Consider the following 57,671-nt stretch of genomic DNA (forward strand, 5'->3'; position numbering starts at 1 on the left):
AGACATTGTATCAGGATTATATAATTCCTTTTCCTCCAGTTGGTCAAAAGTAGCATCCATTACATCAACTTTATATTTTTTCTTGAAGTAGCTTAAAATCCCTTCTTTATCACTTTCATCCACTTCCTCGAACTTACTCATATCAATAGCTATATATTTCATATCACTATTTAATGCTTCATCCTGTTCCATTATCGAGTCCAATGCAACACTATATATTTCCCCCAAATGTTCCTTGGGTTCTATTCCAGTATTGCAAGCAGATAGCAATAACGGTAAAACAAAAAAAATACTAAAATATTTTAACTTCAAACTTCTCCCTCCTTTACTATATAGACGAGGTTACTTTTCATTCTGTTTCAAACACACACTTATTACTCCACTAAACTGCCTCGTTAGTTCAATAAAAAAGAGCTGCATATGCAACTCCATGTTCTTCAAGTAAACGCACCCGTTAGTTGAAGAAGCTTTTGTTTAATTTCTCTTGTTCTCTAGCCTTTCAGTTAAATCATTAAAGTCTTGGACTACTTCTTGCATTGATGATTTTTTAGCTAACGAAATCCCCTTTCGAATAGATTTAGAAGCTTCTTCAAATTTATTTGCTTTAATTTGGGCATCTGCAAGGCAATACCAGTAAAACCAGGCATCCATTTCTGAAATTTTATCTTTATAAAACTTTTCGATTATCGGATAGTATTTAGAATATAATTCTTCATTATAGACCAACTTTTCACCATTCCATTTTAGTACATCCACTAAATAACTATCGCCAATATACATTTGCCAAACTGCTATACCAACTTTTTGTTTTCCAATCACAAAATCCATTTTATGATAAGGAACATCATCAATCTTTTTGAATGAGTTATCAATCCATTGATAAACTTCAAGTTCGCTTCCTGCTGCTGCACCAATTGTAACACCGAATAAGTATTCCTTTGTACCATCACCTGTAATATCTTCCAAACCCGAAAAATCCAAATCTACTCCTTGAATTTTTGTTTCCAAAACTTTTCGCCAATTAGCATTGTCCTTTTTTAGCACTATTGATCCAAACTGGGAAGGGGCTGGTTGATCTTTTGCTTTAATTTCAAAAGTAAAGATTATTTCTTTCTGTCCATCGTGGTCAAAGTCATAGAGTTGAATTGGCAGTGTGGAGGAAGGATTTTCAGGACTTATAAGTGACGCATTCGATGGCATAAATCTGCTAACAATTTTCATTAAGTCTTCTTTCTGGTTCTCGTTAGCGTGAACAAATATTGGACTAAAGCTAAATGCAAAGAGTAGCAATAATGTAGGTAGCATTATTTTCTTCATCAATATGTCTCCTTTTTATACCGAGATCAAAGATTGTAGTTCCTTTAAATTATTTAGTGTAAAATGGGCGTATTTAGAAAAGTTCCATAATACAATCAAGAATTTAATACACCAAATAAAACCAATATAAGAGGAATACTTTTATCCAATTTCATCACCTTAAATATTAGGTTTAGTTTGTCCTGTTCAGCTACATTAATTCCTTATTCAACTATCCTGCCCCGTTAGTTGAATAAGAAAAAGATGGGGTCTCTGTGGAATCCCATCTTGAAGTAAAGCACCCTTAGTTCATTAAGACGAAATTAAAAATGTCCGTTTCTATGGTCCATTTTAAACGTCTTATCCATTCCTCCTGTACTTCTTGTGGTGCTTTTTTGACCTTATGTAATACTTTCCATACTTTATATACACAGTAAGACCTTAATACTTCAGGAGATAAGTGTATTGGATTATTAATTTTATATTCTTTAATAAATAAGAGATTTAATGAGTCCGCATATTCAGGGTAATGAAGTTTTGTAAACCAGCAGACCCATCCTATATCGGTTAAAGGATTTGCCCATTCAGACCATTCCCAATCTAAGACTGTAAGAGTATTAGTATCTGTGTATAAAACATTGTGAATCCCATAGTCACCGTGCGTTAAAACCCATTCCTCCTTAGTATCGTTTAAGTTTTGTAATATCTCCATAGAATTTGCAATAAGAAATTCAGGTACAAAATCTAAACTTAAGTTTAATTCATTAAAAGTACATTCTTTAATTCCACTTGAAGTATAGTTATATTTTATTGAATGAATTCTTTTAGCAAGAGATGCTCCTAAGTTTTTATATAATTCCATTGTTCTTTCTAATTCATTGTTATCTAAAATGGATTGTCCATTTATTCCTTTTCTGTACTCCATTACAATTATTTGAAGGGCATCTGTTTCTATTAACTCATAAATTTTTGGTGTTACTCCTGTTTCTTGAATTAAATTTAAACAATTTATTTCATTTTCAATGTCTTCGTTAAATTTATTTGCAACTTTAACAACTAACGGAGGAAGTGTACCATTTAACAAAAAAGTGTCATTTGTGTACCCTCCAGTTAATCGAACAAGTGAAAAATCACCGTATTTTTCTTTCAAATGTTTTTTTAATACTTTTTCAGTCAAAGTTATCCATCCAATCATTCTTTTGTATCTATTAATTTTACTATAAAGCAATAACAGATCCCCTTTAAACCATTCAATATATATTATTTCTTATTCAACTAACCTGCCCCGTTAGTATTAAGTACATTTCATCACAATCTTTATAGTTACATTAACATAAATATCCAAAAAAGAATCATCTAACCTCTAAGAAATTTTACAGAGGAAGGATGATTTTAATCAAACTTTATTACAAATTATCGTTCTTTATTATAAATAATCAATCTTTATTACAAGCTACAATAGATAAGAATCAATCTATACTGTAAAATACTAGTAATAATAAGAGTGGGGTGTATTTTATGAGTGATTATACATACTGTTTACCCGTTAGTGAGGAGAAATTCTTTCAAGTCGTGATAAGTGAACTGAAAAGAAAACATTCAGATATGTCATGGGAGGTTTTGAGAACAGCTACTTTATCTATTGAAGATTTAGGTACATCTTATTATGTTGATGGGGCAAGAGGAAGTCGTTGGGATGCTAAAGGTATAAATATAAAATTTGCATTACCTTCCGCAGCGATTGAAGAATTAGATAAACCCCAAATTAAGTCAACCTTATTTGATGTTTGCCAAAGTTTAATTCCATCAGAAGTCGGCTATGATTTAAAAGGTATTATATTTATACCAGATTTAACACTTGAATTTAGCTTAGACAGTGATATTGATACACTTACAACAATTGACGTATTTGGTTCTGCCTCTCTTCAAATCCTTTCAGATGAAATAAAGAAAAACCTAAAAGAAGATAAACCAGAACTTGCACTAGATAGATTACATACATTCAGTACGCGTTTTTTCAGACAACTATGTACTAAATATAAATTACCTTATGATAAAGAAGATGGATTACACACCTTATTCGGTAAGTATCGTAAGCACTTAGAAGCAAGTAATATTGTTGATTCTAATATGACATTACAAATTTTAAAAGTATATGCGAACATTTTAAGTGAATATAATCAAGTTCGAAACAATAGAAGTTTTGCACACGATAATCAAATTCTAAACAGTAATGAAAGCAAGCTAATATGCAGTCATATTATTGCTATTCTCAAATTTATTGATGAAGTTGATGAAATGGTTGAATTAATACATTGGTTGTAAAACGAGTAATAAAGAGATATTGGAAAATGCACGTAAATATCCCTTTATTATTAGTCATGTTTATATATTTTTTGCTATTCGTAACAAGTAGTGGAAACTAATTTTTTAAAATTATATTTCACTACGTATTTGAAACATATCGTGGAGAAAGGAATATTATGATTAATGTATATGTGGATGATTTAAGAGATTGTCCGATTGGTTTTGTCGTGGCAAGAACGTTTCAAGAAGCCATTCACTTACTTGAAACTCACGAAGTAGATATACTTTCTCTTGACCATGATTTAGGAGAAGATCTACAAGGTAATCTATTGCCAACAGGTTATGACTTAGTAAAATATATTTGTGAAAAAGGGTTACGGGCAAACAAAATATATCTTCATACGGACAACCCTGTTGGTAGAGAGAATATGTATCACACACTGCATGGAGCGAAACGAAGAGGTTTCATTGATTCAGATATTGAAATTTACCACTATTCTATTACCGAAAATAAATATACCGAATAAAGTAATACTAAACAATTCAAATAGTTTAGTAAGAAAAAGAAAAATAATGGGCAGTCCACTACTTATTACGAATGCCCATATTTTTTGAATTATTTAAAGCTTTCAAATTGACTACTAACCCAGCGTTGTTGATTCTCTGCAACATATTGTTCAACTTCAATTAAACGGTTAACTAATTCAGCCTTAGAAAGTTGCATATATTTCTTTCTAGCGTTATTTGCGTCCCGATTAGGGGAAATCCTTCTTAAAGTGGATTCGTCAAGTTTAGAAGGCTTCTCTGGCTTTTTACGGGCATTCTTTATTCTATAAGTTCTACTATGTTTTTTGTAATACTCATAGAGTTCTTCATTTCGTTTGATAGTATTTATATGAATACCTTTCTGGTTTTCATCAAACGCTTTTGAATGATGACTAATATTATGATAAGTTACAAGAATACCTTTTGAAACGAGAAAATCAATCGTTCGAATACCAATAGATATAGAACGCTCTTTACGTTGTTGATGTACTTTATCAAGCCATTGATGCTTATCTGAATGGATTCCTTGTAGTGATTGGTTCATAATTGCGTTCCTCTCTGTATTGCTTAATTAAATCAATTTCTTTCAATTCAATCTTAGCTTGTTTTGCCATCTCTTTTGCTTTCCGAACTTCGACCTCTAAACCCATTTGTTTAAATCGTTTTTCCATATCTTTAGATAATTGAATGACCTCTAATAATTCATCCTCTTGGTCTGGTTCAGGTATTTTTGCTTTGCAGCCTAAACATTGCATTTTAGTAGGACAAACATAATCAGTAACACAAGTACCACCCAATACTTTATTAAATACACCAACTTTTTCTGCATAGGCATCAAATTCTTTTTGTAACTCTTGTGGACTTCTTAAATACACATCATCAATATCTACATAACTTGAAATGACATCGTGTAACTCACTTACTGATTCTGCGATTTGGGTAGGTGTAGGAGCTGAATAATAACCTGTTACGTTAAAATCCTTTTGATGCAACATTTTTGCGACAATATCAATCGGCATTTTTTGACGTTGAACAGCTTCTGTCGCAAATGCATGACGTAATAGGTGTGTTTTTATAGTTACAGCTTGTCCGTCCTGCATCTCAAATAATAATCCATGAAGTAAAAATCGAATGGAACTGTATAAAGCAAAGTAGTTTAATGCTTTACCTTCGTATTGAAAATAATACGGCATAGGTGTAGAGAATACATGCTTTCTTTCATCTCTGTATAGGACACTTGGAATTTTATCACTTCCATAATGTTCCTTTAACATCCTTGATACCATTTGAATATGCTCCATCGTTTGTTTACTTATATAAAATTCTTCTAACGAATCTCTTCCTTTAGGAATAGCTTTATAGGAATAATGTAGTTTATCATTAATTTTCTTTACCTGAATACATTCTTTTGTATTACTAATTTGGAGTAATTCGTTCTTTCTTGCTCCTGTTGTTGTTAAAATGTCGATGGCTAATAGACCAAACGTACAAGCTGTATGAAATGGTTGGACGTCTATTAGTAAGCCTTCTGCTTTATCCTTGTGTAAAGATATAAATGTTGAAGGTGTTATTATGCCTTTATGTTTTGAAAAAAACGGAAGAGGTTTTTGCTCATTTTCAGACTTGTATCCCCATAAAGATAAGAAATTTAAAATCTTCTCATGTTCTTCAACTGGTCTGTTTTTTGTCCATAACCCTAAAACATTCTGCTCAATTAATTCATTAAACCAAAAACCTTCTGGTACTGACTCACCCTCTATAGATTCAGCACGAACAAATTCAAGGAAATAAGCGTTATTTTCATCAGAATAGGTTGATTTTTTTTGACTTGCTTGCTTTATAACAGCTTCTGAAAACTCATTTTGATGGTTCAGTACAAAGGAAGGTTTATCCCATAAGCGAAAATGAAATACTTCTCCAATACGTTTTGGTTCGGCATAAGAAAATTCAATCGGTAATAATAATGATTCCGATTCTACAAGCCTTACTTGTCGCTGAAATGCATCCCTTAGTCTTTTTATTTGATTCCATCGTAGATTTGCTTCTGCACGTATTGTTGAAAGATGTGGCACAATAGCATCCGTTTCATCTTTGCGAGTATTTTGGGCTTCTTGACTGGCTAATTTAGTAAAGGCAAAATCTCTACTATCCATTGACAAAGGGGGCAATAAAAATTTTTGGAAATACTCTCGTTCACCTGAAATTAAGGTATTATTAACCCATTTTTTTGTGTTGTATTCTGATGTTTTATAGTTTGTTAGTAATTCCTTTTTCATACTGTTAGAAGAATTGATACAAATATTACCTTGAAAATATTTAAATAAATGAACATCTGGCTCGAAATCTGAAAATGAAGTGATCTTACATTCTCTAAAAACATCTTTGAATCTTGGATGGAGGGTGTTTAATTTTTTTAATATCGTTTTATGGTCAATATTATTAGCTATATCGGTTAACGCTATGAGCAAGAGTTGGTTTTTCCACTCAAAACTCAAACAGCTATTATTCAAATATTTAAGCACTCGTTCATCTAATTTATCAATTAAAAATTCCCCTCTACTATTCGGTAGACACAATAATCGAGCGTCCATTTGTTCTAGCATTTTTTTATACCATTCTGTTTTTGGATTTGACTGTATTATTTCATTCAAGTTTATTCTAACCCCTCTAATAATTCTTTTAAATCTTCATCAAAGTCTTCAATAGCTGATGATTTAACTACGGTCAATCTTTGCTTTGTTTTTCTTGATGATTGCCGTTGCTTAACATAGGTATTTTCGTTTTGTTGCATTTGCTCTAACATTTTTTCATGTGCCTCTCGATGTTTTGTTTCATCAAAATGATGCTCATACACAGCCATCGTATCTGGGTTTTTCCATTTCATATATTTAATTAACTCATTTTTTCGTTGATGTATTTCTGTTTCTTTTTTTGCAACGTTGTAAATCTCTCTTAATCGAGAAGTAACGAACCAGTGTCTTGCTTTATGTGGATTTAAACTTAATTCATTTATCTTCATTGCTCGGTTCCAATGGTAATACCAAGCATAATAAGTAAAAGGTGTACCGTTTGCTGATAAAAAGATTGGAGCATCATCTGGTAACTGTTCAAAAGTTAAATGATTTTCGTCTAAGGATTTTCTTTCAGTATCTATATAGTGAAACAATCTTTTCACCGTATCTTTGCTAACACGAATAAACTTAATTTTTTTGCCATGACTCCCTTTATTGAATGTAACAAATTCTTGATGACTTTTACGTTTGCGGTAATCTCCAATTGTTAATTCAATAATTTCTGATGCCCTTGCACCCGTCTCAAATAACATACGAGCTATGACCATTTCACGAAGCGACCAACTTACTTTTTTACCAGCTTGATATACTTGATATGGTAAATCTATATCGTCAATAATTTGTGGTTGCCATTCTTCATTGATAATTTTAAAATAAGAGTCTGTTAATCTACGGTGAGGAATAGCTTCTTCTGTGCCTGCAATTGAAGGCATTCTTGGCTTATCTTCTCGAAAACCTTTTATCTCCTCTTTGTAGCTGTGTAAGATAGCCTGACCATCTATTAATGGATTACTATAGTGATACTGTTTTAACCGTATCATTGACTTGTAAAATGATTTTAATGCCGATAAAAACCGATTTATTGTGTTTGGACTTTTGTTAGTTAGATTTACAAAACGGAAGGTATTTTTATCACGAATCTTACACTTCATTTCATGCATCAAATAATCTTCAACCACAACACGTATTTTTTCTTCCGAATCATTCCATTGAACCTTGTTTCCTCGATAGTTACTTTCTAATTCTAGCCATTTAAAAAATGGAAGTAAGCAATTCAAATATGATATTGCAGAGCTTTTATCAATTCTCCCTAAACAATCATGGTAATAATCAGTCAAAGGAATAAAAGGCTCGTTATCTTTAAATACAAGTAATTGATACTTACTTTCAATGTGCTTTGGGCAATACTCAAACCAATACAACTATTAACCCCCCTAATAAGAACTAATGTTCTTATTTTAGTATTTCCTATAAGGCTTGTACAGTGTTTAACCTTTTAAGTAATCCTTACAAAAAATCTAGAAAAAAATAAAAAGCACATCACTAAAATTTGCATTTAGTAATGTGCATTTTCATTTAATGTGTAACATTTTAAAAGAAACACTATTGAATAAGACATAATGTACAATTACTTGTACTTAATCTTACAGAGTAGGAGCAGTTTTTTATCTATTAATCAGTTATTGTTACGGTTTTTATAGCTATAATTTTACCATCTTTATCATATGCTATAACATCAATTTCACTATTAACTTTGAAGTCTTGCATTGTTTGAACTGTTTTAGTCAGCATATAGACATTATCACTACGCTTCTGCAAATCAAATTGTACATCGCCACTAATAGAATTGAAGCGTACATTAACCTTCTCAACATTTGGACAATTACCAATTCGAGCATTCATCGTGATATAACCTTTACGTAACGAGACAGTCGCCTCTTCAAATAAATCTTCAGGATTTATACAACTTGAAGAAGGTGTTTTACATAAAATCGAATCAATTACTTTTTGTAAAACTTGATGTAATTGTAAGTTATCAATTGCATGGAAATAAGTACCCCCAGTTTGCGTAGACAATTGCATTAACGTAGCATCATTGATTTGCGATTTCTTGCCCATACTTACTGTGTAAACTTTCACACCTTGGCTCAATGCTTCATTGACTACTGTTGTCATCTTCGATTTACTCGTTTTGCCATCTGATACAACAATGATAGCTTTTGAAGTCCTCGTGTCTTTTGAGAATTTAGTTAGTGCTAAATCTATACCTGCAAAAATATCTGTAGCACCTTTATCTCTTGATGTTTTATAAAGATCTTTCTTCAATACATCGTCAGTAGTACCTTCTCCAAGTAAAGTAGCTTTTGTGTTTGTTTCAATGACAATATTATTTTTAGCCTTAATTTGATTGATGACTTCCATCATTTTCTTACCGCGATAATTTGTTGGATCAACGGCCTTCATAGAAGATGAGTAATCAACTACATATGCAACCTCTGTTGCTAAAGAACAAGAATTTTTACTAAAGTGAGGATTTGTGAAAATATCCTTCGTAATTATTTTATCTTTTAAATCTTTTAATATTGTTGCATAACGTGGATCAATTGCATTGACTAGTGTCGCTTCAACTTTAGATTTCCCATAAATAACTGAGTCGAAGTAAGCTACAGCTGTTCCCGGTCCTCCTGTTTTATCTAAATAATCCGAAGTATTCGTAACAAATGAAGCTGTTTTCTCAACACCGTCGAATTTAATTTTCACGGTTCCTTGATAGTCAGTAATAGGTTCTCCACCTGGTCTCACTAATGTAACCATTACTTTTGTGTAACGATCTTTACCAGATGGTCTTGCTGCCGCATCAGCACTTTCCTTTAATGCCTCAACGCGCTTTTTATATGCCTCTACCTGACCGAGTAATTTACCACCTTGATATTTTAATAATACTGTACGATCATAGTTACTCAAACTTGTTAAGATAGCATAAATTTTCATTACACTATCATAATGCTCTAGCGTTAATTTCTTTTCCTCAGGCATATGGTTCATCAGTTGAATGATGGCACCGACTGGGTTTATATTCTCAACCTGTGAGGCAATGTCATCATCAATTCCTTGAACACGATATATAGGATTACCATCATCAGCAATCATATACATAATTTCAGTTTTAGCAGGATTCGTCACAGAGTCCTGCAAACGGCGATTTAATAGTTCTTCAAATAAGTAAACTGAAATATCGTAGTTTTCAAATTGTAATTTAGCATGTTCATAGCCTAATGCTGGATATTTTGGATCATTGCCACCGTATCTTAAATACATATTTTGCACATTGCCTAAAATATCCTTTACATTTGTTTGCTGTCCGATACTAAAAACTTTTCTATCTGAGTGATCAGATTCTAAAGGAACAGGACTATAAACATCAATTATGTTTTCCGTAAAAAACTCTGGAATATCTTCTTTTGTTTGATATGGAGGTATCACACTTCCATTATCATCGGTATTTTCAGGATCATATACTTGGTAATCTATACGTAATTCTGGTTGCGGTGAGTAACGTACTTGTGCATTTAGTTTTTCACCTACAAGACATTTCATACTTGGGTCCGTATTGTTAATCAATTCAAAAGAAATTGTATCACGTACTGATTTTGTTAATTTTGGAGCTACAACAATAGCTGATACTGTCGAACCATCGGATTGGACATTTTTAACCTCGTCACCGGCAGTATCGACGATTGCTCCATGCAACGAAGTAACGCGGAACGTATAAGATTTATCATCAGCAATCGGGTCACCGTTACAAGCCTTTAAAGAAACCGTAACAAGCGTTGAATCAACATCATTAGCAATTAAATCCGGTTTCTCAACTTCGATACTTTGCAATGCATTATTGACATATTCTGGACCAGTAAAGTCACTGGAGTTATCTTTAGGCTCTTCAAATTCTGCGCTACTTGAACCCATGAAACCTGGCGGTAAAGTGATTTTATCGTTATCACGGCCAGCCGCACTTCGCTTTAGCCCCTGAACAGCAAAAGAACCATTTTGAACAGCGCGATATAAAAATGCAGCAATATCCCCACGAGTTAATTTAGTAGAAGGATTAAAATTGGCAAATGTCTTTTTGTCCGTACTACCTGTTGTAATATCATTTGTATACAAATATTGTACTGCTTGTGGTTCATCTAAATCTAAGCCCTTGAATGCAGCATAGATACGTGCAAATTGACCACGTGTAACTGCTTTTGAACGATTCGCTGTCACATGTGTTCCATTAAAAGGTAAAAATAATTCACTATAGAAATTATAGGCTACGCTATCGATATAGGATAACGCATAATTACGATCAAGCTTTGCAAACATTAAGACAAGCTCTCGATCCGTTATCTGTTCATTTGGTCGGAAGTTATTAGCACTATTCAATGCAATTAAATCATTATCAACTGCCCATGAAATAGCTTTGTAATTACTATTATTTGTTGGTACATCCTTTATTGTCGTAGCTGCCTGAGTAACAGCTGGAGTTGCTGTCATCAGGACTAGTACGAAACAAAGTAGGGATAGCAATGCCTTTTTAGCATATGTCATTCATTTCAGTCCTTTCTTTAGTTAAAGAACAATATGTCATCTCGATAGTTTTGTTTTAAGTCATTCTCTAAATATTTCAAGAAACGTTCTAGTACTGCCGACGCCTCTGCTCGAGTTAGTGGTTTATTTGGATTAAATCTGCCTGTCGGGTCACCCATCATTAAACCTAGTTCGTTTACAATATAAATTCCGTCTCTTGCGAAGTTTGGAATCTGTTTATCATCTGCAAATTTTGTTACATAGCCTGGATCTGGCGCTCTATTTTCAAGTCCTAAAGCACGTACAAAAATTGTAGCAGCCTCCGCTCGTGTAATGGCATTATCAGGTTTGAAGTAATCAGCTGAAACCCCTTTGATAATACCTTTATTTAATGCGGATTCAATATAGCCATAATCTTTTACAGAACGTTTTAAATCTTTGAACACACTTGTTGAAGGTGTTTTTTTAGATTTCTTTTCTTCAAACACGCGCAAATCGACAGCTTTACCAATAGCCGTTGTAAAGTCAATACGTTTCATTGGTGTATTAGGTGAGAAGAAGTTACTTGTATCAGAGTAAATGCCTAAAGAATATAATTTTTCAATCGCTTCCTTTGCATAGTGACCTGATAAATCACGGAACTTAGGAATAATTAAACGTTCAATGGTCGGCATGTATTTTGCATCTAAGTCAACAGTACCTTTTTGTCCAGAGGCTAAATCATACGTATATTCAGAAATAACGTCCTTTTCACTCACAACCGCATATCCACCGTCAAAGCTCCCTAAAGTCCCTAGATTTCCCTCGAAATTTAAGACGCGTGATTTACTTGTAGATAAACGATTTTTCACATGGCTTGTCTTACCATCACTATACGAATAAACGGATTCCGTAATTTGTGTTTCTGTTGCACCCCAAAAGTTTTCATAGCCTGCATGTCGGCTATCCGTGTCAATTGTTACTGTTTTTTGTGCTGCACTATTTCCCGTTCCAGTCTTATAGGAGTATGTTTTTCTAGAAATCACATTTCCAGAATAATAATCAGATGCTGCACGATTATCCGTAACTGTCCCTTGAGAGAATTGGTAATCCACTAATGTATATGTTGTGGATCCAATAGTAATTTTTTCAGTGTATTTCTTTACTTCACCATTTGAAGTTTTTTGACCAAGCGTCGCGTAATCTATAACATCTGATTCATAAGCAATATTACGTGTCAATGTAGCCCCATTACTTGCTGTTAACTTCATGCTATAGGTTTCAGTTAGTTTTCCCTTTGACTCTTTTTCTGCAATTTTAATGTCCTTGCTAGTACCTTTAAAGATAATCGGTGTTCCTGTAAGGAAAACTGCTTCCTCATATGTATATTCATTCTTTACAGCACCTGTAGTTTCTAGTGAAGCGGCAGATGCATTCACTGGGATAGTAGCTCCAATCACAAAAACTGCAAGAACCACTAACATTATTTTAAATAAATGTTTTTGCATTCGTTTTTCCCTCTCTTTTACTCTGCATTTATGCATCTATGCATAATGAAGCTGTCGAATATGCTTATTAAGGTGAAAATCTGCTCGTCTTCCGAAAGTACTCACAATTTAGCGCTTTAGCATATACGAAATATCCAATTCCTTATAAGCTGGCATCATTTTTTTGCAATACTATTCGCACAAGACTCGCAGATTTTTAGTTTATAAAACTCAAATAACGTTAATCTACTAATATAAAATGGGCTTTCACAAATCGGTCTGATAATACAACTAAACGATCAGATGGTTGTAAGTCAGATGGCTGAATAACTTTACCTGCTTTTATAAGTGTTGCTTGGTCGACATTCATATCAATCATTTCCCCAGCTTCATACCAACGACCATCTTGCCATTGACTAACACTCTTAACATTAATAACAGCTGGATAAGTCGATTTCACAGATTGCAGCTTACCTGTCAGCATTAAAGGCGCAACTGGTTTAGCATTATTCAGTATATGAAGAGCCTGTACATGGCCATCTTTTACATAGAAATAGCCATAATCCCCTTCAAATAAGTGAAGCTCAATATCTGGCATTATACTATAAGTTCTGTTTACATCATCAACCTTTGCCTTTGTTGAATTACTAACAGAAAGTACAGTATGATCTGTATTCTTGAATACATTCGATTCGATCTTCATTGCATCGTCAATTTCAATTAAATAGCCATCAGCTTGTGATAAACGTCCATAATATAATTCATGTCCCGATAAGTTTGGTGACATAAAACTATCACTTGTCACTTGTACTACCTGTGCATAATGATCACGAGTAGAACCATCAGCAATAACAAAGGCTGTACCATAGGCCATTAATCCAGTAGGTTCAATTAAACGACCATTCCGAATTAAAATCGTGCCATTATGGAAGTACATTGTACCTGCAGATTTTAGTTTTAAAAGTTGATAGTCTGTATCAACAGATAGCATTGGTTCATAATAAGTTCGCTCATTGTTTTTCAAGACAACAATCTTCTCAATCACTTCTTTACCAAATTGCTTAACTGTCGCATAGTATGCTTCGCTTCCAATATAGTTTTTCAACTGACCTTTATCAACCTTGGTATTTCCAACATAAATCGGTACTTTTGAGGTGAAATCCATTGTTGAAAGAGCCGTTGTTGCTTGTGAACCAAATTGCCAGTTTACAAAGGCATTTTGATTTTTCACTGTTAATTTATTTGCATTGGGATTGACAGACTGTATTTCACCTTTGTATAAGTTTTCAACTAATGTACCAGTTTCACTTATTTCTATTTTCGTCACAATAGATGTGTTTCGATTTTTAAAATTAAGCTTAACCCGATCCCCAACGTACAGCGCACTAATATCAACTGCTGAAGAGCTTTTTTGATAGCTCGTCTCCTTATTTATATAGTAGGTTGTTTCCACTCCAACATCTGGCTTCAACATAATGTATAAACCATTTGGATCAATACTAGTGACTACACCAGCTGTTGTTTTAGCACTTCCCACGGTCGATGGACTATTAGAATCAACTGCGGCACCTGGGGCATTAGAAGTACCTCGAAGCTCAACAACACTGCGAAGGGAAATTTCTGCTTCTACTTCCATCCCCATTTTAAAGCCTTCAATGGTTGTAGACGTTTTATTAATAAATAAACGAGTATTGTTATCAATATTGTAGGTAATTGTTCGACCACTTGCATTTTGCAGGGTAATTTTACTAAGCTTTTTTTCTATTACTCCGTTTGGATTTGCATATTCTGTAAATGTTACATCAACAAAGGTTGCTGTCACCATTTGAGCAGCTTTAGCTGTTTGACCTGATGAAAATCCGAGAACCGCAAGTAATAGAATGAGTAGTATGTATGGGATCTTCTTCAACAAATCCCGCCTCCTTAAAATATGTCATTAATAAATAGTATATCGTATTATTGGTAGTTTTTCCTATCCAAAAATTACATTTTAGCGCATTGCACTTTCTGTTTAAAGCTACCCTATTAAACATAAGAGGTAGCTTTCAATTTCAAGCTACCTTGCCTTCATCATACTTGAATGTCAATTGTATGTCCTGCTGTTGGATGTGGAGCATCTAACATTTCAACTAACTGTTCTGTATTTTGTTGTTGCATCTCCATTGCTTGCTTTGTTACAGCTAGAGATACATTTTGCATTAAAGTTGCTTGATTCATTGCAATTGATAAAGCTGCGATATCCATTTTGTCCACCTCCTATCTAATTTATCGGTCAAATGTGACATTCATCAAGCGATTTCTCCATTTTTCTCTATAACTTTCGTATATGGAACAAATCATTAGTGCCTTGTTTGTTGCTGTCTCTTTATTAGCTCCAAGCTTTCGAACATATCGACATTATTGATGGCTTTCACTAAAGGATAAAAATAAAAAAACATCTACTGTCCTAAATATTAGACGCAATAGATGTTTTTAAATTACATTTTATTTTCGATAGTACGCCAAGCTTCTTCAAAGCCAATTCCTTTTTCTGAAGAAAAGACAATAAGAGGATCATTTTTCTCCATATTCAGCGTTTCTTTTACTACCTTTTTATGCTTATCCCATTTACCTTTCGGAATTTTATCTGCTTTTGTAGCAATAACAATACACGGAATATTGTAATGCTTTAAAAAATCATACATCATACAATCATCAGCTGTAGGAGGATGTCGTAAATCAACAATTTGTACGACCGCCTTTAATTCTTGACGCCCTGTGATATAGCGCTCAATCATTTTTCCCCATGCTTCTCGCTCAGTCTTCGAAACTTTAGCATAGCCATAGCCCGGAACATCTACAAAAAATAACTGTTCTTCGATTTTATAAAAATTCAGGGTTTGTGTTTTCCCAGGCTTAGAAGAAATACGTGCTAATGCTTTGCGCCCAATCATTCGATTAATGAAGGAAGATTTCCCTACATTAGAACGACCGGCTAATGCAAATTCTGGCAGTCCATCTTCTGGATATTGGTCTGGTCTTACCGCACTTATGACCATTTCTACGTTATGGACTTTCATTTTCTTAAAAACCTCCGTCAAGTGCATAGGCTAATACTTCATCAGCCGATGACACTAGTTTAAATGTAAGTTGCTCGCGTACACTTTCAGGAATATCCTCAATATCTCGCTCATTATCCATTGGGCAAATAATTGTCGTTAAGCCTGCACGATGAGCACTAAGAGTTTTTTCCTTTAGACCACCAATTGGTAGTACACGACCACGTAATGTGATTTCACCTGTCATGCCAACTTCACGGCGTATCGGACGATGTAAAATAGCAGAAACAATTGCTGTTGCCATTGTAATACCAGCAGATGGGCCATCTTTTGGCACAGCCCCTTCTGGAACGTGAATATGAATATCATGTGTTTCAAAATATTCCGCATCCACCTCTAGCTCTTCCATTTTTGTACGGACGTAAGATAAAGCTGTTTGAGCAGATTCTTTCATGACATCACCGAGCTTCCCAGTTAGCTGCAATTTTCCTTTACCAGGTGTTAATGATACCTCGATTTGTAGTGTATCACCGCCAACTGTCGTATAGGCAAGTCCAGTAGCCACTCCAACTTGGTTTTCTTTCTCTGCTTGCCCATAACGGAAGCGATGTTTGCCAAGTAACTCTTCTAGTGATTTCGAGTTAACTGTTACCCGTTTTTTCTCACCAGAAACAATGATTTTTGCAATTTTACGGCAAAGTGTTGCTATTTGACGCTCAAGTCCACGTACACCTGCTTCACGTGTATAATAACGGATAATATCTAATACCGCTTCATCCTTAATAATAATCTGAGTCTTTTTCAGGCCATGCTCTTTTAATTGCTTTGGTATTAAATGGTTTTTTGTAATCTGTGCCTTTTCGATTTCTGTATAGCCAGCAATTGAAATAACTTCCATACGATCAAGTAATGGTCCAGGAATTGTACTTAAATCATTGGCTGTTGCAATAAATAATACATTCGATAAATCATATGGCTCCTCGATGTAATGATCACTAAATGTATTGTTTTGCGCTGGATCTAGAACTTCTAGCATTGCTGCTGCAGGATCCCCCCTGAAGTCATTAGACATTTTATCAATTTCATCGAGTAAGAAAACCGGATTAATTGTCCCTGCCTTTTTCATACCTTGAATAATACGACCTGGCATTGCCCCGACATACGTACGACGATGACCACGAATTTCTGATTCGTCACGTACCCCACCTAACGAAATACGAATAAATTTTCGATCCAAGCTTTCTGCAATAGATCGAGCTAAGGACGTTTTACCTACACCTGGGGGGCCAGCCAAACATAATATTGGTCCACGTAACGATTTTTTTAACTGACGTACAGCTAAATATTCTAATATACGTTCTTTTACTTTTTCTAATCCGTCATGGTCACGATTTAAAATATCCTCTGCATGTGCGATATTCATGCGATCCTCAGTAGCATTTGTCCATGGTAATGATACAATCCAATCAATATAGTTTCGGATTACACCACTCTCTGCACTAGCTGCTGGTAACTTCTCATAGCGATCCAACTCTTTAAGCACTGCTTCTTTTGTTGAATCTGGCATCCCTGTTTCATCAATACGCTTACGTAATTCAGCCACTTCGCCAGTTTTTCCTTCACGATCTCCTAGCTCCGTTTGAATAGCTTTCATTTGTTCACGTAAATAGTATTCTTTTTGCGTACGCTCCATTGATTGCTTCACTTTTGTATTGATCTTCTTTTCAAGATCAAGCACTTCTTGCTCATCATGTAAACGAATAATTAAATGATCCAAACGTTTCTTTACACTGAGCATCTCCAATACTTCTTGTTTGTCAGCAATCTTAAATGGCAAATGCGATGCAATGATGTCAGCTAAACGACCTGGATCTTCAATATCTGCCACAGTACTAATGGTTTCAGATGTAATCTTATTAGAGGCTTTCGCGTATCTTTCGAAATACGTTAACAACGTACGCATTAAAGCCTGTGTTTCAACATCCCTAGCTATTGTCTCCTCTTTCACATCGATGTCAACAACCGTATATTTTTCTAATGCTCGATAGTTAGACCATGATGCACGTGCTACACCTTCCACTAAAATACGAAGTGTTCCATTTGGTAACTTTAGCATTTGCTTGACATATGCAATCGTACCAATCGTATATAAATCTTGCTCTTCTGGCTGTTCATCATGCATTTCTTTTTGTGTTACCAATAAAATCAATTGGTCCTCTAACATTGCTTGTTCCAGCGCCGCTACAGAACGATTTCTACCCACATCAATATGTAACACCATCGACGGGTATACTAAGAGTCCACGTAAAGGCAATAATGGTACATTTGTTGTTTTTTGTATTGTCACCATGCGGGTATTCACCTCCGTCAAAATTTTCTTGTTTACATCCCGCGCTACTAGTATGTGTCTAAAAAGCCGATTCACACTAGCTAATCAAACGAGCCAAAAATTTCATCTAGTTACAGATGGCTTTATGTATGAATGAATAAAAAGCTGACTGTCGATATGTGCGAACTGCACAATCGAAGTCAGCTAAATTACTCTTTCTCTCATAACAATAGACAGCTATGTCTGTTTGTTATGCTGAAGTTTTTGTGTCGCTACCTTCATCGAGTTCAGTGCCATCTTCAAGAAGCAATTTCGGTTTTTCTTTATCCGTAATTGTTTTTGCCGTAATGATACATTTTTTCACGTCTTCACGTGAAGGTAGTTCGTACATTACATCAAGCATTGTTGACTCAATAATTGAACGAAGACCACGTGCACCCGTTTTACGTTCAATTGCTTCTTTTGCAATTTCAGCAAGGGCTCCTTCATCAAACTCAAGCTCAACACCATCTAGTTCAAGCATTTTTTGATATTGCTTAGCCAGCGCATTTTTAGGCTCCGTTAAAATTTGTACAAGCGCAGCTTCGTTTAATTGTTCTAGGCTTGCAAGTACTGGTAATCGACCGATGAATTCCGGTATAAGACCAAATTTCAACAAATCTTCTGGAATTAGTTTTGCCATAATCGATCCTTCATCCACATCTATCTTGTTTGGATCTGAACCAAAGCCAATTACTTTTTCACCTTGGCGACGTTTAATAATGGATTCAATTCCATCAAATGCTCCACCTACAATGAATAAAATATTTGTTGTATCTATTTGTAAAAACTCTTGATGAGGATGCTTACGCCCGCCTTGTGGTGGAACACTTGCAACTGTACCTTCTAAAATTTTAAGGAGTGCTTGCTGTACACCTTCACCAGATACATCACGTGTAATAGATGGATTTTCAGATTTACGTGCAACTTTATCGATTTCATCAATATAGATTATACCTTTTTCAGCACGCTCAATATCGTAATCTGCTGATTGAATTAATTTTAATAAGATATTTTCAACGTCCTCACCAACATAACCTGCTTCTGTAAGAGAAGTAGCGTCTGCAATTGCAAAAGGAACGTTTAATATACGTGCCAAAGTTTGGGCTAATAAAGTTTTCCCGCTTCCAGTTGGGCCGATTAACACAATGTTCGATTTTGCTAATTCAACATCATCAATTTTGCTATTTGTATTGATGCGTTTGTAGTGATTGTAAACCGCAACTGCTAAAGCTTTTTTAGCACGCTCTTGTCCAATTACATACTCATCTAAAATCGTTAAGATTTCTTTCGGCTTTGGAATATCTTGGAATTCAATTTCCTCTTCAACGCCTAGCTCCTCTACAACGATTTCTGAACAAAGCTCGATACATTCATCACAAATATAAACACCTGGTCCTGCAACTAATTTACGTACTTGTTCCTGTGGTTTTCCACAGAAAGAGCATTTTAAATTGCCTTTTTCATCATTAAATTTGAACAATATGTTTCACCCCTATTCAAGCAACAATCTTACAAGATTATTGAATCTTTATCAAATAAATTGTCTGCGTCATTTAAACCCCAGCGATTATGCTTCGTAATTTTAAAAAAACTTAAGATATCTCTAGTATAGATAAACTTACATTTATTGCAAAGATACCAATTATCTAATTGCTTTGATTTTTCGCCATATGAAGACTCACTTTTCCCTCTTCAATTTGTTCATGGCTTTAAAAGTTATAGAGCCTTTTTGAAATCTACTACATTTTCCCAGAGGCTTAACCTCATTCAGAAGAGAACATGTTTAAAGACGCTGAATGAAGTTAAAATTTAGCATCGTGTGAAAAGTCAAACAACACTATGTATATGAGATTTATAAGCGGTTCCTATACCCCATTTAAAAATAGTCTTTTTTTGGCAGATATTTTTTATGGTGAATTGATTGTAACTCTTTCAACATAATTACTGTGGAAATGAATATTAAAGAGGGTTAGGCATTAACCTAAACTAAAATATATGTGATAAAACAAGGCACGGTTTAATGCCGTACCTTGTTTTTCAGCTAACTATCAAGTTACAAAAAAATCTTATTCAGTAATTTTAGCGTTTTCTACTAAAAATTCAACTGTTTTTTGAATTTTAATGTCGTTTTCAAGAACAGCAGTACCGCCTAATGCGCCTGTAATTTGCTCTTTAGTCATGTTAAATTGAGCAGCCATTTTTTCTAATTCAGCTTCGATATCAGCTTCGGTTGCTTCAATTTTCTCTGCTTCAGCAATAGCTTCAAGTGTTAAAGATACGCGTACACGGCTCTCCGCTTCTTCTTTCATTTGTCCACGTAAATCTTCTTCTGATTGACCTGAGAATTGATAGTAAAGGTCTAAGTTCATGCCTTGCATTTGTAGACGTTGACCAAATTCTTGTAACATACGATCAGTTTCAGAGTTAATCATACCAGCTGGTACTTCGAATTCTGCATTGTCAGCAGCTTTTTCTACTAATTCATCACGAAGAGTTGCATCTGATTCTGCTTGTTTTTGAGTAGCAGTTTGCTCTTTGATTTTAGCGCGTAAAGCTTCAACGCCTTCAACTTCTGGATCTAATTCTTTAGCGAATTCATCGTTTAATTCTGGAAGTACTTTTGTTTTAACTTCTTTAACAGTTACTTTGAAAGTAGCTTCTTTACCAGCTAATTCAGCAGCATGATATTCTTCTGGGAAAGTAACAACCACATCTTTTGATTCGCCAGCTTTCACACCCACAAGTTGCTCTTCAAAGCCAGGGATGAATGAACCTGAACCAATTTCTAGTGGATAGTCTTCACCTTTACCACCTTCAAATGCTTCTTCACCTACGAAACCTTCAAAATCGATAGTAGCAGTATCGCCTTCTACGATTGCTTCGTCTTCTTTAATTTCTAGCTCAGCTTTACGAGCTAATTGGTCTTGAATTTGTGCTTCTACTTCTTCGTCAGTTACATCCACTGGAAGTTTCGCAACTTCTAACCCTTTGTACTCACCAAGTTTTGGCTCTGGTTTAACAGTTACTTGAGCTGTGAATGAGAAATCTTGACCATGTACGAAGTTTTCTGTACCAGAGATTTCTGGATAGTCAACTGGCATAATACCCGCTTCATCGATAGCTTTTGCATAAGAATCAGGAACGATGATTTCTAATGCATCTTGGTATAAAGATTCAATACCAAAGCGTTGTTCAAACATTTTACGAGGCATTTTACCTTTACGGAAACCTGGTACGTTAATTTGTTTAACAACTTTTTTGAATGCTTGATCCATTGCTGCGTCTACTTCTGCAGCAGATACTTCGATTGTAAGAGTACCGATATTACCTTCTTGTTTTTCCCATTTTGCTGACATGTATAAATACCTCCAAATAAATAATCAAGTTAAATGTTAGACAATTCTTTCGTAACTACGATTTTGACAACCATTTTAGTATAACATAGATGCGTATAGTTTCAACTTATTTCATACTTCATGTAGTTCTGTTAGTTTTTCTAACATTTGTAAAAAGTCGATGATTTCATAGTCCATTTCCTGCACTTTTCCAAGCATAGATTGTACAAAATCAATGTAACTATAGGCAATATCATCGGCTTCAAATGGATGCCATTCAAACGGATACGTTACAATGGCATGTTTCGCCATTAAATATTGTACCATCTCCAACGTTGATGGGTCTTGCTCTAATTTATCTTCAATTACTTTTTTCACTGCTCTATATTGAGGCAACTGATTTGGTAACACTAATTTAGTAGGATTAATCATCATTGTTTGATCAAATTTGGAGACAGTAATGTCAACTGACACCTCTTGTTCCACTAATAATATAAGTGCTAAACTCTGAACAAATGGATGAATTGTTGAACATTCAATAATAGCTTTCAAAGGTGACTTTAATTGACGCACATTTGTATCCATTAAGCGATGCAATCGAATAGACTGTTCATCCGGTGTTAATTCACTAAATTTCGTTAGCTCATATTCTTGCTCCTCTAAAATTTGCTGAGCATCTTCTTGTTTTCGAATATTTCTAGCAACTTCTCGATTCAGGTTTCTCAAACGTTCAAATTTCTCAAGCTGCTCTACCGGAAGTACATTTTCTTCAAGTAATGTCGAAATTAACGACTCCACTTGATGGTATTCCTTTAACTGCATACATACAGTAATATACAGTTCCATAATTTCGACATACAATGTTGTACCCATAGCCAGTAGTTGTTCACAAATATTTCTAGCTTTGTCGTACGCCTTTGTTTCATATAAAGCGTATGCATATGCACTTAATGCTAATTCATCTCCTGCTTCATATAAAAATGCTTTTTCAAAGCTTGCTATAGCCTCTTCATATTGGTAATTTTCCGCATACATATGTCCTTCACGTATCAATGTCTGAACAGCACCTGGAAAAACAACAATATTGTCATGTTTTATAACATGCCGTTTTCGCTTTGTCATTTTTCTCACCTCTTTACCACTAATTCTCTTATTGGATTATCTACAAAAAAATTGGTTCCTAACCATAAATCGGGTTTCTACTGGATATGTTAACCAAAATCAACAATTAGACTTCTGCTGAAAGAAGTTAAAACCTACTTTTTTAATAAAAAACTATTGCTTTCATATTCATATTTTGTAATAAATTGTATTATAATTAATAATATCTATCATTTATTACTAAATTGCAGGCACCTATCCTCGTCTGCAATCAAGAAAACAAGTTCTTCACAAGGAGTGGAATACATGCAATTAATGGATACAGTTAGTGAATTTGATAGTCACATCTCTCCAACTTTTGAGTCACTATCAATTAAAGTTGTTTCATTTTCTACTGCGGATGGTCCACATCAGGAGGATTATCCGATAGAATTCGAATTACTTACACGTACAAAAATTGATTTTTATACTCAAGAAGCCATCACGCATATTATTAGTATCCAAGGTAACATTCCTGGATCCATATCAATAGGACACCAATATGAGTCACTTTTTATTATTCCCCAAAGTGTGCATATTGAATGCGACTATAAGCTTCTAAGTATCGACAAAAAAGATATGGAACGAATCTTACAGCATCCCCAACCTAATCTCCATTACAGCGAGTGGTTAATTGATGCCATTAAAAATGCAAATCTTCTTGTAGAATTAGAAACAAATCAACATACAGTTACTGAATGGCCACTTGGGATTAAATCGGCTGTTATCTTCTAGATCAATTATGCCTCGGCATAATTGTAGCTGCCGCTTCGCTTTATTTCCTGAAAGAAGTTATAACGAGACATACTTATATAGGTATGTCTTTTTAGCTTGTCCTATTTGTTGCGTATCTATCATATCAACTTTCTATAGAATCTGGAATTCCTATTGTAAATATGCTCCTATATCACTAGAAAACATCTCAAATCAACAATTTTATTGCGAAAAGGCGCTATAATGAAAATACTTAGCTCCAAATAAGCATTTTACTATACCTGTGCATTGTAAAAAATATAACAGCAAAGGAAGTATACTTATGAGTACATGGTGGAATCTTGCTCATTTAGGAGAACTCACTTTTTTTCGGGGGAATTACGTATGAATATTAAAGAAGCATTACAATCATTTTCAACTATGACGCTTCCAGCACGTCAAGAATTTATGTTAAAAGAGGGCGATTGGCTGTTGCAAGAAATGTTAAACCACATTGGCTCAACAGACGCACAGTTACGTGACCAACTAATTTATCGTACATTTATGGATTTACTTAGTGACAATTTACTGAGCACACAACAGCTTCAATTTTTATTTGATACAGCAACAGACGAAAATTTTTTATATCTCCATATAGGTGAAGATATTTCAGATAACGTCTTTACACGATCATTCTCTGCTTTATTGGTGGCAAATATACTCGCCAAGGATGCTGAACTACTAATATTAGATGACGATTGTCTACAAACTTTCTTTCAAAAGATTGGCCGTTATTTATTATTGGAAAAAGATACAAGAGGTCATGTTCAAGATAAAGGGTGGGCACACAGTATTGCACATGGCGCTGATTTAGCAGCAATAACAATTAAACATCCTAAATTTGATCTACAACATGCACCTTTAATCTTGCATGCATTAAAGCTAGTTACTTGGAAGAATACAGTCTATGTGAATGATGAGGAAGAACGCCTAGTTAATATTATTGAAGCATTGTTGGTACGTAACTACTCTGAGGAAGCATTAATAGAATTTACTGAGCAAGTTTTCGATAAATTTGAAATGCATTTAATAACGCAAGGCTACAATGAAAGCTTTTTTAGCGGCCGTACCTGTACCCTAAATTTAATGAAAACATTGTATTTTGCCTTAAAAATGAATAACCGAGCACCAAAACTTCAAAATGCTATCTATGGACAAGTAGCAAAATGGCTAAAGCTCGGGGCTTAAATTCACGTAAAACTCAGCATCTTCCTACTTGGCGACATCTATCTTCTCTTCTATAACAAAAATAGCAAGCTAGGGACATCCTTAGCTTGCTATTTTTACTTTTCAAGCAAAATATAGTTATCCTAAAATTTGGTTATTTATGAAAGTATGTAATTATATTAACATAATTAATACCAACTTCCATTTTACCCCTTTACATAAAATCCATACATTGAAAATTTATCCTGAAGTATCCTAAAAACTATACTCCAAGTACTCTTTTTTTCAAAAAAACGCAACTAAAATGTGTTCAACCCCTTAATTTAACGGCGATTTTATTACAAAATAGCGTCTAAAATGTGAAATGGATTTTTCACAAAAAAATTTATTTACTTAGGTAAAAGTGATAAACTCAGTATTTCCAACGTTTCAACAGTGTTTATTTTACAAAGCACAAAAATACCAATATTGAAATAACTTTTTTTGTTCAAAAAATGTTCATATTCGACCCCTGTTTGCTATCAAATTCATAACAAAATAATTTTTTTTCTTTAAAGCGGGGCGTATAATCCAATTTGCAAACATCGACATTTGGGTCTATCGATAAAGGCACATTGTCAAAAAGTCGATTGCACAGATCAATGGCTTTGCAAACGCTTGCACTAGACCAATTAAATACTAGATTGAATGTTTCATATTGAACCATATTGCATTGTAAGTATTTTAGATTATTTGATTGGTACACCAAATAAAAGAGGTGACATTAATACTCACTATTTGTAAATGTGAATTAAAACAAAACACATAAAATTTATGAATAGCCGCCCTATAGAAAGGAGTCAAACATGAAGAAGAAGTTAAGCTTAATGTTTGTTGCATTTGGTGCGCTTGCAATTCTTGCTGGCTGTGAACCGCTAACAATCTTTGATCCAAAAGGACCAAACGCCAAAACATTATCAGACACAATTATTTTATCCATTATTACAATGGCCTTTATATTACTAGTCGTGTATGTGCTTTTAGCATTTATGCTAACAAAATACCGTGCATCAAAAGCACCTGCCGATTATGAGCCACCTCACGAAGAGGGTAGTCATCTACTTGAAATTATATGGACAGTTATCCCTATTATCATCGTAGCATTCTTAGCAATTGTTACAGTAAGAACAACAAGTACGGTAGAGTCACAACCAGAGGGTTATGACAATAAAGAGCCACTTGTTATTTATGCATCATCCTCTAACTGGAAATGGCATTTTAGTTATCCAGAGCAAGGAATTGAAACTGTGAACTATGTAAATATTCCAGTTGACCGTCCTATTGAATTCAAACTATATTCATTCGGACCAATCACAAGTTTTTGGATTCCTCAATTAGCTGGTCAAAAATATGCGATGAGTGACATGGTAACAACTATTCACCTTGCAGCAGACGAGGTTGGCTCATTTATGGGTCGAAACTCTAACTTTAGTGGTCGTGGATTTGCCGAAATGGAATTTGAAGCTCAATCTATGTCACAAGAAGACTTCGACAAATGGGCTTCTGATGTAAAAGCAAAAGAAAAACCATTAACAGAAGAAAAATTTGATGAACTATTAAAAGCTGAACACGTTGGTCGTTCAAGCTATTCATCTACACACTTAGATTTTAGTCCTGCTCCAATGGAACATGGCGATATGAACATGTCTGAAGATGAAATGGATCACTCTAACATGAACCATGAAGATCATTCGACTGATTCACAAGAAAATTCTAAAGAAACACATTCACATTAATTTTTAAAACTGAAAGGAGCGCATCCAATGAGTATGGAAGAAGTTTTCCATCCTATGCAAGAACCGATGATTTTAGCGGCAGCTATTAGTATCGTCGTTGGAGCAGTTGTTATCGTAGCTGGCCTTACTTATTTCAAAAAATGGGGCTATTTCTATAAAAACTGGCTTTCAACCGTTGACCATAAAAAAATCGGTATTATGTATATCGCTGTAGCACTTTTAATGTTATTCCGCGGCGGTATCGATGCACTATTAATGCGTGCACAAACGGCAATTCCTGAAAACGGACTTCTTGATGCACAACATTATAATGAGATTTTTACAACACACGGTTTATTAATGATTTTATTTATGGCAATGCCATTCGTTATAGGTTTAATGAACATTGTTATTCCACTGCAAATCGGTGCACGTGACGTTGCCTTCCCACGTCTGAATGCTGTCAGCTTTTGGCTATTTGCAGCAGGTTGTGGCTTACTAAACCTATCATTTATCATTGGTGGTTCACCAGACGCTGGTTGGACAGCATACTTCCCACTGTCAGGGACAGAATTTAGTCCATCTGTTGGGAACAACTACTATTCTTTAGCTTTACAATTATCAGGGATTGGTACGTTAATGACTGGTGTTAACTTCATCGCGACAATCATTAAAATGCGTGCACCTGGTATGACATTAATGAAAATGCCAATGTTTACTTGGTCAATTTTAATTACAAACATTATTATCGTATTTGCATTCCCAGTGTTAACTGTAGCACTTGCATTAATGATGCTTGACCGTCAATTCGGTACACAATTCTTTGCCATGCAAAATGGTGGTATGGATATGCTTTGGGCCAACCTTTTCTGGGTTTGGGGACATCCTGAGGTTTATATCGTTATCCTACCTGCTTTTGGTATTTTCTCTGAAATCATTGCGACATTTTCACGTAAAAACTTATTCGGCTATAAGTCAATGGTTATGAGTATGGTTGTTATTTCGTTACTATCATTCTTAGTATGGGCCCACCACTTCTATACAATGGGTCACGGTGTAATGGTAAACAGCGTATTCTCTATTACAACAATGGCTATCGCTGTTCCGACAGGGGTTAAAATCTTTAACTGGTTGCTCACAATGAGACACGGTAAAATTCAATTTACAACTCCTATGCTTTATGCTCTTGGCTTTATTCCAATCTTCACAATTGGTGGGGTTACAGGGGTAATGCTTGCAATGGCAAGTGCTGACTATCAATATCACAATACAATGTTCTTAGTTGCCCACTTCCACTATGTATTAATTCCAGGTACAGTATTCGGTGTACTTGCAGGTTACCACTACTGGTGGCCAAAAATGTTCGGTTTCCGTTTGAATGAAAAACTAGGAAAAGCAGCTTTCTGGTTCATCGCGATTTGTTTCAACGTAACTTTCTTCCCTCTATTCATTTTAGGTTTAGATGGTTACGCTCGTCGTATGTACACTTACTCTGCTTCAACTGGCTACGGTCCATTGAACATGTTATCGTTCATCGGTGGAGTTGGTCTTGCTATCGGCTTTGCGTTGATCGTATATAACATTTACTACAGCTGGAAGCATATGCCACGTAATGAAAAAGCAGATGTTTGGGATGGCCGTACACTTGAATGGGCTACTCATTCTCCAGTACCAGAATACAACTTTGCTGTAGTTCCAACTGTAAATCGTTTAGATGAATATTGGTTCGCGAAAAAAGAAGGTCGCGATATTACAGCAGGTAAAATCGAAAAAATTCACATGCCGAACAACACAGGCACTCCATTCTGGATGAGTGGATTCTTCTTCCTTGCAGCATTCTTCGCTGTATTTAATCTATGGATTCCAGCCATCATCAGTATGTTTGGTGTATTTGGCTTTATGATTCATCGTTCATTTGAAAAAGATCATGGTCGTTACATTTCAGTTGAGGAAGTTATGGCAACTGAGAAAAGTTTGAGAGGTGATAAATAATATGAAAATCGACTCTTCACTTCCATTAGAATATAGTACAGAGGAAAATCGTCTAAAAATCTTCGGTTTCTGGATTTTCCTTGGCGCCGAAATCGTATTATTCGCCACACTATTTACAGTGTATTTTACACTTCATACTCGTACAGGTAGTGGTCCTTCTGGCGCTGAAATTTTTGAATTAACACCAGTTTTATGGGAGACATTTTTACTTTTAACAAGTAGTTTCACAATTGGTCTTGGTGTTCATGCAATGCGCATTGGCAATAAAAAAGCTATGATGGCATTTTTCATCATCACACTTCTATTAGGTCTTGGCTTCTTAGGCATTGAGATTGATGAGTTTGTCACATATGTTCATGAAGGTGCAACAATTCAAACAAGCGCATTCTTATCAGCATTAATGACTTTACTTGGTACGCACGGAGCCCACGTAACATTCGGTTTCTTCTGGGGCGTTGCAATTTTAATCCAAGTTGCAAAACGTGGCTTAAACCCACAAACGGCTAACAAAGCGTTTATCTTCTCACTGTACTGGCACTTCCTAGACGTTGTTTGGATTTTCATCTTCAGCTTCGTCTACTTGAAAGGACTGATTAGCTGATGAAGGAATTATTCCCAAAACAACATGTGATGGGCTTCGGCTTCTCACTATTACTAACAATTGTAGCCTTAGCTGTTGTTAAATTTGATATGTCTCTTAACATGGCATTTGCTATTTTACTAGTGACTGCTCTTGCGCAAGCAACAGTACAATTAGTATTATTCATGCACATCGGTGAATCTGAAGACAAGAAAACGTTATATACAACGATTCTATATTCAGTATTCGTAGGTGTTGTCACAATCATTGGTACATTATTCGCAATGATCTGGGGCTATAACTGATAAATCAAGCCGAGAAAATGACACATTTTCTCGGCTTTTTTTTCGTGAATCAATTTCATAAATCATATTTTTCGATTCTATTAACTTTTTTACTTAACAGTATTCGTTTATAATAATATGTTATTTATAAAATTAATTGAGCCACATTAGATAGTTTTTACCTATCTATTTGAAACCGTAAGTAGCTACATTGCCTGCTTCTCCGTTAGCAATAATAAAGGATCGTCTAGTCCTCCCACTGTAATAACAGGAACATCTAAAGCTCCCTTTTAATCCTCTTAAAAAAATTAATAACTTCCAATAATCGGCCGACATTAACTATATATACAAAAGGAAGGAGGATATTATTTGACGTCAAATGTGAACTTTTGGATAAACATACCTAGCCTTAAAAACAATTTTTCGACATCCAAAGAAAACTCTGTGAATGGAAGTGACTTCGCCTCTTATTTACTGAATACTAGTACAACATTAAATAATTCGAATACTTCAAACAGTGTATCATCACTATTTCCTGAGCTTGCTTATAAACATTCAGATTTGTTTAGCACTCTGTACGGGCAGTCTACTATTTCGAAAACACCAACAATGTCCGATTATTTACAAAACACTTTCCAAGCTCAGCAATTAAAAACCTTGGCTACTGCAAAGGATAAGCTTCAAGCCGAAATGTCATCCTTTGCTACAACCATCAATGAAAAAAACTCACTCGCCGAACAACATAAGCTTTTAACAATGAAAAACAATATCGCCGCATTAAATATTTTCCTAAACAATGCGACAGCAAAGCAAAATTATTTGAACCTCCAAGCGAGTAGCACTTCTGCTGGCAATGGCTTACTGCCTTGGATGTCAGCATCATCTGCATTATCGCAATACTTGCTATTAAAAAATAGCTAGTACATAGGGTTAACTAGTCAACAACTGTTACGGGTTAAGCTCCCTTTCTTGTTACACACACTTTACATTTCATGATGTTCAATAATTTTTTTTAAAATAACGAAACTTTTCCACTATTACCACGTATATTAGTAGATAGTGCTTTTTTTACCAAGAATAGGAGATGAAAGTAATGAACAAATTTTTTAAAGTTTTAAGTGTTGGAGCATTAGCACTGACTCTAGCAGCTTGTAACAGTAGCGCTACCCCAACGAAGGATACAACTAAGACAAGTTCACTCACTTTAGAGCAAGTGTATGACAAGGCTATAAATCGCCAAGCAGACATTAAAAGCATGAGTGCAAATATGGATATGTCACAAGTAACTAAAGTACAATCAGGTGAAGAATCTATGGAGTTTGCCGTTGATTCCAAGATGGAGATGGATGTCATTATCGATCCACTTGCTATGCACTTATCAGGCACAATGACAATGCCAAATATGTCTGGACAAGATGCTAACAAAATGGAAATGCCAATAGATATGTATATGAAGCAAGATCAAGGCTTTTTCATGAAGGACATCACTACTGATAGTTGGTTAAAATTATCAAGTGAGGAGTTTGACGCTATTTTAGATCAAACAGCTTCATCTGCAGACGCTAAAGAACAATTACAACAGCTTAAAAAGTTTATTGAAGATTTTAAGTTCGAGCAAACTGATGATGCGTATGTCTTAACGTTGGAAGCAAAAGGTGGTCGTTTTAAAGAGCTAATTAATTCTGAAGTTACTAAATCAATGCAAGAGCTTGGGCTTCAAGAAAATCCTCTAGATAACTTAACAATTGATAAAGTAAACTATGTACTATACATTGATAAAGAAACTTTCGATACAAAAAAAATGGATATGAATATGGATTTAAAAATGAATGTTGAAGGCGATGAATTATCGATGAAAACAAATTCCGTAGTGACATATACTGAATTCAACCACCTAAAAACAATCGATATCCCACAAGAAATTATCGATAACGCTACTACTTATTGAATAGTAATTAAACACGGCTGTCTTCTAAGCCTTTACAAAGAAAAGGAATCTGCTTGCCTCCTCCTCTAGGAATGCACGCAGATTCTTTTTTACTTAGGATCATGTCTTCAGCTACCTTATCACCTTTACATACGCTTCTTTTTTACCTATATTCACCATTAGAATATGCCCTTCCCATCCACTGATTTTGTCGGGAGCCAAAGAACCCCCATATATTTCTAGAAAAATTCTACTCCCCTATCTAGCACCAACCTATTTGCTTTTATTATCATGGATACGGGTATCCTTATCAAGAGTACTAGTTAGTTACTTAAATATGTACTTATGAAGACAATACACTTACACTATAATTATTAAACGAATCTCATTTAAAGGAGTGTTAGGTGATTGAAAAAATTAGTATTTAACACTGTTCTATTACTATCTCTTTCTTTCCTTCTTGTTGGCTGCGGGAATAGAGATGTTCCCTATGACTATGAATATGATCGTTAAGAACATTCAAGAAAGTCTCAAAAACTTGTAATATTAAGTTTTAATCACTGGCTATCAATTATGCCTCGGCATCATTGCGTCTGGAATCCGCTTATACAAAAAATCTGCTAGACTTTTCCCAGTCCAGCAGATTTATATAGAGATTTCATTAATATTTCAAATTTCCCTTCCAAGTACTCTATAGTTTGAAAATGACTAATCCCAATAATTCTTCATTAATTCAGTTGCCCAATGAGGCTGTTTTATTTCACCTTTTGGTAAAAACTCTTTCATTATAGGTTTTATATCGATAATAGGTGTTCCATCGATCGCATCTAAGCCTTTAACGGTCAATGTTCTATCTTTTAACTTTACTAGTTCAACAACGGTTACCCCTAATTTATTAGGTCGATTTTTACCTCTCTGTGCAAAAATACCGACTTCTGGAAATTCTTTATTATTTCTTGGATGTCTCGCTTCATATTGAATGTTTTCATCTGAAACCTTGTCAAAATAGAAGATAATTTCTAAATAAGAAAAATCATCAATCCCTTTTAAGGACGATTCATGAATATCTTCTGTCAATTCAATATTAGAAATGACTTCACCCCAATGATCATCTTCAATAATCTTTCGACTGTTGCTTACTACAGCTATAGGTTTAATACTAAATTGCATAAAATACCTCTCCCAAAGATGATTATTTACTCAATGTACAGTTTCCGTTTAATTCCAGTATACTTTAGCAACTACCAAAGTCAATTTGTGAAAAAAAATCTCCTTAACATTCTTTAAATATTAATATCCTTTTCAGTTTCCAAGGAAAATAGATAACATAATCCTGGAACTACAATTAATAAACCTACGATTGCATACGTTTGTCTTGTACTAAAAAAAGACGACGAGGCAAAAACTATTCCTAAAGGCATTGCCACTCGCAGGAAAAGTAATCGAACAGCAGTTAGTTGTGCTAATCGTTCTTTAGGAGCCTGCGATTGGAAAATAGCCGCGCTCTGAGCATTAAATAAAGGAAAGAACATTCCTCCTAATAACTCACACATCCATGCAGTTGGAGTAGACTTCACAAAAAAGAGTAGGACAAATGAGAGACCTCCACCAATTAAGCCAAGATGCATGGTGATATATGTTTTAGGTAACTTTCTAAGAAAGAGTATTCCAATTACATAGCCAACTGGAAAGGCCCCAGAAAATAATGCATACTCCCATGATTCTCCGTCAAGGTCGCTACGAATAAATGGAATACTTAACACAGTTGTCGCTCCTACAGCAAACTGAACTGTTGAGGAGAGAAATGTAAGTCGTAAAAGATACTTATATTGAAAAAACGTACGATAGCCCTCTTTCATTTCACCCCACCAAAGCTTTCTGGTCCAAACTGGGACTGTTTGTATACTCGATAGAGACATTTGAGAGAGCGAAAGATAACTGATTCCAAACATAATACATGAAAATCCATACATAAATTGCATAGGGCTCACTAATAGCAACAAAGAAGTCAACCCAGGTGCGAGAAAACTCATAAGCCGAATAGTGCCATCTAATAGACCATTTGCGTCAGTTAAAGTTTTTTCTTCACAAACCTCAGGTAAAAGTGAGAATGATAGGCTAGCATAAATTGGTTGCATTAATCCTAAAATAAATTGTAAAGCTATTAACCCTATAATTGTCCCAATACTTTTATCTATCACAAAACCTATTAAGGGAAGAAGATAGGCACCCGAACGTATTAATTGTATATTCCGAATCATTTTTCCCTTCTCAACATAATTCAAAAATGGTGAAGAAATACTTTGTAGTATCAATGAAGGAATAAAATAAACAAGCCAAAGTAGCCCCATCCATTCTTTCGATCCCGTTATATCATACAGTAATAGACCATTCGTTAATCCCCCAGCTGCACTACCCAATTCTGAGACAATTTCACCTATCCAAAGTGCTTTGAATGACTTAGAGTATTTCTTCATCATTAAACCTTAGATATTGAGTAAGTCTTTCGTATAAAACATCAATTTCTATTGGGTTACCAGAATAAATTCCTTTATCAACTTTAATTAGTCTCGCGGCCTTTAACAGAGATAATTGATGATGTAGCGTAGTTTTATTTATATTGAATTGTGCACTTAACTCTTGTAATGATAAAGGCCCTCTTAGTAGCTGATAAAGTAATTTTAAACGTAGCTCGTCTCCCAATGCTTTATAGCTACGAACTAAATCCCTTGGTGGGACACCTGGTTCTAGTAAAAGTTCTTCTTTTAATGGATAAAAGAAGAGTTTTGTATCACATGATCGTTTTTCTAAAATCCATGGTCGATACGATATATGAGGTATTAGTTTGACAGTCCAAATGGAAGGCTCTATTTGATATTTTACGCCACCAGTAATATGTTCAATCTCTTCCATTGGATTTGAAACATCCAATGACTGATATCGTTTTTCCTCAAAATTAAGAGCTTGCATCCACTTTTCCCATTTTTCTTGTTGACTTACCCAGTTGTACCATTTGTTTAAAACACTAGAAAAGAGTTCACATAACTCTTGATGCGAGTATTGACTGAGATTTCGTATGTATTCTCCTAAATAGTCATGATCATCGAAATGAGCTGCATATTCTTCAAATAGTTCGGGGTTGTTGTGTCTAGCAGCAGTTTCTCTTCTCATAGATTCAGTTTCGCGATTTTTATAAGGTAAAAGTATTCCATAGAACTTTTCCACTGGTATATCATGAAGTTGATTTACAAAATCTTCAACGGTTAATGATGATAATTCGTTTTGTAGCATAATCAAACTATACCAAAAGTTAGTTTTCTCAATTAATTTTAACGACTCTATTAATGATTCAGACATTGATTGTTGAGAAAATGTCCACTCCTCATCAAAATCAAAAGTGTGCCGTAGCTGGACATGCGTATATCCTGCTATTCCAAGAATCACTTCCCATACAGGTGATGATTCTACTTGTAAAGAAATTTTTTCAGTCGGTTGTGGCGAATAATGGTACTTCATGAAAAATCTCCTCCTTCATTTTCATTATTTAAATTCTAAAATATTTGAATTTATAATTCAATTTTTTTTGAATAATATAATATGATTGGAATTTCATGAAATTATTAAAATACATGAAAATTATGTCCGAGATATGATATGGTATATTATCTACAATGATTATTTAGAAGGTGGAAAACATGCTAGAAGTAAGTGAAAGTAAGTTAGTACAATATATCATACATTTTATGAACGACACACTCGTATTAGGTGAGGAGTCGTTCTCGCAGCCAGAGGTCATGTTAGAAGCAGCTTTTACACAACTAGCGTTTAGCAAGATCGATTTAGAGCAGCAATACGAATTTTTTCATGAAACAGATCTTGCATTAAATGAGGTGTTTACATATGTGAGTGCTATTTTCAATGAAGAGAGTAGTTTCCTTGAACAATCGAAAAATATTGCTAAACACTTACATAGTGTATCTCAGCACCCTAATATTAAAAGCGGTGAGTTGTTTATAGGATTGTTTGATAATTGTTTCTTAGCTACTGAAGCTAGAAAAATTATAGCCATTGTTAAAATAGATGAAAAAGAAATGTTTTTAGATGTCAAAAACGACCAAAACAAAATGATTGTCAATGGCATAGATGGCATTAATGTAAAGAAAGTTAATAATATGGCCATCATCGTAGATATGGGGCCAGGTGAATCACCTGCTATCTTTATGAAAACGAAAAGGAAAGAAGATATTGTCTACTGGCAAGAACGATTTTTAAAGATTCGGGCAGCAGATGAGCATTACCACAAAACGAATTTAGCGTTAACAGAAGTCAAAAAATATATTCTAAAAGAAGAGAGCTTTACGAATACGGAGAAGCTAGGGCTTTTGAACAAAACACTTGATTATTTTAGAAATGAAGATGAATTTCAAGTAAGTAATTATATGGAAACGGTATTTGAAAAAGTGGACCCCACACAAAAGGATGTCATCATAAATTCGGTAAAGCCTTATGAAACGGTTATTTCTGAAAGTGCACTTGAAAAGGCCGAAAAAAAATATAAACGTAAAATTAAACTCGACACCAATATTGAAATTCAAGTGAACATACAGAATATCGAGCAAGTGGATGAACTAATTGAAGTAGGCTATGATGAAGCCACAAATCGAAAATTTTATAAAATCTATTTCCAAGATGAGCTATAATAAAGGCTTCCCCTATTTTGGGGAAGCCTCGATATTTACTAGATTCCCTTCAGGAATCGTAACCTTTTTCATTGATTGCGTGTTGAGGAATTTTTTTCGTTGCGTTGTTTTTCTTTATTTGAATTCTTAAGTTGTTCATTCGTTTGATCATTATCTTCACGTACATCTAGATCGTCAGGACTTAAATCTGATCCAAATTCCTCTTGATCAATTTCGCTATTATTGCGCTTCTCTTTTGCCAAAATTATCACCTCCGATTAATAAATTATCCATTTTACTCTGATTTATACTTATAAGAAGATATTCGAAAAAATAGCTTATCCATCTTCCTATAAGTGCACCTGTTTAACGCTAGCTTTAAAATGAGGAAAATATTACCGCTCATTTTTGTGGAATTAATATGTTACTCAAAAAACCTCATTATAAACACAAAAAGACCGGGCACTCATCAATAAAATGAGGCCAGGTCTTTTTTGTGAAAGTGAATCTTACTAATTGCTTAGTTTTGATTCGCTTTATAATAATACGATAAGTTTACGTTCTGAACAAGTAGCAATGTTTACCAAGGGGTTCTTTAAGTGATCTTATGTCTTAAAATCAATCCCTCTATTACATCAAAAAAGTAAGGATTATGCATAATGTGTTTATTAATAATTCATCACAGAAATTACCAATTCACCACCAAATAACTTTATACTATGTTATGATTTCATTGTAGAAGAGATTTCCGGTTATGAATTTATAGAGCTTAATAAAATAGAAAGAAGGTAAATGATGGGCTTACTATTTGCAATTTTATTCTTTGCTAGTATTTTTGCTATTTATGATTCAATTAGAAAAGTAAACAATAATATTCTTGAACAGACGGAAGAAATCAAGAAGTTACGTGAGGAATTAAAGAATACTAGGGAAAATTAGTTACTCCTTATGCATTATAAAACTCTATGATTTCAAAGTTTTCGGTACAAAAGTGCTTGTTACTTGAAGTTTCCGTTGTATCAACCATTCTGCAACAACTAGATTTGGTACCCAACACAACCAAGAAATAATAGCGTAACTGTAGTTAAAATTTTCGAATCCAAATAATACAGTAAATAGGATTAGCCAAAATCTCAATGTTACAGCTGCGAAGGTTAAAGAATAATTTCTGATCATCCATTTTTGATGATTGTAAATTTTTTTATGTTTGATTTTAGCAAGTGCTAAGGATGCTGTTATCATCCAGAATATCGATAAGAAACCAAAACCCAATTGTGCCGCTAATCCACCTGTAGCGTAAAATGCTAAATAAAGTCCGGAAACACCACCAAATAAAATACCAATCATATAAATTTTCCCTAACATTCGATGACGATTGATATTTCTTTCTCTAAACTTTGAGAATAATGTAAAGGGACCTATTACTAACGCTACTACACTAAATACAATATGCATATAAAGCATAATGTACCAAAACGAATTCAATGTAGAAGTAAACGTAAGCTTCAATCTAACAAACCCTGCATGATGTGCATCCAAAATTAAATATTGGACAATGGAATAAGTCGATATTAAAATAGCTAAGCCACTAAATATAAGCCAAGTCTTTTTATTCATTTTCGTCTCCTAAAATTTTAATTTTCATTAACAATCTCCCGTTACTATTTCAACACGCATATGCTTTTTCTAGAATAATGAAATCTCCTCTGTTCATAATGTAACATTAAATTTCATAGTATCCCCTTTTTATCTAATAAGTGGTAATAAAATTGATATAAGAGGTCTTATTTAGCAGATATGAATGGAATATTTGAGATTCAGTAATAGATAACTAAATACAATTTTCTTCTTATTCTGAGGCGAAGGTAAATAAAAATAAAAGATGATGAGGATTAGTTGTGAAGCACCTACTTATTTGCTAATATAATTAAACTTTTTTTCATTTGAATTTACGAATACAACTATTTCTTTTTGGTTTTTATCTATTCCTGTTATTATAAAATAAACTGGTGTTATATCTTTCGCTTCTTCATATGGCATATCGTCAAATTCCTCATCACTTAGGTGCTTTATTTCAACACTACTAATTGTGATTATATTATAGTTAACCTTAGCTATTTCCTTAGCTTCATCTAATGTCACACTAGGACCTACCAAATCGATATCTTCCCCACTACAACTGATTAAAATAAGCATCGATAGTATTATTGAGAACAATATGATAATGTACCTCATCTTCCACCACTTTTCGAATTTATTTCTTTTTCAACTGAACCTTTCGTTTAAATAATACCTCATTTAAAATTTAAAAATCATACATAGTCACTTATTTTCAAATTTTAAGGAAATCAGTCTTAAGACTTAGAGATAGCACCGTCTAAAGCTTGTTGCCAATAAAAGTAATTATTATTACAATTAAACCATTAAAGGAAAAAACATTCATTGATAAAGTCTGGGATGATATTTGATTTAAGAGCTTAATTGCTATTTTACAATGCTCACTTTTCTCCGTTCCGACTAAGTGATCCTTTGTGACCGAAATTCTGTTTCCCAAAAGTGGATTTCGGACGCCCCCAAAAAGCGCTGGAATGGAAACCACCCAAAGTCATGCTGATGATCCAAATACAATTATGAATAGAAAGAAGATGATAATTATGAAAATGATAGTATGGTGGGTTATAAATATTGTATGGCTACTCATTTTTGCCGTAGGAGCAATATTTATTGGGGTAAGAAACGTTGATAGTGCAGGGGTAGTTCAAACTCCTGAAATAAGAATGATATCATTCATTATTTTAGGTATATTATTTGTAATTGTCGTACTAATTCAACTAATCCTTCTTTATTTTTTTAGAAAAAAAACAACGCGATAACCGACTTTTCAATAATGATATTAACAATTCCATTATTTATAGCTATCCAAAGTTTAATTTTGGTAATAGCTATTATAGCCCATCACACTATTTTAGGACTTGTGCGAAATTACACAAGTCCTTTTGTTATGCTTCTTCATTCACTTCAACGTCCTCTAGCAAACGTGTGAATTGATTATATTCTCCTACAGTGTAGTTGTCAAAACCAGTTACAAAAAGCATCTGATGAATAAAACAGCAAATCGATATGTAGTTCGCGAACTTTATAGTTAAGGATTGGTTGCCATAAAACCTAACCCTTTCAAATAATATTCTTCAACAAAAATACTTCTTCAAATAACTTTTTTAGTACAAAGCCGGTAAGTGTTTCATTTTCCCTGTATCGATACCTGCTGAAAGTAGTTAAAAGAAATACAAACCAATGATTGTTCCAAACGTAATAGCTTGTGAGATTGAAAGAGCTACTAGCCATTTTTTCATAGTTGTCCCTTGCTCTACTTGCATTGCTTCAAGTGTTTTCCATTTTAATTGTTGATTTTCTTGCTGCTCTGCTACTACAAGCTGATAGTTTTGTTTAAACAACTCCTTGACGGCCAGCATGTTTTGCTCGGTTTGCTGAAAGCCTTGTTGGATTACTGACTGCGCATTTTGTTCATAATCTTTAATCGTTTTTTGGAGCGTTTGATTCATTGAAGAAAGACTCTCAAGCTTTTGATTAATTGTCGCTTCAAACTTTTGCATTTGCTCTTTATAATCTGCTTCAAGTTTTTCAGATTGCTCTAACCATTTCTTCTCTTTATTTTCAATATATAATGATTGATCCTCAAAAATAGAGTTAATTTTAAACTGAATAGCCTCGATTTCTTTTAAGTTTGTCTCAAGCAATGCCTTTGACGTTTCGATAAATTCTTGCTCAACAAACTTCTTTTGCGCTTCTGCTAATTCATGAAAAATGCCATATACATTTTCTAATGTCCCGACCATTTTATTCGTTTCATTTTCAAGTATTTCAGAAATATTCGTATTTACTTGACTAGCCGCGCTGCGCATCGCACTTGTTGCATTTGTCGTTTTATCCTCAAATGAATAATGCATTTTCTCCATTTCATTTTTAATAAGCTGTACGGTACTCTCCACTTTTTCAGCTTCGGCATTCATGTTAGACAAATGCTCATTCATTTTATTTTTTAGTTCATTATAAAATAAATCATCATTAATTTTTTTCAAATCTTCTAGCGATTGCTTGTATTCCTTCATCACTTTATTCATTCGTAATCAGTCCTTTTGCTTGCTCTTTCATAACGTTCCAATAAAAATGAACAAACCATTTTTCAACTAGTTCAGTTTTCGGGTCAAATAACTTTTGCTTTAAGCGATTAGCATGCGTCACGTAACTCTCCATTAAAAATGAATCTAACTGCGAAGCACGCTCCTTGTCTAGTGTCCACTCTTCATTAGCAAGTTGAATATCTAAAGCGTTCTTTTCTATTTCAATTACTTTATTTATACTCGTTTCAATCAACCTCTTTAAATCTTGCTGCTTTAGACGACAAATTTTTTGATGTTGCTTAATCGTATCTTGTATTCGTCGCGTATTTTCAGCTATACAAGAATTAATCCAACTATCAAAATGTGAAACACATGCCTTTAGCTGAGTTAACGCATTCTCTCTATCCTCACTATAGCTCGATTCAAAAAAGTACCGATCGACTAAATAATCCAACGTTAAATTATTATCAAAGCATGATTCATCTAAATCGAATTGACGGAGCGCATTATGTTGGAAACGATTTGATTCTTTTGCTATGTCATTTAGTCCATTAACAATTTCTGTTGCAGCATCTTTCAAATCTTCCAGTTCTCCAAAATATCGCGCTTTTAAGTAGCTACTTTTCTTTTCGTATAACTGTAAATTGCTCCAGCTTGGCAAAGAAGCAGTATAATCTAGCTTATAAGAGTAATTCGCCCATTTTTTTTCAAACGCCTGCATATCTTTAAGCATTTTTAATTCTTTTGTTAACTGCTTTACATATAGAGCGACATCTATCGTTTGCTGAGAAAACTCGGCTGTTGCGATTTGTTGACGTATTTCTAATTTTTTAAGTTCTTCTTTTTGATGTTTTTCAATATAGCGCTCCATTGATTTTAATTTTTTTATTTCCTGTTCAGGAGAGTTGATTTTGGTTAAATCATCGACTAAATCCGAAAATAATTCATCTACCCAGACGGCAGCATTTGAAAAAACATTTGGGAATCTGCCTTTTAAGTCTGCCCATGAATCTCCAAATTCTAATGGATATATACGAGTTTGTAACGGACTATTTTCACAAACTCTCCCTAATTCATACTCATATTCCGCTTTTAGCTGAGCGGTTGAGTGGATTTCACCCTTATCTATTTTTTCTAGCACGGAATCGTTTGAAATACTACGTGTTAACACAATTCGAAACTGCTCAGGTAGCTCTTGCCAATCACGCACAATTTCTTTATCAAGCTTCGTTAATGCCGTCATTTGACTCGAAATTTCCATAATGATACAGACTTTACAACGAGCGATGTATTCTTTTAATATTTTATCAACATGGCGCATTTCAAGTGAATCTTTACTATCGTCACCAGGAAGATCAATAATAGATAAATCACGTATGCGTGTATCTACATCTTGCTGATTGAAGAAACGACTTGGAATTTGAATCGTTAAAGGTTTTAAGGAAAAAGATTGATTTTTATATATTTTCGTTCTTAAATTGCCCATTATTTTTTCAACTTCATCAAGATGGACACAATGAAACGCTTCACCAGTTGGCCAAATAATATGAAATTCATGATTCGATGAGCGTTCAAATATTGTACATGTAATTGTTGCTGATTTTCCTTTTTCTCGCCCACCGCGCAGTTTGTCTGCAATTTCATTTAAATAAAGTTGAGAAATGCCAAGCAAAGTCAAAATAAATGTCGTTTTCCCTACCTGTGTTGGCCCATAAACTCCAACATATACTTGCTCTTTTTGTTCGAAATTCGTATCAAAACGTTTAAAGCCGTTCATAAATTTTTTTGTAGCTTGTATTGTCCAATCCCATTTTGTCGAATCATACAGATAAAAATAGTGATTGCTCATGTTTTGACCTCTTAATATCATTAGTTAATTGTGAAATATGGCGAATTGTATAAGTGAGCTGTTCAAGTTCACCAATTTTATCAAACTTTCCTGATAGCTGTGCATGACGTTCATATAATTGATAGCCGATACGCTCATAAATACGTTCTAACGAATGAATAAACGCTTTCGCTTGTATTTTAGGCAGTTCGTTGAATATATGTTCACCTGCTTGCGCAAGCTGCAATTGACGCTCATTAGCCTTTTTCATACTTTCCTGAATCGCCTTACCAGCATAGGCACCAGCAATCCCTACACCTAATATCCCCATTAATTGTCCTGCTGAAATTTTTAAACCAATTGATGTTAAAGCAGTTGATGCATTTGTTAATAAGTCAAACTCTCCATCAATTAATGCATCTGTCCCTAAAATTACTGGAATCGCTTTTAAAATTTTTGGTGTTGTTGTAGAAAGCTTTTCTACGCCTTTCATCAAATTAAACTCTTGTACATCTAACTGTAAAAGTTGTGTATCAAGCTTCACCTCTTTAGAATCATTTGGGTTGTTTTCAATGTACGATTCACGTACTAGCATCGTTCCCATTATTGCTAAGGTTTTAAAATCATTATACTCTAGAGCAAAATATTGCTTATTTTGTGTATCAAAAAATTTGTTGATACGGTCCAGTGGCTGCTCTTTTGTTTGGTTTGTAGCTTGCATTTTTTGTTTTTTTCGCAGTTGCAGTTGGAACGGTGATAAATTTTCTGTCGACTGTACTTCCTCTTTCGGACTTTCAATGGTTTCAAGTAGTTCCTTTCCTTCACGGGCAATATAATTAGACACAACCTTTAGTACAGATAAATTTGGCGAAAGGAAAGTGATAGGCTTTGCTTCTCCAGATTCTAAAATCATTTTATCTTCTGATGGATTTCCCCAAATTTCTTTCAGTTTTTCTTCAAAATCATATAACTCGCGAGGCTTTTGTCCGAAAAATTTCGTACGGAACTCTTTCGTCCAGCTCGAATTCTCTTCTAAGTATTCACGAAGCATTTTTCTTGCTGGTCCAATACGCGAAGACAAATCTTCAACAATTTCATTTTCAAGCTCATTTAATTTTTTCTTATATGCCTGTTCAAATTCATACATAACTTGATTGCTGTTTTCTACATTTGCAGTGCTCAATTGACGGCACTTCATTTCATCTTCAACGAGCTTACGAATTTGCAGCATAATATCATCTACTTCAGCAACTAAACTAAAAATTAATTGCTGCCCTAAATCATCAGATGTTTGTGATGAGTAACCATAATCGTTAATCGAATCAATAAGCTCCACTTTCCAATTTGATGAAAAATTTGGACCAACGCCTGTGATGACAACACGATTTTCTTCTGCAGCTGGTACATCGAATTCTGCTAAAATCTCTTTTTTAAATTGCTCATTTTGTTCTTCATTAATATTACCGAAGGAAATTGCGACAATCGGCTTCACTGAGCGGTAAATCTCTTTTACTTTTGTCATCATTGATTGTGTCGATTCACGTGCATATGTATCTTTTCGAATAACCATAACCGAAGAAGAAGACAAATATAAAATATGCTCTAACAATAGCTGCGAAATATCTTGTCGATCTTTTTCAAATCCTGGTAAGAGAACTATCGATTTTTGTTCATCTTTTAAATAACGATATGGGACAACGCATTCAAGCCATAAATCTGATTTCGGAACCGGATTCATCGAAATTCGGTTAAATGTTTCCTCATTGATTTCACATCGTTTCACATGAATTTGCTGTTCTTCATCTTTTGAAAAGCGATACACGTATGTTTCAATTGTTTCTACATTTTTTTCTGTAAAAAAAACTGGCAAACGCTCTCCCCGTGAACTATTCGATGGCAATAGAGTTTCAGGCAATTCATAAAGGTTTTTCATGAGTGTCGTTTTGCCTGTTCCTTGTAAACCTGTAATAGCTAACAATGAACGCTCTACCATTAAATTTGTTAAAGCAAATTTGTTATACAGTGCAGTTAATTGTTCTAACAACTCCGATTTTTTAACCTCACCTACACTATTAAACGTAGTTGTATGAAGTTGAATTACTAATTCTTTAATTTTCTCATGATAAGATTCGATAATATAATCTTTCTCTTTTACTAACATTTGAACACTTCCTTTATGATAAATCGTTTTCTATACTTCATTTTACTGATAATTCACGATCATTCGCTCCAAGCTTACCATCAGCTCTTTACGGAATGCTTCCGGTTCTAGTACTTCCACAAACTCTCCTTGACTCAACAACCACATCTTAATACCCTTCCCAAACACCTCAGTTTCAAAAATCAGGCCATCATCAGACTCCTTAATAACCTTTGCTGTTGGTAATCGGTCCAATACTGCTTGTGGTGAAGGCCCTGTGAATCGAAACTTAATCTTCACCAGCTCACCTGTATACATGAACTGCACGCGCTTGCGAAATTCGCCTTCTTGAAAGCGCTCGTGGTATGGGACTTTATACGAAATGGATGTTTGCCTGAACTGCTCAATGCGGTCAATGCGATAAATCGTTGGATAATCGAAATCTATGTTCATAGGATAAGCAATTAAGTAAAAATAGTATTCCGAAAACATAATTCCCACTGGTTTTACTCTTCGCTCACTTGCCTGCTCGTCAAATTCGCGTTTGTAGTGCATGGCGATTACTTTTTTGGATTGGATAGCCAAGGACAGCTGCCATAAAGTATCGAGCAAGTCCTTTTTATGATTCAACTCGACATATAAATGGTTTTCGTTCGCCATCATTTGCTTAATGGCTGACTGACCTTCTTTTCTAGCAAGATGTGTGAGTTTCTCAATGATTGAATCCATCTCGTGTTTTGGAAATGCACGAGATTCAATTAACACTTTTAGAACGGCAAATATCTCTTCATTTTTTAACCAAGCAGGCTGCTCAGTTTCTAACATATAAGCATTTTTAGAGCGATTATAATCTACATATTCGTTACTTTTTTCCGTTTCGAGAAAATCTCGAATACTTTCGATATCTCGCTGAATTGATTTCTCACTCATTTGAAAACGAGTAGCTTCTTCCCTTTTGACGAGCTGTTCACCATTTTTCAAGCGATCATACATCGATAAAATGCGACGAATCTGCTTTTCCTTTTCTCGACCCATTGCATCACCTCGTTAAAACTATAATACCAAGACACTCGGACATATTATGACCATGTAAAATATGTATTATAAAAATTACAATATACCTAATAATACCATTATTTATAGTTATATTGTGATATATTATACACGCCAAAGGAGAGATAATTATGCCTGTACGTAACATTAGAATGATAGTTTGTGATGCTTGTGGGAAGTTAATCAAAGTAGAGAAGTTCGGGGATGCAATGACACCGTTAGAATGGGAACGATTTAACAAAACTAAACAGAAAAGGCTTTGCATTAAATGCAAGTTGCTTCGAAAAAAATAATTTTCGTTACCTAAAAAAGCAGAAGTAAGTATGCAACTAGAAATATTAATACTTACATCTATTAAGTCGCCTTTAATCATACTCAAGGTCTTATATAACAAGGCTGTGTGCTAATATTTCACGGAGGGAAGAACACCAATTCATGTTCAAGAGGCTGGGACAAAACTAGCTGATATCCAAGATAAAGGGAAATCGATGCATTCGAGTTCTCTTTTTTCTTGATTCTTTTTGGTCATAAAAAAACCCTCCATTTCAATTGAATTGGAAGATAATTTAGGTACTCTTCACAAACCTTTTATATCAAAGAGTTGAGTTTGATGTTAGTAAGTTCCAGGTATAGGACCCCTATTGGTATTCCACATACAAAAGTCTATCAATCTAAACTATTTTTTTTGCATTTCAATATGGATGTGTTTTTGATAAAATATGGGAAAACCAATTATACCTCGGCATAATTGCCTCCAGATTCGGCTTTGTGCTTAGACCTGCATATGTTTTTTGTGCAAAAGCGTAGTGCTAACGTAGCGGTAGCGACAACGCGAAGTTGAACAAATAAGAAACGACTACTAATAAACTTTTTTAGGTAAAAAAGAAATGAGGTACAAAAATGACTCAAAGTATACCAAACGAATGTCTAGACTTAGATACCATTCTATTAACGGCATGTACAGATGGAGATGTCGATTTAGTTGAATTTTGTATTAAAAATGGTGCAAATATCAATTGTATCCAAGGAGAATCGTTATCGAGCCCTTTGTTAGTGGCTGCTAGTAATGGTCACATGAATATTATTGAGCGTTTAATTGACAATGGTGTAGATTTATTATCTTTGGAAAATGTAAAAGCTAAAGGAAAGCTTTTAAGAATCAAAAAACTCATTTCACTTAAATCTAATGAGCTTTTTATTAAATCTGAAATTGTAGAATTCACCCGTTATACTAACGAGTTAAAAAATAAATTGAATAGTTTTAATTCTAACAGAGTAATGGCCTACCGAGAAAAATACAAAATATCTAATCTAGATGTAGATGACGAAGAGGAATATTTTGATGATGATTTAATTGATATTGAAGAAGATGATTTTGATGATGATTCAATTGATATTGACTACTACCTAGATGAAGAAAATCCTGACCTAATTGAAAAAATTTTTAATGAAGAAATATATAAATTTAAAGATTCTACAGAAAACTTTTTTTTGACCAGACAAATTCCTTTCGTTGTAAACATTGCTATAGAGAATAAAAATATACCCATGTTATTATTTTTGTGTGAAAAAATAGTTAATAAATATAATAAACTGTATTTTAAAAATCAAACTAAAATAACAAAAGAAGACATAGAAATTCGAGCACTTACTATAGCAGTTGAATATTCGATGTATGTTCATGAATATGATTTAGCTTCAGAAATTATTACGTCACATTTGTCACAACAGACCACATATATCTCACTTGCTTATGAAGTAGTACTTTCATTAAAAAGCAGTAAAAACATCCAGGAAGACCATCTCAAGGTAATTGAAATACTGAAGTTGCTAAAACAAATTGGACAAAGAATGGACCATCCTTCACGAACGAATAGTCGGGAAACAGTTTTCCACCTAGCTGCACGTATTGAAGAAAAAGAGTTTGTTAACATTTCACTACTATTGCTAAATTTCCCGGAGATTAATTGGTCACTGACAGATATAAATGGTAGAACACCCGAACCGTCATCGTTACTACTCGAAGAGCTGAGAAAAGAAAAAAGTAACTGTCAAAACTCATAGTAGTCGGTTGTTAGAAGTGCACATTGGGGAATATGATGCTATCACCGAAAGTGATGGGTACACGGTAAAACATGGAGCATTGTTTTCACTAGTTGTTAGAAGGGGTAAACTTTTCATTTGACTTCATTTTTCCATAATAATGCAGTCTGCAAGATGACGTTCCTCTAAACGTGGCAGCTCATGATCAATCGATTTACTTTACACCTGTGGAATAAAATACACCTTCACTATAAAATTATCCTAATTCAAATGTAGGGAAAAAAGCCAGCCTCAAAATTAATTGAGTACCTGGTTTTTATAGATTAATAGATGACTATTATTGTTGTCTATTAATCTTTAATAAATATGGGATAAATTATTGCTTATTACTTGTAGTTAATCACACTACGATCAAGTCCTAAAGATATCCATCTCCGACCTTATCGAAAACTAATTGGGCATATTAGAAGTTTTAGTTTCAGGACCCACCACCTATAAACTTTCTCACTCGAAGTTTCCTCTACAAGCAAATCCTTTCCTCCTAGTATGACACTAACTTGTCCATAGCTCATACCAGCTTCTGAAAATAGAAAAAGCTAAGAGAAATCCTCTCAGCTTTTCGTGTAATGCCTTTTGTTATTTTTTACGTCCAACTATTAGGTAAAGTGATCCGTCTGCTTCCACAAATTGAGCTTTCACTTTTCTTCCATTAGCCGTAAAATTTTCAGGTATGTCATTTTTGTCAAAATAATTCCATACTTTCATATAATCGTTACCAAAATACAGTTTAAAAAGTTCTTTTGCTACAATTGGTATACGATAAGACTGTTCTAGTGTCTTATTTTCCCACCCGAAAAATGATATACCAACTTCATAGGAATCTGAACCACTATCCAGTACTTGAATCGCCTTACCACCATAAATGTGATAGACTATACCACCTTTTCTAAATCCTAATTCATTTTCTAGTGTGCTATAGTTTACTTGTGGATCTTTACTCCATGCCGACTTCAAAGTAGGCGCAAACCATCCGTCTGGATACATTTTTCCTGTAGCAGGTGATTTCCCAATTTCAACAGCATCTTTTTTTACAAATCCATAATGCTTTCCAACTGCAATTTTATACCATTCCCCTTGCGCTCTAGCAATGTATACTTGTTGATTTTTTACTATAGATGTTATATTCCTAAAATCACCTGGTGATGGTACAACAATTGTTTCTTTCGTAGCGTACCCGGTTTTCTTTATTGGATCGGCAACATCCTCAGGCACTTCACCAACGTAAATTATTGTTTGTGAATCGCTCTCAACTGTCTCCACATAGTAACCCAAACCATCATGAGAAGAAATAAATTCTAATGGTACAAATAGTTGGCCATTTTTATAAATCGCCTTTGCATTCACATTAGCAGTTTTCCCATCTACATCTTGGGTTTTCAAGGGTACTTGTCGTTCCTTATCCCTACTAGCCAATTGGGAATCATATATCAAAGCCTTAGATTCATTAGCTGTTACGATTACAAAAGTTAATCCACTTACTTCGATTATAACTTTATTATTTTCTGTTCTTGGGCCCCCTCCCATGTGTTTTGCAATTTCATTTATAGGAACATAAGTTGTGCCATCACTAATAAATGGACTTAACTTGCTTGATACTTCCTTGTTGTTTATTTTTAAAACTAAGGATGAAGATGAAGCATGTGCAAATGTTGGTGAAACTAAAGAAAATAGTAAAATAAATGCAAAAAATAGTTTCTTCATTAAATACCTCCTAAGATATACGCAGACATTTTATTATTTTAGCATTATAGTGATATTTTTCCTATATATAAAATTCACATAATACTTTAATCATAGAAAAGAACCCATTTTGAAAGTAAATTAAGTGATTCAACCATATTTAAAGTATACAAAATGACCAGATACTCATTAGAGCTCTGGTCATTTTTATATTACTAAATAGCATCTGGGTGGGAGTCTTCTGTATCTGCGCTATGCTTTCGCGCATAATACATTTGCTGAATGAAGATAAAAAAAGGCAATTCAAGATAACGGTAAGATATCATAAAGATAAACTCTTTGATATCAAACACATTTTCTTGAACTGCCTAGCAAATTGCAATCATTAATTCGATTCTACATTCTCATCTTTGGAGTAATTGTACTGAGAAGGATCAACTGGTGTATAGCCTGTTGGCGTATAGAATCTCAATAAATCACCATTCACGACTTTATCAGACAATTGCAATTTATGATCTACTTCATTTTTGATAGTTTTTGCAGACTCTAATTGACTATCTTCTAGTAGTAAACCTGTTTTATTATCATAAAACTTTTCATTAATTGAATAGATCGTTGGGCTGACAAAATCGCCATTTCTAAATGGCACAATTTCATCATGCTCTTCTGATAATAAGTCTGAACCAAATTGGACAAATTTTTGCGTATCTATTCCTAGTAAATGTAATACCGTTGGAAGAAGGTCTATTTGGCCACCATAAGTATGGTTGGTTCCACCTTGCATTCCTGGAACATGTATGAATAGTGGTACGCGTTGTAAATTAGTACTTTCATATGGTGTAATTTCTTTGCCAATTACTTGTTCCATCGCTGCATTATGATTATCAGAAATACCGTAATGGTCACCATAAAGAACAATCATCGTATTGTCATATAAACCTGATTCTTTTAATTGATTGAAGACCTGTTCGATTGCTTCATCTGCATAACGAGCTGTTTGGAAATAATTATCAACACTCGCATCACCAGTATTCGCTTTATCAATTGTTACTAGGTCTTGGCTCATTTTATATGGATAGTGATTCCCTACCGTAATTAATTTCGTATAAAAAGGTTGTGGTAAGGAACTTAAAAGACTTTGAGATTGTTCAAAGAAAGGTTTATCTAACACACCATATTCGGCCATGTCATTTGAAGAACCAGTATTATAATAATTAGCATCAAAGAATTTGTCGTATCCAAATGATTTATAAATTGCATTTCGATTCCAAAAACTTCCGTTATTCCCGTGGAAGACAGCCGATGTATAACCATAATCTTTTAAAATACTAGGAGCTGCTTGGTACGTATTTTGTGCTTTTGTAATATAAGCTGACCCTTGTGGTAACCCAAACAAAGAGTTTTCCAGCATAAATTCTGCATCGGACGTTTTACCCTGACCTGTTTGATGGAAGAAATTATCAAAATACAATGTATTCTTATCTTTTGTTAATGCATTTAAAAATGGTGTCACTTCTTCACCGTTTAATTTATAGTCGATGAGAAAGTTTTGGAATGATTCTAAATGTAAATAGATGACGTTCATTCCTTTAGCTGTACCAAAATATTTTGCATTTGGGTTGGCATAGTTAGATTTTGTATAGTTAATCACTTCTGTAATATCACTACTATCCGCCAAAGCTCTCTGTGAAGAAGCTTTCATCGTTTCTACTGTGTCATAAATAGTATAGTTATACATTCCTAAATATTTCACAATATAGTTTCTATCAAAACCTCGAGTTAATAGTTGCGGACGACTAGTTTCAGCCAATCCTAAATTTATGATTGATACTACTATTGCAAAAACAATAATTGCGATTGCTTTTTTATATCCAAAATGATTTGTTTCTTTTGGTATTTTTCTTGAGAATCGTAGGAAAAACATTACAAATACATCCACAAAGAACAAAATATCATAAGGCTTTAATAAAGAAAGAACACTACCACCTAAATCTCCAAAATTCTGAGTTTGGGAAATTGTGGGTAAGGTAATGAAATCACTAAAAAATCTGTAATACACAACATTGGCATATAAAAGAATAGACATAAGCGTGTAAATTACAACTAGTGATGTATATTTTTTCTTTCCTCTAAATAAAAATGAAAATCCTAGGAATAGCATTGCTGAACCTAGTGGATTTATTAGTAAAAGGAATTGTTGAAGGAATCCTTCTACACCTAATTCAAATTGTGCTGTTTGAGTGATGTATGTTTTAATCCATAACATTAAAACAGCTAATAAATATATCCCTAAAAAGTTGTTTAATAGTTCACCTTTTTTACTTACTAGATTTTTCATTGTTGCACCTACCTTATACTTATTTAAAATCAATTATGCCTCGGCATAATTGCGTCCGGAGCTTTAACATCTTTCAGCAAGTGTTTGGACACCCACTGAAAAAAGTTAAAATCTAAATGTATATTAACTTAGATTATAAGTATTTCATTTGTAAAAACGTTACTTCACAATAGCTTTTTTTCGTAGCGCTAATGTATATTACTCCCCATTTAAACTTCTGTCAAGTTGTTAAATATCATAAAAGACAATTAGTATAATTATTTGTAATTACCGGAAATCCTATCATAAAAATACCCGGCAAACGTTAGTTATTTCACTAACATTTGCCGGGTATTATTGGAAACCCTACTGTCATAGGTGAAGCTTAGCGCTAATCTCTAACAACATTTATAGTTGTATTCAAGATCACCTATTGCAGGGTGATCTTTTTTCAACTCAAAAATCTAAAAATAGCGTTAACAATCACCATGCCAACTAATTTTCTATTACATAATTCCATATCAGTGTTAAAGCCATAGTCAGTATTGAAAAGCATTATCACAAACCAGGTATCCTTTACTTGGTAATAACAGATACCTCAGCATGTGCTATATATAGCCATGAGATAACCTATACCATTTTAATCTTTTAGCGAAAAAAGTATGAACCTTTTCATACTTTTCTACATTTACCCCAAAGAAATATGGAATAAGCATGATAAAGTAGGAACTTTTATGAAATTATTCGCAGATGTTCAGATATGTTATGTAACAAACACTATTTGGCTCCATATAATTTATGTAGTTAAGCTTTTACATGAAACCAAATAAGCTCTTAAACGTAAATTTATTTAAGAAAAATTATAAAGGTCAGTAACTATATCAGGAAAAAGGGATGAGTCATATTAAGAAATGGTGGCAAAGCAAGAAAAACCAAACGAGAAAAAGTAAGAAGAGTGATAAAAATTATACCTTTTTAGATTTCATTTTTGATGTACTATTTTGTATCCCAGAATTAATTTTCTTACCCTTCAGATTAATCTTCTGGTTACTTAGAGGCATAAGAAAATTCATTGGGGGTGTATTTGATTTTGTATAAGGTTAACAATGAGGCTTGTTTTTCCCCAATTATTTTTATCATCGATGAGTGGTCGAATATTAAACAGATAACTAATTTGGTTGTCTGTTTTTTGGTATGTACTTCTTACTCTGAATTCCCTAAAATGGAAATATAGGTTTCAATTATATATAAATCGGTAAGGAGTATCTAATAAATGGATATACGGAAGAGTATGTTGTTTTTTATAACACCACTATTGTTTTTAGTTTCTTGTAGTAACGATGATCAAGTTGTTAAAAATGATATATCAACATTTCAAGAAAAGAAAATATATGAAATTAAACAACCTGCAAAGTTTAATGTTTCAAGAGGATTGATACTAAGTAATATAAACAATTCATTAAATGTAAATGAAATTGAGAGAGGACTAATGGACTTATCAGTAAATCACTTTTCTACAAACAAGTTTTATATGCAGGAAGGTCAATATTTAGATAAAACTATTATTAGTCAATGGTTAGATAGAAAATCAAAAGAAGGTTTTGGTTTAAACCCCTCTATAAAAAATAGTACTGGAGATGTTTTAGAGGATGAAAAAAATAATCCTAAGATATTATCTCATGTATTAGAACAAAATTTTATTAACAAAGAAAATGGAAAAGTAGAAGGAATGTCTTTAGCCATATCTTTAAATGAATTTTATGACATTAGAGTAACTGATGATAAAGGTTTAGTTTATACGGATCAGGTTAAAGTCGATAGTAACGATGATAATGTAAATGATGTAGAAAATTACGGTAAGGAAATAGCCGAAATTATAATTAAAGATATTAGAAACAATAAAAAAATACCTAATGTCCCTATTTATGTAACTTTATATCAAGAATCAAATAAAAACGATATAATTCCAGGAATATTTTTAGCTGAAACATTTATTCCAGAAGGAGGAAATAGAATAGATGAATGGACTGATATAGATATAAAAAATTATACATTCCCTTCAGATTCATTATATAGTTTAGACAAAGATACTTATGATAAATTATTAAATTTCAAAGAAGATATTCAAAAAGGTTTTAAACATTTAAATCCTAAAATAATTGGTAAACTTAGATATCAAAATGGGAAATTAATTGATTTAAAAATAGATGTTAACGTGCCTTTAATAAAGGATACTGAATTGATTGGTCTTTTACAATTCACTGGTGATAAATTAAATACTATTTTATTTGATTATATTCCTATTACTATTCGTATTATAGATCAAAAACAAGATGTTGGGATTATCCTTTGGGATCCAATTAAAAAACAGCTTTATGCAACTCCAATATAAAAATGGAAGAATGAGATGAAGTAATAGAAATCAATGTTTATTCATATTTTCTTTGTTCACCATGTTTACATTTTGTTTAGCTAATTTGTATTTATTATGTTCTATACGATTTTCAAACTATCTACAAAAACAAAAAAACGCTTGAAACCTAGTATTCATAAGGTTTCAAGTGTTTTTCATTCTGCTGTACTGTTATAAATACAATTCATACCGTTTACATATATAACCTAATTAGCCACCCATGAAGCGCAAAATTAGCACTTCACCACAGAAAATGAAAGATGTTAAGTTCTTCCATGGGAGTTCAATAACTAACAATCAATCCCAGGTTGTATCCCGTCAAGGATTTTTTCCGTCAATGGAGTACCATCCACCAACTACATCATTGTATTTTGATGTTGGTGACGATAAACCACCAATAACTTCATCATTATAAATAAACACAGTTACTCTCGTTTTGCCCATATCAAATAAGTCATCTAAAGGGTGATTTCTCACTATAAAATCAACAGTATCTATATTTTTATATATATATTTATCAGGACTCACACTTTGGACTTCCCACATCGCTTTGTATGGTAACACTTCTAATTGTGCTTTAGAAAATCTTAAAACATCCTCTGATTCAAAAGATAAAATCTTGTATCCTAATTCCTCTAAATGACTTTTTGCTATTTCACCTTTTGCACTTAGATTCTCATCTTCCTTTACGCATCCAGCCATTAATACAAGAAAAAAAGAAATTAGTAATCCTATCTTTTTCACCATACTCCCCCTCGTATATCTTATTCAACCATTCTGCTCCGTTAGTTGAATAGTAACAATCTTTTAGAAAATTACCCATTATTTTTCCAAAACAAAAAAAGTTGCGTGTAAGGTCAGAATAGCAGAAAGCGTCATTCAGAATCGAGGGCTTTGGGTTCACACAGTTTCAACGCAAAAAAAACGATCAACTTTGTAGCTCCAATCAGACCCTGTGTAAATGATTCCACTACTATATTATAAACGTCCACAGGCTCGTTAAATAACTCTGTCAGCTTGCTACGATTATTGCTGTAAGCTAATTCAACTAAATACTTTTTGAATTGCAACAGCAGTAAATTACAAAAAAACGATTGCTATGAACGCAACCGTTTTTTTTTAACAAATAAATACACATAAAATCCGTTATTAAGACCATCTTTTATATACTCGATTTTTTTAATTGTAACTTCTATTTGGTCATCTGAAAAAGTTTTCCCTATTTTTAAAGTTGGAATTTCCCTTTTTTCTTTTTCCGTTTTTCCATTATTTTAATCTCCAGTAATTGTTATCGTTTGAGTTTTTTGATTCCATTGGACATTTGCCCCTAATGACTCACTAATAAATCTAAGTGGAACAAGCGTTTTTCCACTCTTAACTTGTGCTGGAACTGATAAATTTATTGCATTATCATTTACTTTAGCATTTTTCGAACCTATTTTCAGCCATACTTTTATATTACCTTTTGAAGCATCAATTGTTTGAGTAGATTGATTCCACTGGACATTAGCACCAAGTGATTCAAAAATACCTCTTAAAGGAACTAATGTACTACCGTTTTCTATTATCGCTTGATTACTAAATGATTGTTTCTCACCGTTTATGTAAATTGATACTCCCAGTGATGCACTAGCGTTAACTGGAGTTGGAGTTGTAGGTGTTGGCGGCGTTGAAGCTGAGTAGTTTAAATAACTTGATGCTACATACCCCTTTGTCCCGTCATTTCTTTTCACAGGATACCAAACAAAATGGTTTTTCTTCGTTGATACTTCTTCATATTCAAAAGGACCCGTAATGGTAACAATTTCGCCTTCACGTAAAGTACTAAAAGGACTATCCATAGAAGGTCTTGTCCTAAATTTTACATTAGTTGTTGTTGCACTAACTTTTTGATTTGTTTTAAAAAAATACTTTGATTTTGTTAATGGTAAATCAAAAGGATAGTTCATCGCTGAAAATTTAATATTTTCCCTGCTGTTAGAGTCATATTGAAAATGTTCACGTAAAAAAGGCAGCTCTGTTAAGTCTATTAATTCCAATTTCTCAATAATTCGGAGAATTCTTTCTTGATAGGCATTTGCATTTCTTTCACCAGTTGCTTGGACAATTGGACTATTTACTGGCTTAGTACCGTTATAAGCCATGATAGCGAAGTACCAATGTTCCAGTACATCTCTTTCCCCACCGTTGATGCTAGGTAAATCCTTCCGCTTAAACATTTTATCTAGAGTCTCTACACCAGCTTGAATATTATAGACAATATCACTTTTTAGTCTATCTTGATTGTAGCCGGCTTGATTTGTAATTTGCATAATGCCAATTCCATTATCGGCTGTCACAATCACTTCACCATTACTATCGAAATGACGCCAATTTCCACTTTCACCTTCCGCTATTGCCTTCACAATTTCAGGAGGAACATCATAACTCAGTGCTGTTTCGGTTAACAAACAGTTCATTGTGGAAGAATTAGGGTTGACCTTCGATGCCGAATCATACTTACATGTATTTTCAATATCCTTAGCTAATACATTTTTATCTAAATTTATAGTTAGAGAGAGGGCACCAATGACAATAACGCTAATCAATGGTTTCAATATCTTTTTCATATCTGATTATTACACTTCCTTTCATATTTTCTAAAGTTAAGAGATTCAGATATATGTTACCATAAACCCAATATTTGGGACAGTGGTAATATTCAATGTTTCTTTCATTTAACAGGGTTGAGTGATAAATGATAGCCCTAACATATATATTCAGTGAAAGGGTTGTAAATAGTGATTGTTGGATTTTTACCTTTTTGTGAAATAAGTAGCTTCCTAAAGTCCATTGATACAAGCCCAAGCCAAATCTATTTCAACGTCCAAAGGCTCGTTAATGGCTCTATCAACTTGCTACGATTATTTCTATAAGCTAACTCAAAGTTGAAATGAATCAGCTTTGCTACGCTCTTCCTTAATCACACCCTCCATTTGATTAACTATATTCCTAACGCTTCTGAAAAGGACTTGTAGCGAGCTATGGCAGTCTTTTCTTCTTTGATAGAAGCGGTAAGCTCCTTAGTTGTCAGTGTGAAGTCTACATCAAATAATCCCGACTTTTGGACATAAAAAAAATCCTCCATTCAATTGAATTGGAAGATAATTTCGGTACGATGTTCACATAATTTCTTAGGGTAATAAAAAAGGGATTCTGCATCAATGACCGAAGCCCCGACCGAATCCCTAGTTTCTCACAAATCCAATTGTTTCAATGGTTTGTGACTGCTTTATAGACGTCCCAGGAGGGATTCGAACCCCCGACCGACGGCTTAGAAGGCCGTTGCTCTATCCTGCTGAGCTACTGAGACATGATGTCGTTGCTATGTATTCTATAGGAAGGACAATATTTATTATATATACTTTATAGAATAATGTCAACATTATTTTTACTATGAAGGCAAGGTTTGCCTCACAATGATTATTATATGAACTTAATACTTATTTTATGCTATTTCTAAATACTGCTTTTTCAAAAAATAAGCGATTTTTTGCTAAAATAATTAAAAGCAAAAAAATGGAGGTATGAAGATGTTTAAAGATTCAGTAGTAGTTGTAACTGGTGGTGCGCAAGGGATTGGCAAAGGCATTGTACTTGCGTATGCAAGAAATGGTGCCAAGGTTGTAATTGCTGATGTAAATCGAGAAAATGGTCAGCAATTGGAAAAGGATTTGCTGGAACAAGGTTATTCAGCTCTTTTTGTTGAGACAAATGTTACGAAAGAGCAGGACATTGTTTCTTTAATGCAAAAAGTCGTCGATCATTTTGGTACTATTCATATCTTAATTAATAATGCAGGGAAATTTCAACATAAATCTGCTTACGACGTAACGTTGGGTGAATGGAATGATATTATTCATACGAATTTAACGAGCGCTTTTTTCTGTGCAAGAGAGGCTGCCAAAATTATGCGTGCAAATGACAATGGTGGCTCTATTGTTTCTCTCTCCTCTACACGGGCTGAAATGTCTGAGCCAAACACAGAAGCTTATGCTGCAACTAAAGGTGGTATTGTTGCAATAACACATGCATTAGCATGTTCTTTAGGTCCAGATAATATTACAGTGAATTGTATATCGCCTGGTTGGATTGAAACAGGTGATTATGAACAGCTCCGTAAGATTGATCACGAGCAGCATTTGTCTGGGCGTGTAGGGGTACCCGAAGACATTGCGC

General features: G+C 34.0%; 44 protein-coding genes and 1 tRNA gene (2 of these 45 cut by a window edge). 15 read left to right on the forward strand and 30 right to left on the reverse strand.

The features are described from left to right. The 3 genes from ACIQXF_RS05980 to ACIQXF_RS05990 form a co-directional block, all read right to left on the reverse strand. Positions 1–312: the 5' portion of a peptide ABC transporter substrate-binding protein gene (locus tag ACIQXF_RS05980; RefSeq protein ID WP_402780165.1), read on the reverse strand. It extends 174 nt beyond the left edge of the window; the window shows 312 of its 486 coding nt (coding positions 1–312); its start codon is at positions 310–312; its stop codon lies off the left edge, out of view. A gap of 162 nt (positions 313–474) precedes the next feature. After that, the gene (locus tag ACIQXF_RS05985; protein WP_402780167.1) at positions 475–1,317 is read right to left on the reverse strand and encodes a hypothetical protein; all 843 of its coding nucleotides are present in this window, start codon (positions 1,315–1,317) and stop codon (positions 475–477) included. Positions 1,318–1,600: 283 nt separating this feature from the next. Beyond that, a complete protein-coding gene (locus ACIQXF_RS05990; protein ID WP_402780169.1) occupies positions 1,601–2,473 on the reverse strand; it encodes a phosphotransferase in 873 nt (290 codons plus the stop codon). A gap of 341 nt (positions 2,474–2,814) precedes the next feature. Between ACIQXF_RS05990 and ACIQXF_RS05995 the strand changes: the two genes are divergently transcribed. Both ACIQXF_RS05995 and ACIQXF_RS06000 read left to right on the forward strand, forming a co-directional pair. Beyond that, positions 2,815–3,621, forward strand: a complete 807-nt coding sequence (locus ACIQXF_RS05995; RefSeq protein WP_402780171.1) for an abortive infection family protein — start codon at positions 2,815–2,817, stop codon at positions 3,619–3,621. A 158-nt stretch (positions 3,622–3,779) separates the two neighbouring features. Then, complete coding sequence (locus ACIQXF_RS06000; protein ID WP_377662788.1) at positions 3,780–4,130, forward strand: cyclic-phosphate processing receiver domain-containing protein; 351 nt, start codon at positions 3,780–3,782, stop codon at positions 4,128–4,130. 89 nt (positions 4,131–4,219) lie between these two features. Here the strand turns inward: ACIQXF_RS06000 and ACIQXF_RS06005 are convergent, their stop codons facing one another. From ACIQXF_RS06005 to ACIQXF_RS06060, 12 genes are all read right to left on the reverse strand, one after another. Then, positions 4,220–4,693 carry a hypothetical protein gene (locus tag ACIQXF_RS06005; protein ID WP_402780174.1) on the reverse strand — a complete coding sequence of 158 codons (474 nt, stop codon included), beginning with the start codon at positions 4,691–4,693 and terminating at the stop codon, positions 4,220–4,222. After that, positions 4,659–6,800 (reverse strand): site-specific integrase, encoded by a 2,142-nt coding sequence (locus ACIQXF_RS06010; protein ID WP_402780176.1) that lies wholly within the window; start codon positions 6,798–6,800, stop codon positions 4,659–4,661. Before ACIQXF_RS06010 ends, ACIQXF_RS06005 begins: the two co-directional genes overlap by 35 nt. Before the next feature lie 2 nt (positions 6,801–6,802). Further along, positions 6,803–8,143, reverse strand: a complete 1,341-nt coding sequence (locus ACIQXF_RS06015; RefSeq protein ID WP_402780178.1) for a tyrosine-type recombinase/integrase — start codon at positions 8,141–8,143, stop codon at positions 6,803–6,805. Positions 8,144–8,393: 250 nt separating this feature from the next. Further along, the gene (locus tag ACIQXF_RS06020; protein ID WP_402780180.1) at positions 8,394–11,312 is read right to left on the reverse strand and encodes an S-layer homology domain-containing protein; all 2,919 of its coding nucleotides are present in this window, start codon (positions 11,310–11,312) and stop codon (positions 8,394–8,396) included. Positions 11,313–11,329: 17 nt separating this feature from the next. Next, positions 11,330–12,778 (reverse strand): S-layer homology domain-containing protein, encoded by a 1,449-nt coding sequence (locus ACIQXF_RS06025; protein WP_402780182.1) that lies wholly within the window; start codon positions 12,776–12,778, stop codon positions 11,330–11,332. 220 nt (positions 12,779–12,998) lie between these two features. After that, the gene (locus tag ACIQXF_RS06030) at positions 12,999–14,666 is read right to left on the reverse strand and encodes a hypothetical protein (protein WP_402780184.1); all 1,668 of its coding nucleotides are present in this window, start codon (positions 14,664–14,666) and stop codon (positions 12,999–13,001) included. Positions 14,667–14,827: 161 nt separating this feature from the next. After that, the gene (locus tag ACIQXF_RS06035) at positions 14,828–15,001 is read right to left on the reverse strand and encodes a YjfB family protein (RefSeq protein WP_283869002.1); all 174 of its coding nucleotides are present in this window, start codon (positions 14,999–15,001) and stop codon (positions 14,828–14,830) included. Between the two features lie 233 nt (positions 15,002–15,234). Then, a complete protein-coding gene (gene yihA / locus ACIQXF_RS06040; protein WP_402780186.1) occupies positions 15,235–15,816 on the reverse strand; it encodes a ribosome biogenesis GTP-binding protein YihA/YsxC in 582 nt (193 codons plus the stop codon). Positions 15,817–15,820: 4 nt separating this feature from the next. Further along, positions 15,821–18,145, reverse strand: a complete 2,325-nt coding sequence (lon, locus tag ACIQXF_RS06045; RefSeq protein ID WP_402780188.1) for an endopeptidase La — start codon at positions 18,143–18,145, stop codon at positions 15,821–15,823. Between the two features lie 229 nt (positions 18,146–18,374). Then, complete coding sequence (gene clpX / locus ACIQXF_RS06050) at positions 18,375–19,646, reverse strand: ATP-dependent protease ATP-binding subunit ClpX (RefSeq protein WP_402780190.1); 1,272 nt, start codon at positions 19,644–19,646, stop codon at positions 18,375–18,377. A gap of 586 nt (positions 19,647–20,232) precedes the next feature. Next, positions 20,233–21,522, reverse strand: a complete 1,290-nt coding sequence (gene tig, locus ACIQXF_RS06055) for a trigger factor (RefSeq protein ID WP_402780192.1) — start codon at positions 21,520–21,522, stop codon at positions 20,233–20,235. Positions 21,523–21,633: 111 nt separating this feature from the next. Then, the gene (locus tag ACIQXF_RS06060) at positions 21,634–22,623 is read right to left on the reverse strand and encodes a DUF3196 family protein (protein ID WP_402780194.1); all 990 of its coding nucleotides are present in this window, start codon (positions 22,621–22,623) and stop codon (positions 21,634–21,636) included. A gap of 285 nt (positions 22,624–22,908) precedes the next feature. Here ACIQXF_RS06060 and ACIQXF_RS06065 point away from each other — a divergent pair, with 285 nt between their 5' ends. From ACIQXF_RS06065 to ACIQXF_RS06100, 8 genes are all read left to right on the forward strand, one after another. Beyond that, complete coding sequence (locus tag ACIQXF_RS06065; RefSeq protein WP_402780196.1) at positions 22,909–23,376, forward strand: hypothetical protein; 468 nt, start codon at positions 22,909–22,911, stop codon at positions 23,374–23,376. A gap of 363 nt (positions 23,377–23,739) precedes the next feature. Next, a complete protein-coding gene (locus tag ACIQXF_RS06070) occupies positions 23,740–24,582 on the forward strand; it encodes a DUF2785 domain-containing protein (RefSeq protein WP_402780198.1) in 843 nt (280 codons plus the stop codon). An 824-nt stretch (positions 24,583–25,406) separates the two neighbouring features. Continuing rightward, positions 25,407–26,336: a cytochrome aa3 quinol oxidase subunit II gene (gene qoxA, locus ACIQXF_RS06075; protein ID WP_402780200.1), complete on the forward strand. Its 930-nt coding sequence runs from the start codon at positions 25,407–25,409 to the stop codon at positions 26,334–26,336. A gap of 27 nt (positions 26,337–26,363) precedes the next feature. Further along, on the forward strand, positions 26,364–28,307 hold the full coding sequence (gene qoxB, locus ACIQXF_RS06080) for a cytochrome aa3 quinol oxidase subunit I (protein WP_402780202.1): 1,944 nt from the start codon (positions 26,364–26,366) through the stop codon (positions 28,305–28,307). A gap of 1 nt (position 28,308) precedes the next feature. Further along, positions 28,309–28,908 (forward strand): cytochrome aa3 quinol oxidase subunit III, encoded by a 600-nt coding sequence (gene qoxC / locus ACIQXF_RS06085; RefSeq protein ID WP_402780204.1) that lies wholly within the window; start codon positions 28,309–28,311, stop codon positions 28,906–28,908. Next, positions 28,908–29,192 carry a cytochrome aa3 quinol oxidase subunit IV gene (gene qoxD, locus ACIQXF_RS06090; protein WP_402780206.1) on the forward strand — a complete coding sequence of 95 codons (285 nt, stop codon included), beginning with the start codon at positions 28,908–28,910 and terminating at the stop codon, positions 29,190–29,192. Before qoxC ends, qoxD begins: the two co-directional genes overlap by 1 nt. Before the next feature lie 348 nt (positions 29,193–29,540). After that, on the forward strand, positions 29,541–30,092 hold the full coding sequence (locus tag ACIQXF_RS06095) for a hypothetical protein (protein ID WP_402780208.1): 552 nt from the start codon (positions 29,541–29,543) through the stop codon (positions 30,090–30,092). A gap of 172 nt (positions 30,093–30,264) precedes the next feature. Continuing rightward, positions 30,265–31,119 (forward strand): DUF6612 family protein, encoded by an 855-nt coding sequence (locus ACIQXF_RS06100; RefSeq protein WP_402780210.1) that lies wholly within the window; start codon positions 30,265–30,267, stop codon positions 31,117–31,119. Between the two features lie 687 nt (positions 31,120–31,806). Here the strand turns inward: ACIQXF_RS06100 and tsaA are convergent. The 3 genes from tsaA to ACIQXF_RS06115 form a co-directional block, all read right to left on the reverse strand. Beyond that, positions 31,807–32,268: a tRNA (N6-threonylcarbamoyladenosine(37)-N6)-methyltransferase TrmO gene (tsaA, locus tag ACIQXF_RS06105; RefSeq protein ID WP_402780212.1), complete on the reverse strand. Its 462-nt coding sequence runs from the start codon at positions 32,266–32,268 to the stop codon at positions 31,807–31,809. Positions 32,269–32,381: 113 nt separating this feature from the next. Continuing rightward, positions 32,382–33,578 (reverse strand): MFS transporter, encoded by a 1,197-nt coding sequence (locus ACIQXF_RS06110; RefSeq protein ID WP_402780214.1) that lies wholly within the window; start codon positions 33,576–33,578, stop codon positions 32,382–32,384. Continuing rightward, positions 33,559–34,614 carry an ArsR/SmtB family transcription factor gene (locus ACIQXF_RS06115; RefSeq protein ID WP_402780216.1) on the reverse strand — a complete coding sequence of 352 codons (1,056 nt, stop codon included), beginning with the start codon at positions 34,612–34,614 and terminating at the stop codon, positions 33,559–33,561. The genes ACIQXF_RS06110 and ACIQXF_RS06115 overlap by 20 nt, the downstream gene beginning before the upstream one ends. 179 nt (positions 34,615–34,793) lie before the next feature. On the opposite strand from ACIQXF_RS06115, the gene ACIQXF_RS06120 reads away from it, so the two are divergent. Further along, entirely contained in the window at positions 34,794–35,798 is a 1,005-nt protein-coding gene (locus ACIQXF_RS06120) for a nucleoid-associated protein (RefSeq protein ID WP_402780218.1), read from the forward strand. Between the two features lie 68 nt (positions 35,799–35,866). On the opposite strand, the gene ACIQXF_RS06125 is transcribed toward ACIQXF_RS06120, so the two are convergent. The 3 genes from ACIQXF_RS06125 to ACIQXF_RS06135 form a co-directional block, all read right to left on the reverse strand. After that, on the reverse strand, positions 35,867–36,049 hold the full coding sequence (locus tag ACIQXF_RS06125; protein WP_402780220.1) for a hypothetical protein: 183 nt from the start codon (positions 36,047–36,049) through the stop codon (positions 35,867–35,869). A gap of 691 nt (positions 36,050–36,740) precedes the next feature. Then, the gene (locus ACIQXF_RS06130; protein ID WP_402780222.1) at positions 36,741–37,394 is read right to left on the reverse strand and encodes a DUF2306 domain-containing protein; all 654 of its coding nucleotides are present in this window, start codon (positions 37,392–37,394) and stop codon (positions 36,741–36,743) included. 294 nt (positions 37,395–37,688) lie between these two features. Then, on the reverse strand, positions 37,689–37,919 hold the full coding sequence (locus tag ACIQXF_RS06135) for a hypothetical protein (RefSeq protein WP_402780224.1): 231 nt from the start codon (positions 37,917–37,919) through the stop codon (positions 37,689–37,691). Positions 37,920–38,407: 488 nt separating this feature from the next. Here ACIQXF_RS06135 and ACIQXF_RS06140 point away from each other — a divergent pair, with 488 nt between their 5' ends. After that, positions 38,408–38,650, forward strand: a complete 243-nt coding sequence (locus tag ACIQXF_RS06140; protein ID WP_402780226.1) for a DUF3923 family protein — start codon at positions 38,408–38,410, stop codon at positions 38,648–38,650. A 402-nt stretch (positions 38,651–39,052) separates the two neighbouring features. On the opposite strand, the gene ACIQXF_RS06145 is transcribed toward ACIQXF_RS06140, so the two are convergent. Genes ACIQXF_RS06145 through ACIQXF_RS06160 form a run of 4 tightly spaced genes read right to left on the reverse strand, consistent with a single transcriptional unit; the run spans position 39,053 to position 44,922 of the window. Beyond that, the gene (locus ACIQXF_RS06145; RefSeq protein WP_402780228.1) at positions 39,053–39,919 is read right to left on the reverse strand and encodes a hypothetical protein; all 867 of its coding nucleotides are present in this window, start codon (positions 39,917–39,919) and stop codon (positions 39,053–39,055) included. After that, positions 39,912–41,768, reverse strand: a complete 1,857-nt coding sequence (locus ACIQXF_RS06150; protein WP_402780230.1) for a P-loop NTPase family protein — start codon at positions 41,766–41,768, stop codon at positions 39,912–39,914. Before ACIQXF_RS06150 ends, ACIQXF_RS06145 begins: the two co-directional genes overlap by 8 nt. Continuing rightward, positions 41,740–43,908 carry a hypothetical protein gene (locus ACIQXF_RS06155; protein WP_402780232.1) on the reverse strand — a complete coding sequence of 723 codons (2,169 nt, stop codon included), beginning with the start codon at positions 43,906–43,908 and terminating at the stop codon, positions 41,740–41,742. The genes ACIQXF_RS06150 and ACIQXF_RS06155 overlap by 29 nt, the downstream gene beginning before the upstream one ends. A gap of 42 nt (positions 43,909–43,950) precedes the next feature. Beyond that, positions 43,951–44,922, reverse strand: coding sequence for a helix-turn-helix transcriptional regulator (locus ACIQXF_RS06160; protein WP_402780233.1), 972 nt, complete (start codon positions 44,920–44,922; stop codon positions 43,951–43,953). 918 nt (positions 44,923–45,840) lie between these two features. On the opposite strand from ACIQXF_RS06160, the gene ACIQXF_RS06165 reads away from it, so the two are divergent. Beyond that, a complete protein-coding gene (locus ACIQXF_RS06165) occupies positions 45,841–47,004 on the forward strand; it encodes an ankyrin repeat domain-containing protein (protein ID WP_402780235.1) in 1,164 nt (387 codons plus the stop codon). Between the two features lie 615 nt (positions 47,005–47,619). Here ACIQXF_RS06165 and ACIQXF_RS06170 read toward each other — a convergent pair. Next, the gene (locus ACIQXF_RS06170; RefSeq protein ID WP_402780237.1) at positions 47,620–48,744 is read right to left on the reverse strand and encodes a stalk domain-containing protein; all 1,125 of its coding nucleotides are present in this window, start codon (positions 48,742–48,744) and stop codon (positions 47,620–47,622) included. Between the two features lie 364 nt (positions 48,745–49,108). Next, on the reverse strand, positions 49,109–51,061 hold the full coding sequence (gene ltaS, locus ACIQXF_RS06175) for a lipoteichoic acid synthase (RefSeq protein WP_402780239.1): 1,953 nt from the start codon (positions 51,059–51,061) through the stop codon (positions 49,109–49,111). A gap of 1,252 nt (positions 51,062–52,313) precedes the next feature. Here ltaS and ACIQXF_RS06180 point away from each other — a divergent pair. Further along, a complete protein-coding gene (locus ACIQXF_RS06180) occupies positions 52,314–53,432 on the forward strand; it encodes a CamS family sex pheromone protein (protein ID WP_402780241.1) in 1,119 nt (372 codons plus the stop codon). 339 nt (positions 53,433–53,771) lie between these two features. Here the strand turns inward: ACIQXF_RS06180 and ACIQXF_RS06185 are convergent, their stop codons facing one another. From ACIQXF_RS06185 to ACIQXF_RS06195, 3 genes are all read right to left on the reverse strand, one after another. Further along, complete coding sequence (locus ACIQXF_RS06185) at positions 53,772–54,200, reverse strand: hypothetical protein (protein ID WP_402780243.1); 429 nt, start codon at positions 54,198–54,200, stop codon at positions 53,772–53,774. A 524-nt stretch (positions 54,201–54,724) separates the two neighbouring features. After that, positions 54,725–56,062 carry a stalk domain-containing protein gene (locus tag ACIQXF_RS06190; protein ID WP_402780245.1) on the reverse strand — a complete coding sequence of 446 codons (1,338 nt, stop codon included), beginning with the start codon at positions 56,060–56,062 and terminating at the stop codon, positions 54,725–54,727. Positions 56,063–56,731: 669 nt separating this feature from the next. Beyond that, a tRNA-Arg gene (locus ACIQXF_RS06195) sits at positions 56,732–56,805 on the reverse strand. Positions 56,806–57,025: 220 nt separating this feature from the next. Between ACIQXF_RS06195 and ACIQXF_RS06200 the strand changes: the two genes are divergently transcribed. Next, positions 57,026–57,671, forward strand: partial view of an SDR family NAD(P)-dependent oxidoreductase gene (locus ACIQXF_RS06200; RefSeq protein WP_402780247.1) — the 5' portion only. Its footprint extends 101 nt past the window's final position; 646 of the gene's 747 nt are visible here — the first part of the coding sequence; its start codon is at positions 57,026–57,028; its stop codon lies off the right edge, out of view.

Origin of the sequence: Lysinibacillus sp. NPDC097231 (assembly GCF_044761885.1) — a bacterium.
Taxonomy (GTDB): Bacteria; Bacillota; Bacilli; order Bacillales_A; family Planococcaceae; genus Lysinibacillus.

Excerpts from the sequence above, each read along its gene's own strand:
- tig (WP_402780192.1), bottom strand. The coding sequence starts at position 21,522 with ATGTCAGCAAAATGGGAAAAACAAGAAGGTAATATCGGTACTCTTACA.
- ACIQXF_RS06120 (WP_402780218.1), top strand. The coding sequence starts at position 34,794 with ATGCTAGAAGTAAGTGAAAGTAAGTTAGTACAATATATCATACATTTT.
- qoxD (WP_402780206.1), top strand. The coding sequence starts at position 28,908 with ATGAAGGAATTATTCCCAAAACAACATGTGATGGGCTTCGGCTTCTCA.
- ACIQXF_RS06165 (WP_402780235.1), top strand. The coding sequence starts at position 45,841 with ATGACTCAAAGTATACCAAACGAATGTCTAGACTTAGATACCATTCTA.
- ACIQXF_RS06170 (WP_402780237.1), bottom strand. The coding sequence starts at position 48,744 with ATGAAGAAACTATTTTTTGCATTTATTTTACTATTTTCTTTAGTTTCA.
- qoxB (WP_402780202.1), top strand. The coding sequence starts at position 26,364 with ATGAGTATGGAAGAAGTTTTCCATCCTATGCAAGAACCGATGATTTTA.
- ACIQXF_RS06070 (WP_402780198.1), top strand. The coding sequence starts at position 23,740 with ATGAATATTAAAGAAGCATTACAATCATTTTCAACTATGACGCTTCCA.
- ACIQXF_RS06180 (WP_402780241.1), top strand. The coding sequence starts at position 52,314 with ATGGATATACGGAAGAGTATGTTGTTTTTTATAACACCACTATTGTTT.
- ACIQXF_RS06020 (WP_402780180.1), bottom strand. The coding sequence starts at position 11,312 with ATGACATATGCTAAAAAGGCATTGCTATCCCTACTTTGTTTCGTACTA.
- ACIQXF_RS06065 (WP_402780196.1), top strand. The coding sequence starts at position 22,909 with ATGCAATTAATGGATACAGTTAGTGAATTTGATAGTCACATCTCTCCA.
- tsaA (WP_402780212.1), bottom strand. The coding sequence starts at position 32,268 with ATGCAATTTAGTATTAAACCTATAGCTGTAGTAAGCAACAGTCGAAAG.
- ACIQXF_RS06145 (WP_402780228.1), bottom strand. The coding sequence starts at position 39,919 with ATGAATAAAGTGATGAAGGAATACAAGCAATCGCTAGAAGATTTGAAA.
- ACIQXF_RS06160 (WP_402780233.1), bottom strand. The coding sequence starts at position 44,922 with ATGGGTCGAGAAAAGGAAAAGCAGATTCGTCGCATTTTATCGATGTAT.
- ACIQXF_RS06035 (WP_283869002.1), bottom strand. The coding sequence starts at position 15,001 with ATGGATATCGCAGCTTTATCAATTGCAATGAATCAAGCAACTTTAATG.
- ACIQXF_RS06185 (WP_402780243.1), bottom strand. The coding sequence starts at position 54,200 with ATGGTGAAAAAGATAGGATTACTAATTTCTTTTTTTCTTGTATTAATG.
- yihA (WP_402780186.1), bottom strand. The coding sequence starts at position 15,816 with ATGAAAGTCCATAACGTAGAAATGGTCATAAGTGCGGTAAGACCAGAC.
- ACIQXF_RS06150 (WP_402780230.1), bottom strand. The coding sequence starts at position 41,768 with ATGAGCAATCACTATTTTTATCTGTATGATTCGACAAAATGGGATTGG.
- qoxC (WP_402780204.1), top strand. The coding sequence starts at position 28,309 with ATGAAAATCGACTCTTCACTTCCATTAGAATATAGTACAGAGGAAAAT.
- ACIQXF_RS05985 (WP_402780167.1), bottom strand. The coding sequence starts at position 1,317 with ATGAAGAAAATAATGCTACCTACATTATTGCTACTCTTTGCATTTAGC.
- ACIQXF_RS06190 (WP_402780245.1), bottom strand. The coding sequence starts at position 56,062 with ATGAAAAAGATATTGAAACCATTGATTAGCGTTATTGTCATTGGTGCC.
- ACIQXF_RS05995 (WP_402780171.1), top strand. The coding sequence starts at position 2,815 with ATGAGTGATTATACATACTGTTTACCCGTTAGTGAGGAGAAATTCTTT.
- ACIQXF_RS06115 (WP_402780216.1), bottom strand. The coding sequence starts at position 34,614 with ATGAAGTACCATTATTCGCCACAACCGACTGAAAAAATTTCTTTACAA.
- ACIQXF_RS06110 (WP_402780214.1), bottom strand. The coding sequence starts at position 33,578 with ATGATGAAGAAATACTCTAAGTCATTCAAAGCACTTTGGATAGGTGAA.
- ACIQXF_RS06140 (WP_402780226.1), top strand. The coding sequence starts at position 38,408 with ATGAATAGAAAGAAGATGATAATTATGAAAATGATAGTATGGTGGGTT.
- qoxA (WP_402780200.1), top strand. The coding sequence starts at position 25,407 with ATGAAGAAGAAGTTAAGCTTAATGTTTGTTGCATTTGGTGCGCTTGCA.
- ACIQXF_RS06000 (WP_377662788.1), top strand. The coding sequence starts at position 3,780 with ATGATTAATGTATATGTGGATGATTTAAGAGATTGTCCGATTGGTTTT.
- ACIQXF_RS06025 (WP_402780182.1), bottom strand. The coding sequence starts at position 12,778 with ATGCAAAAACATTTATTTAAAATAATGTTAGTGGTTCTTGCAGTTTTT.
- ACIQXF_RS06005 (WP_402780174.1), bottom strand. The coding sequence starts at position 4,693 with ATGAACCAATCACTACAAGGAATCCATTCAGATAAGCATCAATGGCTT.
- ACIQXF_RS06155 (WP_402780232.1), bottom strand. The coding sequence starts at position 43,908 with ATGTTAGTAAAAGAGAAAGATTATATTATCGAATCTTATCATGAGAAA.
- lon (WP_402780188.1), bottom strand. The coding sequence starts at position 18,145 with ATGGTGACAATACAAAAAACAACAAATGTACCATTATTGCCTTTACGT.
- ACIQXF_RS06100 (WP_402780210.1), top strand. The coding sequence starts at position 30,265 with ATGAACAAATTTTTTAAAGTTTTAAGTGTTGGAGCATTAGCACTGACT.
- ltaS (WP_402780239.1), bottom strand. The coding sequence starts at position 51,061 with ATGAAAAATCTAGTAAGTAAAAAAGGTGAACTATTAAACAACTTTTTA.
- ACIQXF_RS06060 (WP_402780194.1), bottom strand. The coding sequence starts at position 22,623 with ATGACAAAGCGAAAACGGCATGTTATAAAACATGACAATATTGTTGTT.
- ACIQXF_RS06130 (WP_402780222.1), bottom strand. The coding sequence starts at position 37,394 with ATGAATAAAAAGACTTGGCTTATATTTAGTGGCTTAGCTATTTTAATA.